The organism is Aeromonas mytilicola subsp. aquatica, assembly GCF_044336385.1.
GTDB lineage: Bacteria > Pseudomonadota > Gammaproteobacteria > Enterobacterales > Aeromonadaceae > Aeromonas > Aeromonas rivipollensis.
Genome location: NZ_CP172298.1, coordinates 2,107,918 through 2,165,588 on the forward strand (window position 1 = coordinate 2,107,918; position 57,671 = coordinate 2,165,588).

Sequence of the window (57,671 nt, forward strand, 5' to 3'; positions counted from 1 at the left end):
TCCCGCACCTTGCGGTTGTCCTGCTCCAGCAGGTGGGGGTATTCGTCCCTCAGGGTGAAGCCGCAGGTGGAGGAGGTGGCCAGGAGCGGCATCTCGTTGCCCAGCAGGCTGTTCTCCATCTGCTGGATGTTGAAGGCCGCCTGCTGCTTGGCCTTGTCCATGAAGCCGTTGGCGATGAGCGGCACGCCGCAGCACTTCTCCCGCTCCAGTAGCTGCACGCCTATGTTCATGGCGTTGAGCACCTGCACCAGCTCCTTGCCGAGCTGCGGGTGGTTGTAGTTGACGTAGCAGCCGTGGAAGTAGGCGATCTGGCGCTCGAAGCGGGCCTGAGATTCTTTTTGCTTCTTGTACCAGCCGCGGAAGGTGCCCTGGGAGTACTTGGGCAGGTCCCGGTGGGAGGAGACCCCCAGCGCCTTGTCCAGCACCAGCTTCATCGGCTTGAGGCTGGTGGTGAAGTTGACCACGGGTGCCATCAGGGTAGACATGCTGCCCATCAGATCGGTGTGGGAGAGCACGAACTCGCGGATCCCCGGTTTGAAGCCGCTGTACTGATGCTTGGCCTTGGCGATGATGTCGCCGATGCGCACCCCGCTTGGGCAGGCGACTTCACAGCGCTTGCAGTTGGTGCAGTGCTTGAGGGCGCTGTCAAAGAGTTCAGGGCTCTTGATGCGCAGCCGCTCCCCATCCGGGCCCGCCTGCTTGGGGCCTGGGTAGGCAGGGTTGGCCTTGGCCACCGGGCAGTAGGCGGTACAGACGGTGCATTTGATGCACTGATCGAAGGTTTGGTTGGCGTGATCCAGTAGCATGATTTACTCCTCCCGGGCCGGATTGAAAGCGCAAGGGACGCGGCAATGGGATTGTCGAGCGGGCAGCGCTCTGCCCGCAGTCAGGAAATGCAGGGTGGGCATCTCACACCCCTGCCAGAATATGGCCGGCAGCCTGCCAGCCGGTGGCGACCGCGACCCCGGAGCCCGAGCCTTCTCGCACGGGATCGTAGTGGGCCAGCACGCTGCCGGCGCCATAGAGGTTGGCAAGGGGCTTGCCGCCGCGCAGCACCCGCAGCTGGTCGTCCGTCTTGACCCCGAAGCCCATGAAGGGGTGGTGATCGAACAGGCGGCGACCGGCCCAGGCGTCGCGCTCGGGGAGGCTCAAGACGTCGGCATCGAAGATGGGCTCGCGAATGCCCCCAAGGCGGGACTCCAGCCCGCGGCTGAAGAAGCTGCCGGAGGCGAGCACGAAGTGGTCCGCTTCGAACAGCTGATCGTCGCCGTTCTGGCTGTGCACGCCTACCACCCGATCGCCGTCGTAGCGGGCGCCCAGCACCCGCTCGCTGGTGAGGAAGGTGCCGCCGAGGGCCAGGAAGCGGCGCTTGAGGGCCTCTTGCATCCGCATCCCGATGAGGGACGGCGGCATGGTGGCCACCTCCTTGATGGTGCAGCCGGTGCGCGCCTCCAGCTCAGCCAGGCGGGGACCGGCCAGCCCGAGCGACAGGCAGGCGGGCAGCACTATATGGCGGCAGCCAGGCTCGCCGCACTCCTGCACCATGCGGCCTATCTCGCGGGCCAGATCCGTCAGCAGGTCCTGCCTGTCGTGTTGCTGTTTGTCAAACAGGCGAGCGATGTCGGCGGAGCGAAACTCGTGGGGATTGCGGCTGAATGCGGCGAGCTGGGGCAGGCGAATTTCACCGGTCAGGATGCGGCAGTGGGCGAAGCGCGCGTGGGTCGCCAGATTGGCCGCCGCCAGCGCCGGGTGAAAGTCGCGAAAGCCCTCGATCGTCGCCAGAAGCAGCACGTCCGGGGCGGGGGCCTCCGTGACGCAGGCGCAGGTCTCGGGGGAGAGCCAGGTGGATTTCAGGGTGCCGATGGGGGTCAGCCGCTGATGGTTGCGCTCCTGGCGAAACAGGGGCAACCCCTGCTCGTGGCAGTGGCGCTGCAGATCCGCGAGGCTAGCCTCTATGTTGGTCAACCCCACCTTGCTGTAGGGGTGATCCGGATGGGCGGCCATAAAGGCGGGCAGGGCGGCGCGAGGGTCGCCTTCGCTCTCCAGCAGATCCACCGAGCCGGAGGAGAAGTGCAGGGCGCTCTGGCCCGAGGCCATCAGCAGGGTCTTCTGGCCCGCCTCGGCCAGACGCAGGGCCGCCGACAGGCCTGCCATGCCGCCGCCTATCACGATAGTGTCAAATTTCATGGCTGCACTCCTTGGCTGGATGGGCTGGACGAGGTCCGGGCGAGGGGAAAGGGGGGATCGCTCACCAGATGGGGCGCCGTCCATTCCCCCAGACCAAAGAGCCCTTCGTAGATCCAGTAGGTAAACTCGGCCTCCCGCAAGGCATCCCCCCAGAGCACGGGGCGGGTCCCCTTGTAACGCTCCTCGAGGAACTGGCGCAGCATGACGCAGGCCTCACGGCCATCGGCCTTGCCGTATTCCTGCATCAGACCGGCGGCGCGATAGGCGCACAGCTCCCCCTGACAGGGGCCCATGCCGAGGCGGGTGCGGCGGCGCAGATCCACCAGGTTGTCCACGTCGAGCTCGCGCAGGGCGTATTCGATTTCGCCTGCGGTCACCATCTCGCACTCGCAGATGAGGGCGTTGGCCTTGGGGTTGTCCCGGAAGAAGGCGATGACCCGCTCGCCGTGGCGGTATTGGGCGGAGCCTTCGACCGGCACCGAGAGACCGGGGGCCGAGACCTTCTCCGGATCCCGCGAGCCGGGCAGATTGAGTTCGGCGGTGCGGCAGGGCCGGGAGTTGCCGAGCTTGTTGGCGACGAGATCGGTGGCCCACTCCGCCATCAGGCGGTAGGTCATCAGCTTGCCGCCGGTGATGGTGTTGAAGCCCTTGAGGCCGTCGCGATCGCTGTGATCCAGCAGCACTATGCCGCGGCTGATGTTGCGGCCGCTCTCGTCGCCGTCCACCGCCACCAGGGGGCGTACCCCGGCGTAGGCGCGCAGCAAGCGGGTGCGCGCCATGATGGGGGCAAGCTTGATACCCTCGCGCAGCAGCACCTCAACCTCTTCGGGCTCGACGGTGAGCTGATCAATCTTGTTGTAATCGATGCGGCTGGACGTGGTGCCGATGAGGGAGATGGTATCGCCCGGCACCAGAATGTCCGCATCCGCCGGTTTGCGGGCGCGGTTGAGCACCAGCTGGTTGATGCGGTAATCCATGATGAGCAGGGAGCCCTTGGCCGGGAACATGCGGATGCCGAGATCGGCGTATTCGCAGATTTGCTGGCCCCAGATGCCGGCGGCGTTGATCACCTCCTGGCACTCCACCTCGAACGCTTCGCCGGTGCGGGTGTTGATGGCCTTGACCCCGTGCACCCGATCTTGCGTGCGCAGCAGCCCCAGCACCTTGCTGTGGGTGAAGATGCGGGCGCCATGTTCTTTTGCATCCAAGACGTTTGCGGCGGCCAGGCGGAAGGGATCGACGGTGCCATCCGGCACATGAATGGCGCCTATCATCGCCGGGTTGGCGTTGGGTTCGAGGCGCAGCGCCTCGCGGGGATCCAGCTGGCGGGTGTCGATACCGGCCAGGGCACAGGCATCCATAAAGGTACTTTGGAAATGGATGTCATCTTCCGGCAGGGTGAGGAAGAGGCCGCCGGTCGCCTCCACGCAGTGGCTGGCGATCCGCTTGAGGATGCGGTTCTCCTGAATGCACTCGCGGGCGGACTCCGGATCCGTCACCGCGTAGCGGGCGCCCGAATGGAGCAGGCCGTGGTTGCGCCCCGTGGTGCCTGCGGCTATGTCATCCCGCTCCAGCAGGATGCAGTCGATGCCGCGCAGCGCGCAATCGCGCATGATGCCGGCCCCGGTGGCACCGCCGCCTATGATGACGACTTCTGTGGATATTCTTTTCATTCTTGCCCGTCTCATCTCGTCCAGATGGGGCCAGTGTGGCGCCTGTCTGGCCGAAAATGTTTGATATGGGCCAAATTAATGTTCGCAAACGCTCACTAATGGTGAGGTTGATGAGCGAACTGTGACCATAGTCACATCCCGATCAGGGGGGGCCTGGGCCGGCACCTCAAAAAAGTGAAAAGCGGGAAGGGGAATACGGGATAGAGAAGAGAGCAGAGAGCAAAGAACCGAGAGCAAAGAACCGAGCAGAGAGAGGAAGGGGCAGATGGCGGCTCGCCCCAGATGGACGACGGGGAGGCGATGGCCGCCCCGCAGCCGCGCGGGCTAGCTCCTCAGCCGCAGCACTTCTTGAACTTCTTGCCGCTGCCACAGGGGCAGGGGTCGTTGCGACCGACCCGCAGGGGGACGGGATCCTGCTCGCCGTCGGTGTAGACCCAGCGCCCCTGGTAACGCACGAAGCGGGAGCGTTCATGCAGGCAATGGCGCAGGAAGGGGCGCTCATCCCCCTCCAAGAACCAGGCCTTGAACTCCACCATGCCGCTCTCATCGGCTGGGCCGCCCTGGGCGGCCAGGATCTCCAGCCCATCCCAACGGGTGTCGGTCTGGGAGAGCTCCTCCACTGTCAGAGGGCCCAGATAGTCCGGGTGCCAGCTGTGGACCAGGTAGTCGCCGAGCCCCAGCACGAAGGCGCTGTAGCGTGAGCGCATCAGCTGCTCGGTGGTGGCGGCGGCTTGGCCTTCGTGAAGCGCGCCGCAGCATTGGGGGAGAGAGAGAGAGGATCCGCAAGGACATTGGCTCATGGGTCGGTTCATCGGGTCGATATAGAAGATGGCGGGATTGTAGCGAAAGCGGCCCCCCCTCGGCCAGCATCCCATGCCGATACGGTAGGAACTGAACATCAAGAATAAACAGCAGAAAGGATTACACCATGACACTTAAGCAGAAGATCCTGTTACTGGGGGCCATCCCCGTGCTGCTGATGGCCCTGGTGGTCAACCTCAGCAACTACCTGGTGGCCAGGAGCGACCTGGAGTCCGAGCTGGTGGTGGCGAGGGACAAGGCGGTCAAGGAGCGCAAGGCCCTGCTCAGCAGCTACCTGATGCTTGCCAAGACGGCCATCGACAAGGTCTATGCCGAGCCGGACAGCCCAGAGGCCCGTGCCCGGGTGAAGGAGATCCTGCGCCCCTTGCGTTATGGCAGTGACGGTTACTTCTTCGTCTACGACTTCCAGGGCAATACTCTGCTGCTGCCCACCCGCCCCGAGGTGGAGGGCAAGAACCGCTGGCAGGACAAGGATACCAAGGGCACCTTCCTCATTCAGGAGATAGTCAAGGCGGCCCGTGAGGGGGATGGCTACTCGGAGTACTGGACCAACAAGCCTTCCATAGGGCGGGATGCGCCCAAGCTCTCCTTCAACCTGGTGCTCGACAAGTATCAGTGGGTGGTGGGCACCGGCTTCTACATAGATGACATCGACACCGAGCTGGCGGCCCTGCGCAGCGAGCGCGAGGAGAACATGCACGGCTCCCTGCAGAGCAGCGTGCTGCTCATTCTGGTGATCCTGGGGGTGACCCTGGCGGTGACTGTGGTGCTTGGCAACAGAGTCACCCGGCCGCTGGCGGATGCGGTGGCGGCCCTCAATGACATCGCCGACGGTGAGGGGGATCTGACCCGGCGCCTCAAGGTGCAGAGCGAGGACGAGGTGGGCCAGCTGGCCAGCGCCTTCAACCGCTTCGTGGAGCGGATCCAGTCGGTGGTGAGCCAGGTCGGGGAGACCAGCCATCAGCTGCTGGGGGCCGTGGACAGGCTGCACAGCTTGAGCGAGCACGCCGACCGGCAGATGCACGGCCATGGCCGGGAGACGGATCAGGTGGTCACCGCGGTGACCGAGATGAGCTCCACCGCCCAGGAAGTGGCGGCCAGCGCCTCCAACGCGGCCACGGCCACCAGCGACGCGGCGCGGGAATCCGATGCGGCCCGTGAGGTGGTGGGCAGCGCCATCGGCAGCATCAACCGCCTGGTGGAGGAGGTGCACACCGCCTCCGGCGTCATCGAGCAGCTGGCCCAGGAGACCGGCAAGATAGGATCCGTGGTGGAGGTGATACGCGGCATTGCCGACCAGACCAACCTGCTGGCCCTGAATGCGGCCATAGAGGCGGCCCGGGCCGGTGAGCAGGGGCGCGGTTTTGCGGTGGTGGCGGACGAGGTTCGTTCGCTTGCCGGTCGTACCCAGCAGAGCACCAAGGAGATCAACGAGATGCTGCAACGGCTGCAGGGGGGCGTGCGCCAGGCGGTGGAGGTAATGCAGGCGAGCGAGGCGCGCAGCCAGGAGACGGTGCAGGAGGCGAGCCACATTGCCAGCTCCCTCGACAGCATGGTGACGGCGGTCAGCACCATCAACGACATGAACATCCAGATAGCGACCGCCGCCGAGGAGCAGCATGCGGTCTCCGAGGAGATCAACAAGAACCTGGTGGCCATACAGCAGATTGTCAGCGAGCTGACCGAGGCCGCCGGGGAGTCCAACACCACCACCCGCGCCCTGGCCGGCACGGGTGACAAATTGCGTCAACTCGTCTCCCGCTTCCGTTACTAGTCACATTTTTGCCGTCTGGACGTCATTTCCAGACGGCAAATTTGGGGATCGGCGCAGAATGTGGGAAAATCGCGCCATTCGTTCCTTTCGTTAGCCCCTACCCTATGAATGAGATCGTGAAAGGCAGTATCGATTTGATCCGTCAGCTCAACTACGGCCTGGTCTACGCCAGCCTGGAAGAGCACAAGGAACTGTCCCGTACCGATCTGTCCCGTTTGACCGGCCTCTCACCGGCCAGCATCACCAAGATCACCCGCGAACTGCTCGATGGCGGTCTGGTGGTCACCTGTGGCGAGAGCTCGGTGGGCCGTGGCCGTCGTCAGACCCTGCTGCGCATCAACGAGCGCCGCTTCCAGTTTCTCTCCATGCGTCTTGGCCGCGGCTACGTGGACATGGCCCTGTTCGATCTCGCCGGTCACTCCCTGGCCCGCCATCGCCACCTGTTCAGCGAGTCGGAACGCGAAGACCTGCTGGCCAGCCTGGTGCGGGCCATCGAGGGCTTCTTGCCGAAGAAGGCCCTGCGGCTGGCCTGCATCGCCCTCTGCCTGCCCGGGCAGGTGGAGCGCCACTCCGGCATGGTGAAACACTTCCCCTTCTATGATCTGCGCAACTGGCCCCTTGGCCCGACCCTGCAAGAGGCCTTCGAGGTGCCGGTGCTGGTGAGCGGCGACGTGCGCACCTGGATCCAGGCCGAGCGGGAGTGGGGCGCCGCCAGGAACTGCGCCGATGCGGTGCTGGTGTTCGTCCACAACGATATAGGGGTGGGCATGGTGGTCAACGGCCAGCTCATCGAGAGCGAGTCGGCCCTGCTTGGGGATCTCAGCCACCTGCAGCTCGAACCCTATGGCCAGCGCTGCTACTGCGGCGGCTTCGGCTGCGCCTGCACCCTGGTCACCAACCAGGCCCTGGAGGCCCAGTACCGGGACCTGCGCGAACGGATGCAGGAGCACGATCTGCCAGCGAGCGTCAACATCCGCGAGCTGTGCGAGCTGGCGCTAGCGGGCAACAGCCTGTGCCAGGACATACTGCACCAGGCGGCGGGCCGGCTCTCCCGGGTGCTTGCCAACCTCATCTGCCTGCTCAACCCAGGCAAGCTGCTGCTGGGGGGGGAGATCACCCGGGCCGATCGGCTGCTGTTCCCCATGCTGCACCAGTCCCTGGCGAGCCAGCTGCCGGCGGAATACCTGGTGCGCCTGCAGATCGAGTCCACCCATTTTTACGAAGATCCCACCAAGCCCACCTCGGTGCAGGTGCACAAGGCCCTGCGGGACGGCAGCCTGCTGCTCGACCTGTTGCGAGGTGACAGGGAGGCATGAGGCTCGGGTTGCAAGGACGCATCCTGCTCATGCTCTGCCTGGTCAGCCTGCTGCAACTGGTGCTGCTGAGCGGGGCCAGCTACTACTATGTCGCCGAGCAGCGCTACCGGGAGGTGGGGGATCAGGCCCTGGACGTGGCGCGGCTGGTGGCCCGTGAGCCCGGCGTCATCGCCGGAGTGAAGCGGGCCGATAGCGCCCGGCTCAACGTGCTGGTGGAGCGGATGCGGGCCGAGGTCGGCGCCAGCTACATCGTCATCGGCGATGAGGAGGCGCGCCGCCTGGTGCACCCCAATGCGGACCGGATAGGCAAACCCATGATGGGGGACGATCCTGCCCGCGCCCTGCAGGGGGAGTTCTACATCTCCCGCGCGCAAGGCTCCCTCGGGGTCTCGGTGCGCGGCAAGGGGCCCATCCGGGATGAGATGGGCAGGGTCATAGGCGTGGTCTCGGTCGGTTATCTGGTGCGGGACATAGAGGCGGACTTGCAGGGCTTCCTGCGTTTCGGCCTCGCCATGACCCTGCTCATAGTGCTGCTCAACAGCGCCGCCGCAGCCTGGCTGGCCAAACGCTACAAGCGGGCCCTGCTGGGGTTTGAGCCCGAGCAGATAGGGCGCCTCTATGCGGAGCTCGACTGCACCCTGCGCACAGTGCGCGAGGGGATACTCACCATAGACGAGCAAGGCAGGCTCACCTCCCTCAACCCCAACGGCATCCGGCTGCTGCGCCTCGATGAGCGGGCCGCGCAGGCCGCCATCGGCCAGCCCGTCACCCGCTTGCTGCCCGGCAGCCGCATGCTCTCCCTCATTCAGGATCCCCGGCCCCAGTATGACGAGGAGATAGTGCTCAACGGTCAGTCCCTCATCGTCAACCGGCTGCCCCTGGTGCAGGAGGGCAGGTTGATCGGCGCCGTCTCGAGCTTTCGGCGCAAGGACGAGCTGGCCGAGCTCAGTGCCCAGCTCTCCCAGGTGCAGGCCTACAGCGATCTGCTGCGGGTGCAGACCCACGAACACAACAACCAGCTCGGCACCATAGCCGGCCTCATCGAGCTGGGGGCCACCCGGGAGGCGCTCGCCTTCATCGGCCGGGAGGCGGCTACCGAGCAGACCCTGCTGAGCTTTTTGATGGGGGCCATCGCCAAGCCCAAGGTGGCGGGCTTGCTGCTTGGCAAGTACCACAGGTCCCACGAGCTGGGACTGGTGCTGGAAGTGGACCCGGATTCCCGCCTGCACGACATCCCCGCCCGGGTTAGCGGCTCCCAGCTGGTGACCCTGCTTGGCAACCTCATCGACAACGCCTTCGAGGCGACCCGCCGCCACGGCGCCCCTTACCAGCCGATCCGGGTCTCATTGAGCGATCTCGGCCAGGATCTCATCCTGGAGGTGGAGGACGGGGCCGGCGGCGTCGATCCCAGGCTGGCGGACAGCCTGTTCGAGCGCGGGGTCAGCAGCAAGGCGGAGCCCGGCCACGGCATAGGGCTGGCCCTGGTGCGCAAGACCCTGGATGCCCTGCAGGGGATCATCACCATAGAAGCCACGGCGCAGGGAAGTTGCGTCGTCTGTTACATTCCCAAGGAGGTGTGAGTGATCAAGATCCTGATCGTCGAGGATGATCCGGCCATTGCCGAGATCCACCGTCGCTTCGTGCAGCGGCTGGCGGGGTTCGAGGTGCTGGGGGTGGCGCTCACCCTGTTCGATGCCAGAGAGCAGATAGCCATACTCAAGCCGGATCTGGTGCTGCTGGACGTCTGGCTGCCGGACGGGGAGGGCTTCTCCCTGTTGCGGGAGCTGCGCCAGAGCGGGGCCCACCTCGACGTCATCCTGCTCACCGCCGCCCGTGAGGCCGCGGCACTGCAGGAGGCGATGCGCCTCGGGGTGGTGGATTTCATCTTGAAACCCGTGGTGTTCGAGCGACTGCGCGATACCCTGGGCAACTATGCCGAGAGCCGCGCCGCGCTGGCGGCCCTGGCGGACATTGATCAGCAGGCGGTGGATGCGCTCTTTGGCACCCCGCTGCAACAGGTGGCGGCGAGCGGCCTGCCCAAGGGGATAGATGCCCTCACCCTGCAACGGGTACTGGCGGCCCTCAATCAACAGGGGGCCAGCGCCGAGGAGATAGGCAATAGGGTCGGGGTGAGCCGCACCACGGCGCGCCGCTACCTGGAGTTTCTGGTGGGTCAGCAGCTCGCGAGCCCCGAGCTCGAATACGGCACCGTCGGGCGACCGGAGCGGCGCTACCGCCAGCGTTGAGTGGCGGGTTCACATCCCAAAAAAAGAGCGCCTGTTGGCGCTCTTTTTGTGATGACTGGGATCAGGTCGGGTCGGATTGCAGGGTCGCTACCGGCGTGCGACGGGCCTGCCACCACTGCCAGAGCGGCAGCAACAACATCACCAGGGTGACCAGGGTGAAGCCCAGGGTGATGGGGCGCTCCCACAGGAAGCTCAGGGAGCCGTCGTTGATCACCAGGGCCCGGCGCAGGTTGTCCTCCAGCATGCCCCCCAGAATGAAGCCGAGCAGCATGGGGGCCATGGGGAAGTCCAGCAGGCGCAGCCCTATGGCCACCAGGGCCACCAGCACCATCACATAGATGTCCATGGTGTTGAAGGAGACCAGATAGACCCCGATCAGCGAGAACAGCAGCACCATGGGGATGAGCACGGGGCGCGGTACTTGCAGTATCTTGGCCAGATAGGGAATGAGCGGCAGGTTGAGGATCAGCAGCACCACGTTGCCCAGATACATGGAGATGATCACCGACCAGAAGACGTCCGGGTGCTCCATGAAGAGGCGCGGGCCAGGCTGAATGCCGTAGGCGATGAGGGCCCCCAGCATCAGGGCCGTGGTGCCGGAACCCGGGATCCCCAGGGTCAGCAGCGGCACGAAGGCCCCGCTGGAGGCGGCGTTGTTGGCCGCTTCCGGCGCGGCTATGCCGGTCAGGCTGCCCTTGCCAAACTCGTCCCGTTTGCCCTTGCGGGCGAAGTTGCGCTCGGCCCCATAGGCCATGAAGGAGGCGATGGTGGCACCGGCCCCCGGCAGCACGCCGATGAGGAACCCCAGCACAGAGGAGCGGGCTATGGGGGGCGCTATCTCCTTCACCTCGTCCCGGCTCAGCTTGAGGGAGCCGAGTTGCTGCATCTTGCTCGCCTCCTCCTGGCTGGTGTCCTTGCCCGGGCGCAGCACCGTCATCAGGATCTCCGCCAGGGCGAAGGTGGCCATGGCCAGCAGCAGGAAGGAGAAGCCATCGCGCAAGTCCGGCAGGCCGAAGGTGAATCTGTCCACCCCGACGCTGCGGTCGATGCCGACGGTGGAGATCATGATGCCAAACAGCGCCATGATCAGCGCCTTGAGCACCTGGCCCTTGCCGGCGAAGGCCGCCACTGCGGAGAGCCCGAGCACCATGAGGGCGAAGTAGTCCGCCGACTGGAAGGAGAGGGAGACCTTGGCGAGCAGAGGGGCCGCCACCATCAGGAAGATGGCCGACAGGGTGCCGCCGACGAAGGAGGCGTAGGCGGCGATGGCCAGCGCCTTGCCCGCCTGTCCCTTGCAGGCCAGCGGATAGCCGTCGATGGCGGTGATCATGCTGGCGGAGCAGCCCGGGGTGTTGATCAGGATGGAGGCGGTGGAGCCGCCGAACATGGAGCCGTAATAGACCCCGGCCATCAAGATGATGCCGGAGGCCGGATCCAGCCCGTAGGTGATGGGGATCATCAGGGCGATGGCGGTGACCGGTCCCAGCCCCGGCAGCATGCCGATGAAGGTGCCGACGAAGCAGCCGACCACCACCATGAAGAGGTTGATGGGCATCATGGCGGTGCCGAGCCCTTGCAGGATTCCGTCTAACATGGGTTCTCCTTATCCCAGCAGCTGGGTGAACAGCCGACCCGGCTCGAGATAGACATTGAGCCCCTTGGTCAGCAGGGCCCAGAAGATGAGGGTGAAAGGTATGCTCACCTTGCAGGCGAAGGCGAGGCTGCGCTCGCCCATCAGCAGTATGCCGCCGATGAGGAACAAGATGGTGGCGATAAGGAAGCCGAGCCAGCCGAGGGCCAGGCCATAGACCAGCATCAGCCCCAGCAGGGCGAACACCAGCCGCCAGTTGCCGGACTCCTTGCCCAGTCGCTCTCCTCCTGGCGAGCAGATCAGGATCAGGGAGAGCAGGACCCCGACACCCGCCAGGGCATAGGGCAGGGTGCTGGCGGTAAAGGGTTCATATTCGTCCCCCGGGTAACCGGGGATCTGGGTGGCGTGATAGCCGTAGGCGAGGGAGAGCAGCAAAAACAGCAGCCCCCCGAACCTTTCCTTGGTCAGTCGCATGATGACTCCGATGGGCGGGCCTGGCCCGCCACGGGCTAAGGGTTACTTGATGAAGCCGAGCTCGCGCATCAGGCCGCCAATTTGCTGCTCCTGACTGTTGAGGAAGGCAGTGAACTCGGGACCGGCCTGGTACTGGTTGATCCAGCTGTTGCGCGCACGCACCACTTCCCACTCCGGCTTGTCGTACATCTGCTTGAGCAGGGCGGCGAACTCGGCGGACTGCTCGGGGCTGACGTCGGGGGAGGCGAAGTAGCCGCGCCAGTTGGCAAAGACGGTGGGGTTGCCCTGCTCGGAGAAGGTGGGCACCTGGCTGGCGTCCGGCATCCGCTCCGGGGCGGTGACGCCGAGGATCCGCATCTGGCCGGACTTGACCGCCTCCATCGCCTCGCCAAAGCCGGTGGAGAGCACCTGGGTTTCCCCCGCCAGCACAGCCGCCATGGCGCTGCCACCGGCGTCATAGGCCACGTAGCGTAGCTTGCCGGCATCGGCTCCCGCATTCTTGAAGGTCATGGCCGCCACCAGGTGGTCCAGGCTGCCACGGGCGGAGCCGCCGGCAATCTTTACCTTGGCGGGATTGGCTTCATAGGCGGCCAGCAACTGGGCCCAGTTCTGATAGGGGGAGTCCATGGGCACCGCCAGCGCCTGATAGTCGGCGATGATGGCGGCGACCGGGGTGAGATCCCGGAAGGATTGCGGCAGCTCCTTGGAGAGGGACTTGACGATGATGGGGGTGGAGTTGACCAGCAGCGTCTTGTCGGACTGGGCCGAGGTCTCGATCAGGTGGGCGATCGCCTTGGCGCCGCCGCCGGCCGAGATGTTCTGGTAGGAGGCTGTGGTGATGAGGCCGGACTTGGTGAGGGCCTCGCCGGTGCCACGGGCCGTGTTGTCCCAGCCGCCGCCGGCGCCGCCCGGGATCAGGAAGTGGACTTCGTCTATCTTGGCCTGGACGCCGAGGCTGGCGCCCAGCAGGCAGCAGAGCAGGGTGCGCTTGAAGGTTCCTTGCAACATGGTGTTCTCCTTGTGATTGTTGCCTGGAGGTTAATTAATCGTGTCTGATTGGAAAACAATCTGGCCGTAATGGCTATTAAGGCTGTTGTGCCCATTCTGTTCATTCTGGTCATGGGGAGAAGGGGTCTTTTCGCCTAAAAAGAGGCGGGGCTCGCCTCTGGTGAAGAGGGAGCCCCGCCTGCAACTGGCCTTGGTTTGAGCTGCCTATGATTTCTCTGCCGCCGAGACTTTCTCGACCATCTTCTCCTGCTGCTTGAGAGTCTCTGTGGCCTGCTCCTTGAGCTGCAACTGCTCCATCACCAGCTTGTAGGCGATGTAGTACTTGTAGATGTTGCCCACATAGGTCACTGTCTCCGGGCCTATTTTCTCCGCCGCCACGTACTCGACGTTGTGGAACCACACATTGGGATCCAGCCCCCGCTTCTTGGCCTCGGCCCGCAGCCGCGCCACCCGGGCGGGACCGGCGTTGTAGGAGGCAAACGAGAACAGCGCCTTGTCGAGGGCCGTCATGGGCTCGTCGGCGTAGTAGTGATCTGTCATCCAGCGCATGTATTTGACGCCGCCGTGGATGTTGGGCTCGAGCTGGCGGATGTCCCCCACCTTGAGCCCTTTCCCGGTGGCGGGCATGATCTGCATGATGCCGATGGCGCCGACGTGGCTGCGCGCCTTCTGGTTGAGGGCCGACTCCTGATAGCCCTGGGCCGCGATCAACAGCCAGTCCACATCGTATTTGCCGCCGTATTCACGAAACAGCTCCACCACCTGCAGGAATTTCTTGCGCTCTGCCTCGGCGGCCGCGCTCTTGATGAATTTGTTCTGCTTGAGGTAGCGGGCCAGGATGGCCTCGCCGGTGGCCTTGCCCCGCAGCGCCTTGATCTGCTCGTTGAGCATGGTGAGCAGTTGGGGGCTCTCCTTGCGTACCGCCCAGGCGATGATGCCGCCGTCGCGGAACACCGGCTCTTCGTGGATCTGGATAGCCGGGAAGATCTTCTGCCAGAAGCGGGCCTTGTGCTCATCCATGACGATGAAGGGGAGCAGGCCCGCATTGACCATCTCCACCAGATCTTCATCCTCCAGCACCTCGGAGGCGGGCTGGATGTCGATGAGGGGCTCCCCCGCCTCCTTGCGCGCCTGGTTGTAGGCCATGAGGCTCTCGAAGTAGCTGGAGGAGGGCCTGACATAGATGCTCTTGCCCGCCAGATCCGCGGCGCTCTCCACCTTGGGGGAGTCCGGCCCCGAGATGAGCAACTCGCGCACGTTCTCGATGAGGGGGGCGCTGAACTCCACGCCCTGCTGCTTGCGCTTGTCCGTGATGGTGAGGTTGGCGGCGGCGATGTCCCCCTTGCCGTCGATGAGGGCCTTCAGCAGGTTTTCCCGGGCGACCGGGATGAAGACGAAGTTCAGCTTGAGGTGGCGCTTGATGGCCTTGTCCTTGCGCAGTTGCTCGTTGAGCCGTTTTTCAACCTGCATGAAGGCGTCGTAGGTGACCCCCCGTTGCACCCCCTTGTGGATGAAGTAGCCGGTCTTGTTGTAGGTGGTCAGCACCCTGATGGTGCGCTGCTCCATCATGGCGTCGAGATCCCCCAACATGGGCTTGGCGAGCTCCTCGCTGGCGAAGCTGAGGGCGCTGCGCTCCTCTGCTTCGGTTGCCGCCTTGTCCGCTTCGGCACTCCAGGCCAGTGGCAGGGAGCCCAGTACCCAAAAAAGGAAAATCCATAAGCGTTTCATAAAGATCACCTCACTCGTTTTACTGAGTGTAAGTGCCGCGCAGGGGGGGCTTTAGCTCTTTGAGTTTCATCGACGCCATCCGATAGCACGATTCTTGCTATCCAGCGCCGAGCCCCATTGGCCATTGAAAAGCCCTCAGCCCCGCCAACAAAAAAGGGAGCCTATGGGCTCCCTCTTCGCGCTTTACATCCTGTCAAGGCGACCCGGGCTAGAACCAGAAGCCGATGATGAAGGAGCCCGCCAGGGTCAGCATCACGTTGGCCACCGCATAGGTGCCGGCGTAGCCGAGCGCCGGAATCGAGCTGTTGGCGGCCTCGTTGACCACATCCATGGCCGGGGCGCAGGTACGGGCCCCGGTGATGGCCCCGAGCAGCAGGGCCGGGTTCATTTTCAGTACCCAGACCCCGAACAGGTAGCCCACCAGCACCGGCAAGGTGGTCACCAGCATGCCGGAGAAGAGCACCACCACCCCCACCTCGCTGAGGTGATCCAGGATGCCGCCACCGGCCTTCAGGCCAGTGCTCACCATAAAGACCGCGAGGCCGAGATCCTTGGCCAGGCGCAGCGCCCCCGGCGGCACATAGCCGACCGTCGGGTGGTTGGCCCTCAGGTAACCCATCAGGATGCCCGCGAGCAGCAGGCCGACGGCGTTGCCGAGGCCGAACTCTATCTGGCCGAACACCAGGGAGACGGAGCCGATGAGCAGACCCAGCACGAAGAAGGTGGTGAAGGCCACCAGATCCGTGGTCTGGCTGTGGATGCTGATGAAGCCTATCTTGTTGGCCAGCAGTTTTACCCGCTGCTTCTCGCCGCTGATCTGCAGCACGTCACCCTTTTGCAGCATGATGTTGCGATCGAACGGCATCTCGATCTGGGAGCGCACCACCCGGTTGAGGAAGCAGCCCTTCTCGGTGAGGTTGAGCTCCACCAGATGGCGGCCCACCACTGAATCGTTCTTCACCACTATCTCTTCGGTGACTATCTGCAGGTCAAGCAGGTTGCGATCAAACACCTCCTTGCCGTTGCGGTAGTTGACGTCGAGCTTCTCGTGGCTCTCGGGATAACCCACCAGGGCGATCTCGTCCCCTTCCTGAATGACGGCGTCGCCATCCGGGCTTGCCAGAATGCCGTTGCGGCGGATCCGCTCCACATAGCAGCCGGTGTGGGGGTAGATGCCGGTTTCGCGCAGGGTGCGGCCACCTATCCAGGCGGCGAGCTCGGGGCCGACCCTGTAGGCACGAATGATGGGCAGATAGGTCTTGCGGCTCTCGCTGTCGGAGAGTCCCCGCTCGCGGGCTATTTTTTGCGCCTCTGTATTGAGGTCGAGTCGTGCCAGGGAGGGGAGGTAGCGCACCACCAGCATCAGCCCCACCAGGCCCACCAGGTAGGTCAGGGCGTAGCCTATCCCCATGTTGTCGAGCACGGGTTGCATGTCGGTGCCGTGGGGCAGGTTGAGCAGGCCGCTGCGCAGGGCATCCTGGGCCCCCACCAGCGCCGGGGTCGAGGTGAGCGACCCCGCCAGTATCCCCGCCGCCATGCCGGGCCCCAGGTTGAAGAACTTGGCCAGCCCCACCGTCAGCAGCAAGGCGGTCAGCAGGATCACCAGGGTCAGGGTGATGTAGTGGATGCCGTCGCGCAGGAAGACGCTGAAGAAGTGAGGGCCAGCCTCGATCCCCACACAGAAAATGAACAGCATGAAGCCGACGTTCTCGGTCGAGGTGGAGAACTGGAACCCCATCTGGCCAAACAGCAGGGCGGTGAACAGCACCCCTATGGTGTTGCCAATCTGGAAGTTGCCGATGCGCACCTTGCCCAGCAGCAGGCCGAAGGCCAGCACCACGAACAGCAGCAGGGAGTCGCTTTGATGTAGCAGTGTCACGAAATCTATGGTCATGCCCGGAAAAACCGAGGAAAAAAGTGGGGCCGATATTGTGCCGGATCCCTCATCAAGAAAGAAGCGCGAAAGCGGATTAACAGCCAGTTAAGTGCTGGTCTCCCCGGGGAGGGGAGGGATGCGCGGGCGACTTGGGGAAAATACCTCTATTTTCCGCTGCCGTTCTCGCTGTCAATGAGTGATTTCTGCTGTCGGCGGGGGAAGGCGTGACAGCCCTGTGGACAATTTATTACCTGCTGCGCAGGGGGCGATTGAGCATGGTTTTCAGCATTTTTGACTGGTGGTGATAAAGGGATGCAAAGGAACCCTTTTTGCCGTCAGGGGGAGGCTGACCCATGGCACGGGGCATGGCGAAAAAAAAGCGGGAGAAAGAGGATGTCTCGCCCCCGTCCGACCCATTTAGGGGGGAGGGCAAAAACAGGAGAAAATGGGGGGCGAGGTGTGTCGCCTCGCCAAAGCGGAGACAATCGCTGCCAACCTAGGCCTGCATTGGGTTTGGCACACTTACCCACAGAAACTGTGGATAACCCTGTTCATGAAACTTGGTGATCAGCCTGCAAGCCGCGCCAATACTGGGGTGCAAGCGCTGTTCAAAAAATACCGGCAAAAAAATGTTTCTATAAAAATCAAATAGTTATACGCAGCAGAACAAAACGCTGCTGGCCAGGAACCGGGGATCAAATGGGGAGTGCGCCGCGAGGGACGGCTTGTGCATTAAAATTGGCAGAGGAAAGCACTAAAGTGGATAACTTGCACCGAGATGGTGAGGAATTGGCTCCCCCGACTGGACTTGAACCAGTGACATACGGATTAACAGTCCGCCGTTCTACCGACTGAACTACGGGGGAACATCAGGCAAGGAGGAGCATCATACAGAGGTCGCATTTCGGGGTCAATAGCCGTCAGGGGCCGAGAGCGGATACCCAGGCCCGTCAACTCGGGGTACACTGCTCTCTTGCCGTTTTTTGTCGGGAGTCGTCATGAATAAGCCTTTCAAGCTGGCCAGCCAGTTTCAACCCGCGGGGGATCAGCCCGCGGCCATCGCCCGCCTGCTCGATGGCATAGAGTCCGGCCTCGCTCATCAGACCCTGCTCGGGGTGACTGGGTCGGGCAAGACCTTCACCATGGCCAACGTCATCGCCACCCTGAACCGCCCGACCATGATACTGGCTCCCAACAAGACCCTGGCCGCCCAGCTCTATGGGGAGATGAAGGAGTTCTTCCCCGAGAACTCGGTGGAGTACTTCGTCTCTTATTACGACTATTACCAGCCGGAAGCCTATGTGCCGACCACGGACACCTTTATAGAGAAGGATGCCTCCATCAACGATCACATCGAGCAGATGCGATTGTCGGCCACCAAGGCGCTGCTGGAGCGGCGCGACGTGGTGATCGTTGCCTCGGTATCGGCCATCTATGGTCTGGGGGACCCCCAGGCCTACCTCAGCATGATGCTGCACCTGAAAGTGGGGGATGTGATCAACCAGCGGGACATATTGCGCCGCCTCGCCGAGCTGCAATACACCCGCAACGACGTGGCGTTTAGCCGCGGCACCTTCCGGGTGCGAGGGGAGGTGATCGACATCTACCCTGCCGAATCGGACAAGCTGGCCCTGCGGGTGGAGCTGTTTGATGAGGAGGTGGAGCGCCTCTCCCAGTTCGATCCCCTGACCGGTGCCATAGAGCAGACTGTGGTGCGCTACACCATCTACCCCAAGACCCACTACGCCACGCCGCGGGAGACAATCCTCGGGGCCATCGATCACATCAAGGAAGAGCTCAAGGGACGCCGCGAGCAGCTGTTGTCCCTGAACAAGCTGGTGGAAGAGCAGCGCATCAGCCAGCGTACCCAGTTCGACATCGAGATGATGCAGGAGCTGGGGTACTGCTCCGGCATCGAGAACTACAGCCGCTATCTGTCGGGGCGTGCCCCCGGCGAGCCGCCGCCCACCCTGTTCGACTACCTGCCGGGGGATGGTTTGCTCATCATCGACGAGTCCCACGTCACAGTGCCGCAGATAGGCGCCATGTTCAAAGGGGACAGATCCCGCAAGGAGACCCTGGTGGAGTACGGCTTCCGGCTCCCCTCGGCGCTCGACAACAGGCCGCTGAAGTTTGACGAGTTCGAGGCCCTGATGCCCCAGACGGTGTTCGTCTCGGCGACCCCTGGCCCCTACGAGCTGGAGAAGTCCGGCGGCGATGTTGTGCAGCAGGTGGTGCGTCCCACCGGCCTGCTCGATCCTGTCATCGAGGTGCGTCCCGTCACCACCCAGGTGGACGACTTGCTCTCCGAGATCCGGCTGCGGGTGGCGGTGGAGGAGCGGGTGCTGGTCACCACCCTGACCAAGCGGATGGCGGAGGATTTGACCGAATACCTGGCGGATCACGACGTGCGGGTGCGCTACCTGCACTCGGACATAGACACAGTGGAGCGGGTGGAGATCATCCGCGATCTGCGCCTCGGCAAGTTCGACGTGCTGGTGGGCATCAACCTGCTGCGGGAAGGGCTCGACATGCCGGAGGTGTCGCTGGTGGCCATCCTGGATGCGGACAAGGAGGGCTTCCTGCGCTCCACTCGCTCCCTCATCCAGACCATAGGCCGCGCCGCCCGCAACCTCAACGGCAAGGTCATTCTCTACGGCGACACCATCACCAACTCCATGAAAGTGGCCATAGAAGAGACCGAGCGGCGCCGTGCCCTGCAGCACGCCCACAACCTGGAGCACGGCATCACGCCAACAGGCCTCAACAAGTCGGTGGGGGATGTGATGGACATGGGGGGCAGCCGCACCGCCGGCAAACCGGGCAGAGGCAGTCGCAAGGCGGCCGAGCCGCAAGGGGAGTACCATGCCCGCTCCGCTAGCGAAATCGCCAAAGAGATCAAGCGGATGGAGGAGCAGATGTTCCAGCATGCCCGGGATCTGGAGTTCGAGCAGGCCGCCGCCATGCGGGATCAGATCCAGCGGCTGCGCGGCGAGTTGATCGAGTCATGAGCGGCAAGCGCTGGCTGATCTGGCGGCGCTTGCGCCGCCTCTATGCCGGTTTTCGCCACCCGGACACCCCCTGGTGGGCCAAGGGGCTGGTGATCCTCATCCTCGTCTATGGCATCAGTCCGGTGGATCTCATCCCGGATCTGGTGCCCTTCGTTGGCTGGCTCGACGACGTCAGCCTGCTGCTGTTGCTGCTCTGGGGGTGGGAGTCCTGCCTGCCCGCAACGGTCAGGAAGGGGCTGGATACCCTGGAATGAGGGGAGAGGCGATGCCGCAGATTGTCGGGCGCAAGGCATTGGCGTAGACTCCACGCCGTTCACTTCATGGGTATGAAAAAATGGATCTGATCCTGTTTGCAATCGACTTTATTCTGCACGTTGACGTGCACCTGAAAGAGCTGTTCGAGCACTATGGCATCTGGGTTTACGCCATCCTGTTCCTCATCATCTTTTGTGAGACCGGCCTGGTGGTGACCCCCTTCCTGCCCGGCGACTCCCTGCTGTTTGCCGCAGGCGCCCTCACAGTGGGCAGCGTGCTGGACGTGCACACCCTGGCGGGGGTGCTGATCATCGCCGCCGTGCTCGGCAACGTGGTGAACTACACCATAGGCCACTTCTTCGGGGATCAGCTGTTTCGCAATCCCGATTCGAAGATCTTCCGCCGCGACTATCTGGTCAAGACCCACGCCTTCTATGCCAAGCATGGGGGCAAGACCATCATCATCACCCGTTTCCTGCCCATAGTGCGCACCTTTGCCCCCTTCGTGGCCGGCATGGGAGCCATGACCTACCCGCGGTTCCTGGCGTTCAACCTGATTGGCGGCTTGCTGTGGGTGTTGTCGTTTGTCTATGCGGGCCACTTCTTCGGCAACCTGCCGGTGGTGCGTCACAACTTCACTCTGCTCATCTTCGGCATCATCGGCATCTCGCTGCTGCCCATGGTCGTCGGCATGGTGAGGGCCAGGATGAACACCGCCAAGGCGTAGAAAGGCCAGACAAAATGCGAAAGGGGGAACCATCATGGCTCCCCCTTGTTGTTTCCACGCGGGTGTGATGGCCAGTGGCTGCAGCGGCCCTTGACCAGGTTGCCGATGGCGACCACAGCAAACACCAGCAGGTAGGCGGCGAAGATGGCCACCAGCCAGATGACAGGGGCATGGAGAAACGGGATCGGCTTGGGTAACTGACACCGCTGATTGAAAAGGGAGCCAATGGCTCCCTTTTTGTATGCGTCATATATGGCGGCGTCAGCTTCAGTTGCAGCAGCGGCCCTTGACCAGGTTGCCGATGGCGACCACAGCAAATACCAGCAGGTAGGCGGCGAAGCTGGCCACCAGCCAGATGACAGGGGCATGGATAAACGGGATCGGCTTGGGTGGCTGACACCGCTGATTGAAAAGGGAGCCGATGGCTCCCTTTTTGTATGCGTCATATATGGCGGCGTCAGCTTCAGTTGCAGCAACGGCCCTTGACCAGGTTGCCGATGGCGACCACCGCAAATACCAGCAGGTAGGCGGCGAAGATGGCCACCAGCCAGATGACAGGGGCATGGAGAAACGGGATCGGCTTGGGTAACTGACACCGCTGATTGAAAAGGGAGCCAATAGCTCCCTTTTTATATGCGTCATATATGGCGGCGTCAGCTTCAGTTGCAGCAGCGACCCTTGACCAGGTTGCCGATGGCGACCACAGCAAACACCAGCAGGTAGGCGGCGAAGATGGCCACCAGCCACTGCGGCATGGAGAAACTCAGGAACTGCCAGCTGATCTCGCTGCAATCGCCGTCCGGGAAGAAGAGCCAGGGCACCCACTTGTCGAGGGGAGCCCAGCTTGGGAAATCGACGAAGCCTTCGCACACATTGAAGGGGGAGGGGTTCACCTGGTAATCCACATGCTTGAGTGCCAGTTTCAGGCCCCAGAAGGCGCTGTAGCCCCACAGCAGCATGGCGCTCCAGCGGAGATACCACTTCTCTGGCGCCACCATGCCGAGCAGGCCGGCAGCAAACACCCCCAGGATGGCGATCCGCTCATAGATGCACATCACGCAAGGGTGCAGACCCAGCACATGCTGGAAGAAGAGGGCGCACAGCTCGAAGCAGAGGGCGGACGCGGCCAGCAAGCCCCAGGCCAGACGGTGGCTGGCAATACGGCGAAGAAACTCGATCATCTGATTGATCTCACAGAGAAAAATAGTGGCTGAATTAGAGCAGAGCCCTACTTAAAAAGAAAGGGGCCTAATGGCCCCTAGCCTCATCAGTGTGCCGCCGGAGCCAGGGTCGGCACGGCGCCACCCTGCGTTAGCCAGCCAGCCTGGTAGAACCATTCGGTGGCAGGGGCGAGCAGTTGCTCCACCGCAAAGAAACCCACCAGCCCCAGCACCAGGGTGTAGGGCAGGGCCATCCACACCATGCGGCCATAGGAGAGGCGCAGCAGCGGCGCCAGCGCCGAGGTCAGCATGAACAGGAAGGCCGCCTGGCCATTGGGGGTGGCCACTGACGGCAGGTTGGTCCCGGTGTTGATGGCCACCGCCAGCAGATCGAAATGCTCGCGGCTGATGGCGCCATTGAGCAAGGCGGTCTTCACCTCGTTGATGTAGACGGTGCCGACGAAGACGTTGTCGCTCACCATGGAGAGCAAGCCGTTGGCCAGATAGAAGAGGGCGAGCTGATCCTCGGGTTTGGCGGCCAGCACCCACTGGATCACCGGCTTGAACAGCTGTTGATCGATGATCACCGCGACCACGCTGAAGAAGACGGTGAGCAGGGCGGTGAAGGGCAGCGCCTCATGGAAGGCCTTGCCGAGGGCATGCTCCTCGGTGACGCCGGTGAAGGACGTCGCGAGCACTATGACGGTCAGGCCGATCAGGCCCACCGCCGCCAGATGCAGTGCCAGACCTGTGATGAGCCAGATGGCGATGGCCGCCTGAACCAGCAGCTTGGCCTTCTCTTGCGGGCTGCGCTCGGCATCTTCGTCGCGCTCGTAGGCCTCCATGATGTGACGCACGGGCTCGGGCAACTTGGTGCCATATCCGAACCAGCGGCACTTCTCCACCAGGATGCAGGTGAGCAGACCGCAGAGGAAGACGGGGAGGGTGACCGGGGCCATGCGAATGGCAAATTCACCGAAATGCCAGCCCGCCTGCTCACCAATGATGAGGTTCTGGGGCTCGCCAACCAGGGTGCAAACACCCCCCAGGGCAGTGCCGATGGCGGCATGCATCATCAGGCTGCGCAAAAAGGCGCGGAACTCGTTCAGGTGCTGGCGAGACAGCTCGTCAATGTCCTCGTCATCCTGATGCTGACCCTCGAACTCGTCGCGGGAGGCCACCTTGTGATAGATGGCGTAGAAACCGGTGGCGACGCTGATGACCACGGCGATCACCGTCAGGGCGTCGAGGAAGGCGGACAAGAAGGCCGACACCAGGCAGAAGGCGAGGGAGAGCAGGGTCTTGGAATGGATGCGGACCAGCATCTTGGTGAAGACGTAGAGCAGCAGCTGTTTCATGAAATAGATGCCGGCCACCATGAAGACCAACAACAGCAACACTTCGATATTGGCCACCAGCTCATGCTTGATCTGGTTCGCCGAGGTCATGCCGATGAGCACGGCTTCGATGGCCAGCAGGCCGCCGGGTTGCAGCGGGTAGCACTTGAGCGCCATGGCCAGGGTGAAGATGAACTCGACCACCAGCAACCAGCCAGCCAGGAAGGGATCAATGTGGAAGACGATCGGATTGATCAGCAGGAATATGACGATGGCAATTTTGTACCACCGAGGGGCATTACCCAAAAAATTCTTTGCAAAAGCGCGCCCTAGGCTGATTGGCATAATGATGGTTCTCTGTTCTGTTGTTGGTATCTGCGTCTATGCAGTCGAGCCCGACTCGACCCGAACATCCGGATATTCACCTTTATCAAATTGATTGCACATGATTTTAATCAAGGGAGCGCTAACTATAAATAACGCCGCTGTGCTTGCCCAGCGGCGAGGCGTCGATATCACCATCATTTGGTGTTGCTTGGCTCCGGCTATGTCGTTGTATACATATTTTTAACAAAAAGTTCGGGTTAATGTGAGCAGAGGACTGACCTTCTGCTTGCCAGCATGACCGGCTTTGCTATTATTCGTGAGCCTTTTTACGCACTACAACAGAGTCACCACATGGTCATAAAAGCGCAAAGCCCTGCCGGGTTTGCCGAGGAATACATCATCGAGTCCATCTGGAACAATCGCTTTCCTCCAGGATCCATTCTGCCGGCGGAGCGCGAACTGTCCGAGCTGATTGGCGTGACTCGCACTACCTTGCGCGAAGTGCTGCAGCGCCTTGCCCGCGATGGCTGGCTCACCATCCAGCATGGCAAACCGACCAAGGTCAACAACTTCTGGGAGACCTCGGGTCTCAACATCCTGGAGACCCTGGCACGGCTCGATCAGGACAAGGTGCCGGATCTGGTGGCTCAGCTGCTGTCGGCGCGCACCAACATCTGCACCATCTTCATCCGTGGCGCCATTCGCAACAACCCGGAGCAAGCGGCCGAGATCTTGCGTGGTGCCGATGCGGTTGATAATTCCCCGGAGGCGTACGCCGAGTTCGACTATCGCCTGCACCATCAGCTTTCATTTGCTTCCGGCAACCCCATCTATGCCTTGATCCTCAATGGCTTCAAAGGGTTGTACAGCCGCGTCGGGCGTTATTACTTCTCCGACAAGCAGGCGCGCGAGACGGCGGATGCCTACTACAAGACGCTGCTGGGCTTGGCAGAGACCAAGAATCACGAGGCCGTGTTCATGACGGTGCGTCAGTACGGCATCGAGTCAGGCAAGCTGTGGACTCGTCTTCGCCAGGATATGCCGAGCAACCTGTGCGATAACTGATCCTTTGCTTCCAAGAAAAAACGCGCCAAATGGCGCGTTTTTTTATGCTCCTCGCCTGCCCATCAGGTCAGGCTCTTGCGATCCGGGCAACGCCCTATGATGTCCGCGGTTAGCTCGCCGTTATCCTGCTCCAGCACCACATCGAATCCCCACAGCTGGTGCAGATGCTTGAGCACCTCGTGGCGCGACTCGCCGAGGGGGATCCGGTTGTGGGGGACATAACGCAGGGTGAGGGAGCGATCCCCCTTCACCGCCACGTTGTAGACCTGAATGTTGGGCTCCAGATTGCTTAGGTTGTATTGGGCCGACAGGGTGTTGCGCACCAGCCGGTAACCCTCCTCGTTGTGGATGGCGGAGACCTTGAGGTAGTTCTTCAGATCGTCGTCATCGATGGCAAACAGCTTCATGTCGCGCATCACCTTGGGGCTGAGGAACTGGCTGATGAAGCTCTCGTCCTTGAAGTTCTGCATGGCGAAGTGCAGGGTGTCGACCCAGTTGGTGCCGGCGTAATCGGGGAACCAGTATCTGTCCTCCTCTGTGGGGTGCTCGCAGATGCGGCGCAGGTCGGTGAACATGGCAAAACCGAGGGCATAGGGGTTGATGCCCGAGTAGTAGCGGCTGTTGTAGGGGGGCTGGTACACCACGTTGGTGTGGCTGTGCAGCACCTCTATCATGAAGCGATCGCTGATCTTCCCCTCGTCATACAGGTGATTGAGGATGGTGTAGTGCCAGAAGGTGGCCCAGCCCTCGTTCATCACCTGGGTCTGTTTCTGCGGATAGAAGTACTGGCTGATCTTGCGCACTATGCGCACCACCTCCCGCTGCCAGGGCTCCAGCAATGGGGCGTTTTTCTCGATGAAGTAGAGGATGTTCTCCTGAGGCTCGGGCGGATAGCGTCTGTCCTCGATACCGGCTGCCTTATGCTGCTTGGGCAGGGTGCGCCACAGCTCGTTGACCTGGGTCTGCAGGTAATCTTCCCGCGCCTTCTGGCGCCGCTTCTCCTCTGCCAGGGAGATCTTCTGGGGCCGCTTGTAGCGATCCACCCCGTAGTTCATCAGGGCATGGCAGGAGTCGAGCAGCCGCTCCACGGCATCGATCCCGTGTTTCTCCTCGCATTCGGTGATGTAGTTCTTGGCAAACAGCAGGTAGTCGATGATGGAGGAGGCATCGGTCCAGGCCTTGAACAGGTAGTTATTCTTGAAAAAGGAGTTGTGACCATAGCAGGCGTGGGCCATCACCAGAGCCTGCATCGGCATGGTGTTCTCTTCCATCAGGTAGGCGATGCAGGGATCCGAGTTGATGACGATCTCATAGGCCAAGCCCATCTGGCCGCGCTTGTAGTTGCGTTCGGTGTGGATGAAACGCTTGCCGAATGACCAGTGCTGGTAGCCGATGGGCATGCCCACACTGGAGTAGGCATCCATCATCTGCTCGGCGGTGATCACCTCGATCTGGTTGGGATAGGTATCCAGCCGATAAAACTTGGCAACCCGGGCTATCTCCTGGTGATAGGTCTCCAGCAGATCGAAGTTCCAGTCAGGCCCATCGTCCAGCGGCGCTATTTTTCTCGCGGTTTCTACCATATGTGATCCCTCAAGCCGCTTGCTTCTTGAACAACTCCCGGAACACCGGATAGATGTCCTCTACCTTGCGAATGTGCTCCATCGCGAAGTGGGGGTAGTGGTCGGCCACCGACTCGTATTCGTGCCACAGGGTCTGGTGAGCGCGGGTGGTGATCTCTATGTAGGAGTAGTAGCGCACCCGCGGCATGATGTCGCGCATCAGTATCTCCCGGCACTGGGGCGAGTCATCCGCCCAGTTGTCCCCATCTGACGCCTGCGCCGCATAGATGTTCCACTGGTTGGCAGGGTAACGCTCGTTGATGATGTCGTTCATCATCTTGAGGGCGCTGGAGACTATGGTGCCGCCGGTCTCCTGGGAGTAGAAGAACTCGTGTTCGTCAACCTCCTTGGCCTGGGTGTGGTGGCGAATGTAGACCACCTCGACGTTTTTGTAGGTCCGGCTCAGGAACAGATAGAGCAGGATGTAGAAACGCTTGGCCATCTCCTTGGTGGCTTGATCCATGGAGCCGGAGACATCCATCAGGCAGAACATTACTGCCTGACTGGAGGGCACAGGCCGTTTGACGAAGTTATTGAACTTGAGATCGAAGGTGTCGATGAAGGGCACCGCCTCGATCCGTCGTTTCAGCTCCCTGATCTCTTTTTCGAGCTGTGCCATCTCGGCAAAATGTTCGTTGGGATCGAGAGCCAGCAGGGCCAGCCGCTCCTCCAGCTCACGCACCTGGCGCTTCTTGCCCGCCTGCAGCGCCATGCGACGCGCCAGCGAGTTTTGCAGCGAGCGCACCACGTTGATGTTGGCAGGCACTCCGTTGGAGGTGTAGCCCGCGCGGTAGGTTTTCATCTCCATCAGCTGGTTGAGCTGGGTCTTCTGCAGCCGTGGCAGCTCCAGATCCTCAAACAGCAGGTCCAGGTACTCGTCTTTCGAGATCTGGAACACGAAGTCGTCCGCGCCCTCTCCCTGATCAGAAGCCTGTCCCTCGCCCCCGCCCTGACCGCTGCCCCCTCCCTTGGGTCTGTCAATCTTGTCACCGGAGACGAACTGATCGTTGCCCGGGTGCACCATCTCCCGTTTGCCGCCTTGGCCTTGATGGAAATGGGGCTCACCGATGTCCTTGGTCGGGATGCTGATGCTCTCGCCCTTGTCTACGTCCTGAATGCTGCGCTTGGAGACAGCATCCGAGACCGCTTGTTTGATCTGCTTCTTGTAGCGGCGGATGAAGCGCTGCCGATTGACAGCGCTTTTGTTTTTGCCGTTGAGCCTGCGGTCGATAAAATGCGCCATAACTCCCCCTTGAACACGGCAGGGTCAGGATGACTTGCGTACCCTGAGATACCATTCGGAGAGCAGGCGTACCTGTTTGCGGGTGTAGCCCTTCTCCATCATCCGTTCGACAAAGTTATCGTGCTTCTTCTGCTCCTCGGCCGAGGTTTTGCTGTTGAAGGAGATAACCGGCAGCAGCTCTTCCGTGTTGGAGAACATCTTCTTCTCGATCACGGTGCGCAGCTTCTCGTAACTGGTCCAGTTGGGGTTACGGCCTGCATTGTTGGCCCGTGCACGGAGCACGAAGTTGACGATCTCGTTGCGAAAATCTTTCGGGTTGCTGATCCCGGCCGGTTTTTCAATCTTCTCCAGCTCGCTGTTGAGCGATGCCCGGTCAAACAGCTGGCCGGTCTCGGGGTCACGGTACTCCTGATCCTGGATCCAGAAGTCGGCGTAGGTGACGTAGCGATCGAAGATGTTCTGTCCGTACTCTGAATACGACTCGAGGTAGGCGGTCTGGATCTCCTTGCCGATAAATTCCACGTAGCGCGGAGTCAGATAGCCCTTGATGAACTCAAGGTAGCGATCGTGCAGCTCCTGCGGGAACTGCTCGCGCTCTATCTGCTGCTCCAGCACATAGAAGAGGTGCACCGGGTTGGCCGCCACTTCCGCATGGTCGAAGTTGAAGACGCGGGAGAGGATCTTGAACGCAAAGCGGGTGGAGAGGCCGTTCATGCCCTCGTCGACGCCAGCGTAGTCGCGATACTCCTGATAGCTCTTGGCCTTGGGATCCGTGTCCTTGAGGCTCTCGCCGTCATAGACTCGCATCTTGGAGTAGAGGCTGGAGTTTTCCGGCTCCTTGAGTCGTGACAATACGGAGAACTGGCCCAGCAACTCCAGGGTACCCGGGGCGCACTTGGCCTCGGTCAGCTCGCTGTTGAACAGCAGCTTCTCGTAGATCTTCACCTCTTCCGAGACACGCAGGCAGTAGGGCACCTTGACGATGTAAACCCGGTCGAGGAAGGCCTCGTTGTTCTTGTTGTTACGGAACTGCTGCCACTCGGATTCGTTGGAGTGGGCCAGCAGGATGCCGTCGAAGGGGAGGGCGGAGAGCCCCTCGGTGCCGTTGTAGTTTCCTTCCTGGGTCGCGGTCAGCAAGGGGTGCAACACCTTGATGGGCGCCTTGAACATCTCCACGAACTCCATCATCCCCTGGTTCGCCTTGCACAGCGCACCTGAATAGGAGTAGGCATCGGCATCATCTTGGGCATAGTGCTCCAGCATGCGGATGTCGACCTTGCCCACCAGGGAGGAGATGTCCTGGTTGTTGTCATCGCCGGGTTCTGTCTTGGCGATGGCGATCTGATCCAGGATGGAGGGGTTGACCTTCTCCACCTTGAACTTGGTGATGTCACCGCCAAACTCGTGCAGCCGCTTGGCCGCCCAGGGAGACATGATGGGCCTCAGGTAGCGGCGCGGTATGCCGTACTCTTTTTCCAGGATCTCGCCGTCCTCTTCGATGTCGAACAGGCAGAAGGGGTGGTCGTTGACCGGCGATCCCTTGATGCGATAGATGGGCACTTTTTGCATCAGGGACTTGAGTTTCTCGGCCAGCGAGGATTTGCCGCCGCCAACGGGACCCAGCAGGTAGAGGATCTGTTTCTTCTCTTCCAGTCCCTGGGCGGAGTGCTTGAGGTAGGAGACGATCTGCTCGATCGCCTCTTCCATGCCATAGAAGTCTTTGAAAGCGGGATAGCGTGCAACGACGCGGTTGGAAAAGAGGCGGCTGAGGCGCGGATTGACGGAGGTGTCGATCATTTCCGGTTCGCCGATGGCAACCAGCAGTCGTTCGGCGGCGGAGGCGTAGCAGGATTTGTCCTGTTTGCACATATCCAGAAACTCCTGGATGCTGTACTCCTCCTCTCTGGCCTTCTCATACCGCTGTTGATAGTGCTCGAAGATGCCCATAACTTAGCCCTCGTTATAGTCGCTTACCCTGAAAAAGAGTGGATCACTACTTTTGTTCTGTTTACCTCTTAAGCCTAGTCAACAGCCCCCAGTAATCCATCGCCATCATTGGTTTAAGTTTGTACGGGAGCTTCCCGATCCTCATGCGGGAAGAGGCAGCCAATGACATCTCTATGTTACTGACTGTTAAATTATTTTTGCCACGACAGTGATGCAAATGTCAAAGACATAAAAAATAAATGTTTGTGTGGCAGGGGCAGAAAATGATGGCTCCCCGGTTTGTGGAATTGAAGTGCAGGCGGGGCAAGGGCGGCAGGGGAGAAGAGGTGAAATATGGTGACTCTTACGTTAACGTAATGCCTGTTGTTTGGTGTCAAAGCTCTAATTTTTACATTGACGCTACATTCTGGCTGCTCTAGATTGGCCCTGTGTCGAGCAGTCATCGCTTTAGCAAGAGAGTGGGTGATTGTGCAGATACTAAGCTCTGTTTAAGCACGTTTCCGTTGGCTTGACCCTCGCATCCGCGAGGGTCTTATTTTTTCAGCGTCCGGCAAGCTGGTGATCAAGAGTCGGCAGGATAGATCGCCGACACCGCCGCCAGCACCTCGGCGAAGGGATGGGAGGCCAACTGGCCAAAACCGGCCAGGTTTCTCGCCTTGGTCCGGGTGGTCAGGGGGGTGGCGATACCACACAGGAAGCGGGTCAGGATCCGGGGATGGCGCTGGTGACACAGGGCAATCAGAGGATCGCACCAGGCGCGCAAGCCGTGCTCGTTGGGCAAGCCCTGAGGCGGCAACGGCGGCAGCACGGCTATCTCCCCCCGGCAGACGGAGCAGTGCCCGCACTGCTCGGGCGCCTCTTCATCGGCAAAATAGCGGGCCAGCTCATGGCTCAGGCAGCGGCTCGAAGTAAAGAACCCCAGCAGGGCCTGCAGGCGGGCCAGTTCGCTCTGCTCTTTCTTTTCAAACAGTCCATGCAGCTCTTCGGCCAGTGCCGTCGGGTCGATATGCTGGCGCACGACTCGATACACCTCCGTCATCTGTTTGCTCTCCAGCTCGATCCAGCCCTGCTGCTGCAGATAGTCCAGCGCCGCCGCGGCTCTTTGCCGTTCCCCCTGATAGCCCTGCCACAGCGCATCGAAGTCCATGGTGCACCAGCTGCGCGCCTGGGGCGCACAGGCAAACAGCTGCTCCAGGAACTGGCGACGATCGGGGTTGAAGCGGGCCAGGATCTCCCGCTTTTCCAGCACGAACTTGAAGCGGTACTCGGCAAAGTAGCTGTAGGCCGGGGCAATGATCCCCGCCATCTCCAGATAGACCAGCAGTGTCTTGAGGGGGAGCTGGCGAATGTTGGTCTCGTTGGAGAGGCGCAGCAGACCAAATTCCCACTCGGCCCCGCTCTGTTGCAGGATCTGGAGCAAGCTCAGGATGGCGTCCCTGTCCGGGGTATCCCCATAGACGAAGTTTTCCAGCACAGGCAACTGGGCGCGGCTCGCCAGCACCATGCAGCGGGAGGGGAGGCCATCACGTCCGGCGCGGCCTATCTCCTGGCTGTAGTTCTCGATGGATTTGGGCAGATCGTAGTGAATGACCCGGCGGATATCGGCCTTGTCGATGCCCATGCCAAAGGCGATGGTGGCGACGATGCAATCGAGCCGGCCGGCCATGAAGTCGTGCTGGATCTGGCTGCGCAGGGCGGGATCCAGCCCCGCATGATAGGCACAGGCGCGGATGCCGATGGCCTGCAGCTGATCGGCACACTGCTGCGCGCTGTGCTGCAGGGTGACGTAGACGATGGTGGGGGCCGCGGGATCGCGGCGCAACTCGTCACGCAGCCAGCCATCGCGGGCACTGCCAGCCAGCGGAATGACGGCGAGATCCAGATTGGGGCGATAGAAACCTGTCACCACCAGATCATCGGCCTCGATGGCAAACTTGGCCTGCATGTCTGCCATGACCGCCGGAGTGGCGGTGGCGGTGAGCAGCAGTACCTGGGGAATGGCCAGATCGCGGCGATGGTCCGGCAGCTTCAGATAGTCGGGCCGAAAGTTGTGGCCCCATTCAGAGATGCAGTGCGCCTCGTCCACCACCAGCAGGGAGAGCGGCACCTGGGCGATGAAGCGGCGAAAGCGCTCGTTCTTGAGGCGCTCCACCGAGATCATCAGGATCTTGAGCTGGCCGTCACTGGCTTGCTGCATCACCCGGCGGCTCTCCTCGGGGGTCTGGCTGGAGTCCAGAGTCGCGGCGGCAATCCCCTTGCTCTGCAAGAAGGCGAGCTGATCGTGCATCAGCGCCAGCAGGGGGGAGATGACCAGGGTCAGATGGGGCAGTGCCAGCGCGGGCAATTGATAGCAGAGGGACTTGCCTGCGCCGGTCGGGAAGATGGCCGCCGCACTCTTGCCGGCCAGCAGGCGGCTGATCACCGCTTCCTGGCCGGGTCGCAGCCGATCGAAGCCGAAGTGTCGGGTCAATAAAGAGGTGATCATGGCAACAGGCTCCAGTGCAAAGTGAGCGGCATGATACCACTGTCGCCCCCACATCGGCCGATGATCGGACTGGTTTGGTGACAATTCGACCGTGGTTGATATTGTGTTATCACATTGTTGTAGATTTTTTGTGAGGTAACCCTGATATTTTTCAGTGATTATGTGGAAAAAAACGGTGGCAGATGGGATATTCCTTGTCCGCAACACCACGCGTACTGGACAGATCCAGAAGAAGGTTTGCCAACGGCACCACCGTCCACAGGCCGGTGTCAATGCGCGCGGCAGGTTGCCAACAGGACTAATGATTCACGCACCATGAGTGCACAGGGACTATTTGATGACACAACAACACCCCCTCATAAAACTGGTCAACAGCACCAGTCTGGTTAGCCAGATCCTGGTCGGTCTGGTATTCGGTATCCTCCTTGCCATGTTCATGCCTGAATGGGCCAAGGCGGCGGGTCTGCTTGGCAGCCTGTTCGTCGGTGCCCTGAAGGCGGTCGCCCCGCTGCTGGTGTTCGTGCTGGTGATGTCGGCGATCATTGGTCACAAGCAGGGGCAGAAGACCAACATGAAGCCGATCTTGCTGCTCTATGTGCTGGGGACCTTCCTGGCCGCCGTGGTGGCCGTGATGGCGAGCTTCCTGTTCCCCTCCAACCTGCATCTGGTGGCCAGCAGCGCCGAGATCACCCCGCCGGGCGGCATCACCGAGGTACTGCAGACCCTGCTGTTCAACGTGGTGACCAACCCGGTGAAGGCGCTGCTGGATGCCAACTACATAGGTATCCTGGCCTGGGCCATTGGCCTTGGCATCGCCATGCGTCACGCGGGTGACAGCACCAAGGCGCTGATCACCGACCTGTCCCACGGGGTTTCCAGCATCGTCAGAGCGGTGATCCGCTGTGCGCCGCTCGGCATCCTGGGTCTGGTGGCATCCACTCTGGCCGAGACAGGTTTCGATGCCCTGTTTGGCTATGCCCAGCTGCTGGTGGTGCTGATCGGCTGCATGCTGTTCATCGCCTTCGTGGTCAACCCGCTCATCGTGTTCTGGAAGATCAAGCGCAACCCCTATCCGCTGGTGCTGACCTGCCTGAAAGAGAGTGGCGTGACCGCCTTCTTCACCCGCAGCTCCGCCGCCAACATTCCGGTCAACATGGCGCTGGCCGAGAAGCTGCGTCTGCCGGAAGACACCTACGCTGTCTCCATTCCGTTGGGTGCCACCATCAACATGGCAGGTGCCGCCATTACCATCACTGTGCTCTCCATGGCAGCGGTGCATACCCTGGGGATGGAAGTGGATCTGGCTACCGCCATTCTGCTCTCCGTGGTCGCCACCATCAGCGCCTGTGGCGCCTCCGGCGTGGCCGGCGGTTCCCTGCTGCTGATCCCGCTGGCGTGCAGCCTGTTTGGCATCAGCAACGACATCGCCATGCAGGTCGTCGCCGTGGGCTTCATCATAGGGGTGCTGCAGGATTCCGCCGAGACGGCCCTCAACAGCTCCACCGATGTACTGTTCACCGCGGCCGCTTGCATGGCCGAGGATGAGAGCCTGCTGGACGCCGCCCCGGTCCCCAGCCGCGAAGCCTGATCCCCTTAGCTTTTCCCTAAACGCTGGCGCCCTCTTCGGAGGGCGCTTTTTATTGCCTGCGATCTCATGTCAGCGACGCTTGCCCTTCCTTAATCCAATCTGCCTGTTGTCGCTGTTGGCCTCTTGTCCATGGGAGGACCCAGCGCCTGCTGGTGAGGGCGGTCGCGCTTATCCCCTCTGGCAAGAAGGGCCGGGAGTTATAGGCTCAGGCGCTGATGGGCAGTCAACCGCTGCGTCGTCATAGCGGCAAAGCACCAAGGCTCGTCAGTGCGCATGGGCGCAAGATTGGCGCATCAGGGCTCTCGTTCTGTGTCGCCGCATCGGATCGTGGGCGAGCGACGACATCCCGTGTTTCGGGTGCAAACCCAGGTCCCTGAGGGGTGGCCCTGGTGGCACCATGCTGGCGCGGCATCGCATCCATCTCCGTGCACTGGAACCCGGCAAAGGGCTGGCGAAGGTCAGAAGGGAAAGTGGGCGGGGATATGGGTCACTCGACAGCGAGGGGGGGCTGACGCTATCCCTGCTTTTCGCCCAAGGGTGGGGGGTGAGGAGAGGGGCAGATTGCACGGGCGGCAACGCAGCGGGGGAAACGATTGGGGTAGGGCGCTTGATATGGAAGATGGCCTTGATCCTGGCCTTTGCAGGGGCCCCGGGGCAGAGCAATGAAAACAGCCCGGCACGCTGAGCCTGCCGGGCTGTGGGTCTCTGGTCGGGTCAGCCGGCGATCCGGTTGACCCTGGCTATCGGGGACGGGGTTAGCCGACCAGCTGATAGAGGATGGCAGAGATGGCGATGAGGCCCATGGTTGCCACGAACACATTGCTGATCTGGCCCTGGTATTTCGCCATGGCCGGGACGCGCTTGATGGCGTACATCGGCATCAGGAACAGTATGGTGGCGATGATGGGGCCACCCAGGGATTCGATCATGCCGAGGATGGAGGGGTTGATCACGGCCACACTCCACAGGGTCAGAATGAAGAAGGCGATGATGAACAGCTCAATCTTCTTGTGGTTCGGCTCTTTGCCGGAGGAGCGCATCTGCTGCATCACCATGCCCTTCAGACCTTCACGGGCACCCAGGTAGTGACCGAAGAAGGAGGAGACGATGGCGACGAAGGCAACCAGCGGGCCGAAGTAGGAGATGAAGGGGCTCGCATGCTGGTTGGCCAGGTAGGAGAGCACTGCAATGTTCTGGGACTTGGCTTCTGCCAGCTGGGCCGGAGTCAGGCTCATCACGCAGGAGAAGACGAAGAACATCACGAAGCCCAGCAGTACGATGGCGGTGCGCTTCAAGATGGCGTCGGACTTGGCGACGGCGTTGTCACCGTGGTCACGGCGCTGGGCCAGGGCGAAGCTGGAGATGGCCGGGCTGTGGTTGAAGGAGAACACCAGCACAGGGATGGTCAGCCACAGGGTGGTGGCGAAATCCTTGGCGGAAGGCACCTGGGCAAGGGCGGCACCTGTCCAGTCCGGGATCAGGTAGAGGGAGATGCCCGCCAGGATGGCGATGAGCGGGTACACCAGGAACTCGGTGACCTTCAGCATCAGCTTCTCACCGGCCAGCATGACCGACATCATGGCCATGATCAGCACTATGGAGAGGATCCAGCGCGGTGGCGCCGTCATCTGCAGCTGGTTGACCAGGAAGCTCTCGACGGTATTGGTGATGCCCACGCCGTAGATCAGCACTATGGGGTAGATTGCGAAGAAGTAGAGCAGGGTGATTAATTTGCCGGCGCCCACGCCGAAATGCTCTTCCACCACTTCGGTGATATCTGCATTTGGCTTCTTGGAAGAGAGCACGAAGCGCGCCAGGCCACGGTGGGCCAGGTAAGTCATGGGGCCGACCAGCAGCGCCATCACCACCAGTGGCCAGAAGCCACCCATGCCGGCGTTGATGGGCAGGAACAGGATGCCGGCGCCGACGGCGGTGCCGAACAGGCTGATAACCCAGGTGGTGTCTTGTTTGCTCCAACCGCGTGATTGGACCGAGCGGATCCCTTGCTCCTGTGCGGCTGCAACGTCCTGTGCGCCAGTGACAGTATTGGACATGTGTCTCACCCCGAATGTGTGGTTTTAATTAGTCGGCGCAAGAATACTTTTTTTTTAATCAAAAATGTTGATCAGATTCACCTTTATGAGGCTGAAACCCGCACTTTCTTATAGAAATGTGATCAAAAGAATAAATAATCAAAATTTATTTATCATATGCGGTGTTAGTTGAATGTTAAATGGATAATCTTTCACCTCGCCAGGTTATCAATATGTTGTCCTGACAGGTGCTGGGCCAGCTGGCGGATCATGCTGGCGGTGGCCCCCCAGATGAAGGAGTGTTGCCAGGGGATCCAGTAGATGGTGTGGCGCTTGCCCGCCCTTGGGAGGGTCAGGGCTATGTGATGGGCCGGATCCAGCACATGGCTGAGGGGCACCTCGAAGGCCTGCTCCACCTCATCGGGGCTGAGGGCAAGCCGATAGTCGGGGTCTATCATGGCCAGCACCGGCAGGACGTCATACAGGGAGATGGTGTTGAGGGGGGTGAGGCTGCCGATGACCCGGATCTGGGCGGCGGGGATCCCCAACTCCTCGTGGGTCTCGCGCAGGGCCGTGTGGATCAGGCTCTCATCTTCCGGATCCTGGCGCCCGCCGGGGAAGCTTATCTGTCCCGGGTGATGGCGCAGGGTGGGGCTGCGGCGGGTCAGCAACAGGTGCAGCCCCCGGGGGCGCTCCACCAGGGGGATCAGCACAGCCGCCGGTTTGAGCCCCGCCAGCATCAGGCGATGGGCGGGGGCGGGGCGCTGCAACAGGAAGCGGGTCAGCAGCTCGGCGCGGTTCATCTCGATATCCATCTCGGTCCTGGTCTCCTTGGGGCGGGCGAGGGCAGTCACAGGCTCATTGGCGCAGGGCATCCAGCAGCGGCAGGATGCGGGCCACCTTGTCGTAGGTCTCCTGATATTCGGCGTCCGGGTCTGAGTCGGCGATGATGCCCCCTCCCGCCCAGCAATGGAGCCGGCCGGCCTCGGCTATCAGGGTGCGAATGCAGATGCTGGTGTCCATCCGGCCGTGCTGGCTCAGGTAGCCGATGCTGCCGCAATAGGCGTTGCGCCGCACCGGCTCCAGCTCCTCGATGATCTCCATCGCCCGGATCTTGGGGGCCCCCGTGATGGAGCCGCCAGGGAAACAGGCCCGCAGCAGATCCACCCCCTGCCAGCGCGCATCCAGCTCACCGTGAATGGTGGAGACAAGGTGATGCACGGCGGGGAAGGACTCCACCGCAAACAGGCTAGGCACGCTGACGGAGCCCGGGCGGCTGACCCGGCCTATGTCGTTGCGTAGCAGATCCACGATCATCAGGTTCTCCGATCTGTCCTTGTCGGCACTGGCGAGCGACTCGGCCACTTGTTTATCAATAGCGGGGTCCGGATGACGGGGCCGGGTGCCCTTGATGGGCTTGGTCTCGATGTGGCGGCCATCGAGCAGCAGGAAGCGCTCGGGGGAGAGGCTCAAAATGGCGCTCTGGGGCAGCCGGACAAAGGCCGAGAAGGGGGCCTTGTTGGCGGCACTGAGGGCGAGATAGGCGGACCACTCGTCCCCGCCATAGGGGGCGCTGAAGCGCTGGGTCAGGTTGATTTGATAGCAATCCCCCGCCGCCAGATAGGCCTGGATGCGGGAGAACTTCTCGCCGTACTCGGCCCGGCTCATGTTGCTCTGCCACTCTCCCTGCAAGGCGAAGGGGGCGCCGGCCTGCGGGATTTGCGCCGCCAGCCACTGCAGGCGTCTGGCGAGTCCGGCTTCATCTCCCCAGTGCACCAGCTGCCAGCGACCGGTTGCGACCTCCCGCAGCAGTGCCCAGTCGTAGATCCCCACCGCCATGTCGGGTACCTGGATGTCCGCCCTGGCCTGAGTGGGCAGACGCTCGAATCGCCGTCCCAGATCGTAGCCAAAGAGTCCCAGGGCGCCCCCGATGAAGGGCAGATCATGTTCATCCTGCACCAGCTCCCCCAGCAGGGCCTGCTGGGTGCGGGCGAGCAGGGTGAGGGGATCTTCTTCATGCAGGGTCTGGCTGCCTGCGTGGCGCAGACAGGTGCTGGCGCCCCGGGTCTCCAGGGTGGCGAGCGGATCGGCGCTGATGATGTCAAAGCGGTTGTCGGCGCCCGTTGGGCCTGCCGATTCCAGCAAGATGGCCCAGGCCTGGTGTTGCAAGCGGGCAAACAGGGCATGAAGCGATGCTTGCGGGTCGAAATGGTGGATATGCAGTCTTGGTTTCATTTTTTGTTACACAGGCAACAGTTTGCACCCAGCTCCCTAGCCGGTTCGGGTGCTCAAGCGTATCATGGCCGCCGGCATTTTTAAGAAAAACACCGTTATAAAAACACGCCGTAGTCGCCGGCTCTGTGCGCATTCGCCGCCTGCCGAAGGCCCGGCTCATATGGAAGCCCTTGCTCGCGCAAGCGACGACAAGGACCAGTGAGGATGATATGAGCATCATTAGAAAACAGGACTTTATCGATTCCATTGCTGACGCCCTGCAGTACATCTCTTTCTACCACCCCCTCGATTTTGTCCATGCCGCCAAGGCTGCCTATGACCGCGAGATCAACCCGGCCGCCAAGGATGCCCTGGCCCAGATCCTGATCAACTCCCGCATGTCTGCCGAAGGGCATCGCCCTCTGTGCCAGGACACCGGCATAGTCACCTGCTTCGTCAAGATCGGCATGCAGGTGCAGTGGGACAGCGACATGACGGTCCAGGAGATGGTGGATGAGGGCACCCGCCGTGCCTACACCAACCCGGACAACCCGCTGCGTGCCAGCGTGCTGGCGGATCCGGCCGGCAGTCGCAAGAACACCAAGGACAATGCCCCTGCCGTGGTGCACATCGACATGATCCCGGGGGACAAGGTGGAAGTGAGCATTGCGGCCAAAGGCGGCGGCTCCGAGAACAAGTCCAAAATGGTGATGCTCAACCCCTCCGACGACGTGGTCGAATGGGTGCTCAAAACCGTGCCGACCATGGGCGCCGGCTGGTGCCCGCCTGGCATGCTGGGGATCGGCATCGGCGGCACCGCCGAGAAGGCGGCCGTGCTCGCGAAGGAAGCCCTGATGGAGCACATCGACATTCAGGAGCTGATCGCCCGGGGTCCAGAGACCACAGAAGAGAAGCTGCGGGTCGAGCTCTATGACAAGGTCAACCGGCTGGGGATTGGTGCCCAGGGGCTGGGCGGCCTTACCACAGTGCTGGATGTGAAGGTCAAGTCCGCCCCGACCCATGCCGCCTCCAAGCCGGTGGTGATGATCCCCAACTGCGCCGCGACTCGCCACGTTCACTTCGAGCTCGATGGCTCTGGCCCCGCCGAATTGACCCCGCCGAAGCTGGAAGACTGGCCACAGATCACCCGTGAAGCGGGCGGCAACGTGCGCCGGGTCAACGTCGACGGCATCACCAAGGCCGAACTCGCCAGCTGGAAGAGCGGTGATACAGTGCTGCTGTCCGGCAAGATCCTCACCGGCCGTGACGCTGCCCACAAGCGCATTGCCGACATGCTGAAAAATGGCGAAGGCTTGCCGGAAGGGGTCGACTTCACCAACCGCTTCATCTACTACGTCGGCCCGGTCGATGCGGTGCGTGACGAAGTGGTCGGCCCGGCCGGCCCCACCACCTCCACCCGGATGGACAAGTTCACCGACATGATGCTGGGGGAAACCGGCCTCATCGGCATGATAGGCAAGTCCGAGCGGGGTCCGAAAACCGTCGAGAGCATCAAGCAGCACCAGGCCGTCTATCTGATGGCCGTGGGGGGCGCCGCCTACCTGGTGGCCAAGGCCATCAAGAAGGCCCGTGTGGTGGCCTTCGCCGATCTGGGGATGGAAGCCATCTATGAGTTCGAGGTGGAAGACATGCCGGTGACAGTGGCGGTGGACTCCCAGGGCAACAATATCCATGAAACCGGCCCGGCCTACTGGTCTGCCAAAATCGCCGAGCTGGATACCAGGCTCGCCTGATCCGGTGCAAGCCCCTGGCGGGGGCCGGGCAGATAGCAGCCCATCACACAGGCCATATGACAGAAGGCGACCCTAGGGTCGCCTTTCTCGTCTTGGTTACCGCCAGACTGACGCGCGGGGGCGGGGAGCCCTGCCAGCTGGCGCGGGTCGGCGTGTATTAATGGTTCAGGTAGACGTCCTGCCCACCGTAACAGAGGGGGCCACCTTGGGAGGGAGTGGGCTCGAAGAAGCGGGTCAGGACCCCGGCACGCTGTCCCAGGGTGCTGAGGCGGCTGCGATCCAGGGCAACCCGTTCCGGCAGCCAGGTCAAGACGGCGGCACAATGGCCGTTGGCCAGGCTCTGCTCCAGCAGACGTTGCCAGTTCTTGATCTTGGGGCCGTGGACCACCAGTACCCGGGCGGGGTTGATCCCCTGTGCCTGCAGTTGCTTGGCCACGGGCAGCCCTGGCGGGGCTATGAGCAAAATCCAGCCGCTGTCGCTTTGGCTCAATCTTCCCAGCGCATCCAGCAGCGGGGCTTCATGGAGATCCATGGCCAGTCGATGCTCATGCTCCGCCTTGCCCTGATGGCGGGTGGGCCAGGTGGTGATAACACCGGCAGAAGAGGAGAGTGGGCGATGACTCAGGGGCTGGCTCATATGTGTGTCCTGTATGAATAACCATGCTGTATGTGTATACAGTAGTTCTATCTCATGCCAGTGACAAGGCGTTTGTGATTAAAAATGTGAGCCGACTAACAGGTTTTTTTATTAACTATTTGAATTTAAATAATATTTATATTGATGGTGGGGCGGGTGTTTTTTAACCTGTAGACAAAGCGCGGGTCGGCGCTCATGGTTATACAGTATGTATGGCAAGAGGAGGGACCAAGATGGATGTGAGCACCTTGCAACGGCTGGACGCCAATATTCTGCTCGGGATCATCAACGAGAAGCTGCGGCTGGAGTGCGATGGTCTGGAAGAGTTGCTGGCTTACTACGACATGACGGAGGATCAGCTGGCCACCCGTCTGCAGCAGATTGGTTATCACTACGACCCCATGAGTAACCAGTTCAAGGCCCATGGTTAATTCAGCTCAGGAAGCTGCCCCAATTGGGGCAGCTTCCTTTTATTGCCGCGTTGATACACCAAGCATTGAAAGCGATTTCATCGCCGGCCGAGTTGACGCTTATTTTCACGTATTTTCAGCCGCTGGCAATCATTGAAAACCTATTCATGAATCCATCTTTTTTAATTTCATTCAATATTTTGATTTTTAAGGTTATTTTTATTTTTTTCAGGCGGGATATAGGAAAGGGTTTTCATGGTGAAACTGTCATTTTTATACGTTAAAGTGTGACTCACGTTAACTTTTAAACCCCCGGCTTTAGCTAGTATGCCCACGCCGGAACATATTCTGAGATAACAACAGCGCCGGTCCCTCAAGGGGATAACATTTTTTATTTGTAACGAAGGAAAATGGTTTATGGCTACCAAGAAGAAGACAGACCAGGATCTCCAACTGGATAAAGATCAGCTCAAGGCGAGTATCGTGCGTCACCTGCGTTCTACCTTGGGTACAAGCGAACAGAAAGCCTCTCCCGAAGCATGGTGGAAAGCGACCGCTGCCGCCGTCAACGAACAGGTGTACGAGCGCCTGACCCGTACTCAGCAGACTCACTTCAAGAAAGATACTCGTGCGATTCACTATCTCTCTGCTGAATTCCTGATGGGGCGTTTGACCTCCAACAACCTGCACAACCTCTCCCTGTACAAGATTTGCGAAGAGGCCCTGGGTGAACTCGGTCTGGAACTGACCGATCTGTGCGAACAAGAGCCGGACATGGCCCTTGGCAACGGCGGCCTGGGTCGTCTGGCCGCCTGCTTCATTGACTCCCTGGCCACCCTGAACTACCCGGCGGTGGGCTACGGCATCCATTACGAGCACGGTCTGTTCCGTCAGGAGATCCAGGATGGCCGCCAGATCGAGCGCCCGGACTCCTGGCGTGAATATGGCAACCCCTGGGAGATCTGCCGCCCCGAGTCGGTGCAGGAGATCCCGCTCTACGGTTATGTGGAGACAGTGTTTGGTGACAAGGGCGGCCTGAAGAAGGTGTGGCACGCCGGTCGCAAGATCAAAGGGGTGCCTTGGGACATCCCTGTGGTGGGCTTTGGCGGTCACACCGTCAACATACTGCGGCTGTGGGAATCCCGCGCCTCCGAGTTCTTTGACTGGGACGTGTTCAACGCCGGTGGTTACATCGACTCCCAGGCCGAGAAGGCCCAGGCCGAGACCATCTCCAAGGTGCTCTACCCGAACGACGAGACAGATGCAGGCAAAGAGCTGCGCCTGATCCAGCAGTACTTCTTCTGTGCCTGCTCCATCAAGGACATCATGCGCCGCTACAAGCGGGTGCATGGTGCGGACTTCCGCAACTTTGCCGCGCAAATTGCCATTCAGCTCAACGATACCCACCCGACAGTGGCCATCCCCGAGCTGATGCGAGTGCTGGTGGACGAGGAAGACCTGCACTGGGATGCGGCCTGGGCCATCTGCTACCAGGTCTTCTCCTACACCAACCACACCCTGCTGCCGGAAGCGCTGGAGAAGTGGTCCGTCAGCCTGTTCGAGAAGGTGCTGCCCCGTCATCTCGAGATCATCTACGAGATCAACGCCCGCTTCCTGAACGAGCTGGTGGAGCCCAAGTGGCCGGGCAACGATGCCATCAAGGCCAAGCTCTCCATCATCGAAGAAGGGGACGTGCGCAAGGTGCGCATGGGCAACCTGTGCGTCATCGGCTCCTCCAAGGTGAACGGCGTGGCCGAGATCCACTCCAAGCTGGTGAAAGAGGATCTCTTCCCCGAGTATGCCGAGCTGTGGCCAGAGAAGATGTGCAACGTCACCAACGGCGTGACCCCCCGTCGCTGGCTGCTGGCCTGCAACCCCGAGCTTGCCGCCCTCTACAACGAGGTGGTGGGCAAGGAGTGGCCGCTGCAGCTCGACAAGCTGCGCAGCGTGACCAAGTTTGCCGACGACAAGGCGTTCCAGCAGCAGTTCATGACCATCAAGCGTCACAACAAGGAGAAGCTGGTCAAGGTCATCAAGGCCGAAACCGGCATCGATGTCTCGGCCGAGGCGATCTTCGACGTCCAGATCAAGCGTCTGCACGAGTACAAGCGTCAGCAGTTGAACCTCATCCACATCATGGCGCTCTACCGTCGTCTGCTGGCGAACCCGGACTATGACATGCATCCGCGCGTGTTCATCTTCGGCTCCAAGGCGGCGCCCGGTTACAAGCTGGCCAAGGACATCATCTACGCCATCAACAAACTGGCGGAGCGGGTCAACAACGACGCCCGCATCCAGGGCAAGCTGAAAGTGGTGTTCATGCCGAACTACCGCGTGAGCCTGGCCGAGAAGCTGATCCCGGCGGCGGATGTCTCCGAGCAGATCTCCACCGCAGGCTACGAGGCCTCAGGGACAGGCAACATGAAGATGGCACTGAACGGCGCCATCACCATAGGTACCCTGGATGGTGCCAACATCGAGATCGCGGAAGAGGCAGGAGCCGAGAACTGCGCCATCTTCGGTCTGAACGTGGATGAGGTGAAGTCCCTGAAGGCGCGCGGTTACAACCCGTACGACTTCTACTATGCCAACTCCGAGCTCAAGGCGGTGCTGGACTGGTTCGACACCGACTACTTCACGCCGGGTCGCCCGGGAGAGCTCGCCTCCATCAAGCGCTCCTTGCTGGAAGGGGGGGACCCTTACCTGACCCTGGCCGATTTTGCCTCCTACTCCGAAGCGCACAAGCTGATCGATACTTGGTATCGGGATCCGGCGCTGTGGGCGAAGAAGGCCATCATCAACTCGGCCACCATGGGCAAGTTCAACTCCGACCGCTCCATCCAGGACTACGTGGATCGGATCTGGAAATTGAAGAGCTGCAACGTCGGCTGACCACACCCAGTATGAAAAAACCCCGCATCGCGGGGTTTTTTTATCTCCTCTGGTCGAGAAGGCCTCAGCGCTTGTCGACGATCTCGGTGCCGGCCGGCACGCGCTTCCTGCCGGTGATCATGGCCCTGATGAGATCGCCCCGGGTCAGGCGATCGAGGACGATGACCGCCAGCACATGGATCAAGATGGCGATCTGCAGCGCCTTGGCAAAGAACTCGTGCAGCTCCTCCATGAGATCCTCATTAAACAGCTGCTCGTACCCCGTCATGATCCCGGTGACGGCTGTCCCCACCAGACAGGTCAACAGCAGCAGTATCATCAAGGCACCCAGCGGATTGTGGCCGGCATGATAGGGGTGCTTGCCCTGCCAGCTGGCCTGCAGGTAGCGGCCCAGACGGGCCGGGGTCGGAAACCACTGGGCAAACCTGGCGTAGTCTGAGCCGGCAAATCCCCACAGGATGCGTAGCACCAGCAATCCGGCCAGGGCGTATCCGACATAGCGGTGATTGCGTCTGCCCTCATCCAGGATGAACAGGTTGAGCACGCACAGCAGGACGGTTGCCCAGTGAAACACCCTGATCAGGGGATCCCACACCCTGATGGCCTTGCCGCTTTCCATCGCTTTCTCCATGATTTTTTTCCTCTCGTTGTGATCCATACCGGCTTTCCATACGCCTGTTGCCGGAGCGCCGTTGCCCGCATCATGGAGGTACTTTCTTAAGGCCGTGTTAATGGCCCGGGGCGCGTCACAGGGCCAGGGCCAGTGGCAAGGAGAGGGGGAGAGGCAGGAGGGAAGAGCGAGAGGGGAAGAATAAACAGAGCCCCGAGGGTGCGGGGCTCTGGTGTGTCAACGGGCCTGGGGGGCGACGGCTCAGAGGCTGGCCCATCGGCCAGGCACCGGGATCAGTGCAGTATATCGCCGAAGAAATAGGCCAGCAGGGTCAGGATGACGGTGAACACCAGGTTCAGCACCAGACCGGCTCGCATCATCTCGCGCTGCTGGATGTGACCGCTGGCGAAGACGATGGCGTTCGGCGGGGTGGCCACCGGCAGCATGAAGGCGCAGGAGGCACCGACGGCGATAAGCACAGACACCACTATGGGGGAGACCCCCAGCGCCTCGGCCACACCGGCGAACAGCGGCACCAGCAGGGCGGCGGTGGCGGTGTTGGAGACCAGCTCGGTCAGGAACACCACGAAGGCGGCAAGGCAGAGCAATATGATGAAGATGGGCATGGTGGAGAGCGCACTGGAGAGGTGCTCCGCCAGGAAGGCGTTGGCACCGGTTTGCTTGAGGATGGCGCTCAAGGTCAGGCCACCCCCGAACAGCAGCAGCACGCCCCAGTCGGTGTTCTGGTTGATGTCATCCCAGCTGGCGACCCGGCTGACGGCGATGGCCAGGATGGCGCCCATGGCGATCAGGGTATCGAACTGGGGAATGCCGCCGAGGGCCGCGGCTAGGGGCTGGGAGCCAATCCACAGCAGCACTGTGGTCAGGAAGATGAGCAAGGTGGTCTTGCGCTGGCCGGTCCACTCTATGGTGACCCGCTCTGTGCTGACCTGGTGCGACAGGTTGGGGCGCGTCACCCAGTAAAGCAGGCCTATGCCCACCGGCATGAAGATGAGCACCACCGGGATGCCGAACTTCAGCCAGTCGGTGAAGCCCAGTCCCATCTGGGCGGCGGCGATGGCATTGGGGGGGCTGCCCACCAGGGTGCCGATCCCGCCGATGCTGGCGCTGTAGGCGACGCCAAGCAGGACGAAGACCAGGGTGCGACGCTCCTTGTGAATGTCGAGCCCCTTGAGCATGCCGAGGGCGAGCGGCATCATCATGGCGGCCGTGGCTGTGTTGCTGATCCACATGGAGAGCGCGGCCGTGATGGTGAACAGCACTATGGCCGCCCAGCCGAGGTGACCCTTGGCCAGCTGCATCACCTTGGCGGCGATCTGGGTATCCAGCCCCTGCTTGGAGAGGGCCGCCGCCAGGGCAAAGCCGCCGAAGAAGAGGAAGAGGACAGGGTTGGCGAAGTCGGTCAGCGACTTGCTCATGTCAAACACCCCGAGCAGGGTGGCGAGCACCGGGATGGACAAGGCCGTGATGGTGATGTTCACCGCCTCGGTCAGCCAGAGGATGGCGATGAAGATCAGGATGCCGAGGCCTTTGTTGATCATGGGATCAAACGGAAGCCAGGCGAGCATGGCACAGAGCAGCAGAACGTCCAGGATGACGATCCCGGCCTTGATGTCCAGCCAGCGTGTAGGGGCGGAAGGGACTGCAGAGGTATGCATGTTGTTCTCTCGGTTAATTTATGGTTGTTGTTGTGTTGCCGAGGTTACATTTATCCCCCTGTTTGAAACAGGGGGATGTGGTCAAATCATGTGGCGACTCACAGAGTCAAGTGAAAATGGATCTGCCATTAAACAGAAATTAAACATTCTGTTTTCATTTAGGCGCTGCCGTGACGGAAAGCAGCCACTCCTTGAACAGGCTCTTTGGCAGGGAGCCGCTGCGCTGAGCCAGGATCTCTCCCCCTTTGAAGATCATCAGGGTCGGGATGCTGCGAATGGCATAGCGGCTGGCGATGGCGGCCTCCTGTTCGGTGTCTAGCTTCACGAAGCGGATGCGGGGTTCGAGCTCCTGGGCTATCTCTTGAAAGACGGGGGCGAACTGCAGGCAGGGGCCGCACCAGCTGGCCCAGAAGTCGACCACCACCGGTATGTCGGACTGGATCAGGGCATCGAAGTGCGCCAGGCGACCCGACACCGGGGAGTGGGAAAACAGCGGTTGGTGGCAGCGACCACACTTTGCACTGGTATCCACCTTGTCGCCGGGCAGGCGATTGCGGGTAAAGCAGTGGCTACAATAGGTAGTGACAAGTGACATAATTGGCTCCTTTATTCATGGCCCGGCAACATCTTTATTGCATTCACAGAGCAGACTAACGGTAACATAGCGCTCAGTTGTTTTTCACACTCGGCTGTTCGGCCCTGATCCTGGGGCACCGGATGGCCGACCATGACATGAGAATCGAGACGGGATGAAGAGTGTTGCACGGGACCATCGTGTTGTCTTTGGCCTTATCATCGTATCGCTGCTGGCGTTCTCTGCCTATTGCTGGCAGTTGCTGAGCCAGCAACAACGCGCCTCCGATCTGAGCGTGGCCGCAGAGCTGGTGCTCAACCGGGTCAATACCGACACCGTCTATCTGCTGGGGCGCGAGAAGGCCAGCGATGGCAGCGTGCAGCAGCGCCTCAGCCTGCTGTCGAGCAGTCTGGATCGCTTCGTGAGCCAGGTGCGCGAAGACCCGGGGTCTGTGGATGATCCCAAGTCCCAGGCGCTGCAACGGGACATCGACGGTTATCTGCTGGATCTCGCCAAGCTCTACACCATGGAGATGACCATCGAATACCTGGCGCCCCGTTTCCAGAGCCAGCTCAAGGCGCTGCTGGCAACCCTGCCGGCCGGGGCCGAACAAGCCCGCGATCTCACCGAGCTCTCCCGGTTGAGCCACTACCTCAGGCGCAGCTGGGACACCAGCGAACAGCGTCAACTGCGGCAACTGCAACTGCACCTGATGGAGACCTACCCCGGGCAGCCCAAAGTCACGGCCCTGACCCAGCTCAGCCAGGAGCTCAATCAGCAGGTGATGGAATACCATCGCCTGCGCAACCAGATCGTCGAGATGAAGGGGCTGGCCTCGTTGCCGGCCTGGAAACAGAGCAAGCTGGATCTTGCCTCCTCCCTCAAGAGCCGCTTCTACCTGATGGTGCTGGGGGGCGCGCTGCTCTGCTTCTCGCTGGTGGCCGCGACCCTGTGGCGCCGCAACCAGAAGCTGAGCGAGCTGTCCCGCCACGCCGCCTTGCTGGCCCAGGCCAAGAGCGACTTCCTGGCCAACATGAGCCACGAGATCCGCACCCCCATGAATGCCATCATCGGCTTCAGCGCCCTGGCGCTGCAGACCAACCTCGATCAGCAGCAGCGGGACTATCTCAACAAGATAAAGTCCTCGTCTGATACTTTGCTGCTGCTCATCAACGACATCCTGGATCTCACCAAGGTGGAGTCCGGCAAGCTGACTCTGGAGGAGATCGACTTCGATCTCAGCGAGCAGCTCGACTCCCTGGCCGCCATGTTTGCGGATCTGGCGGAGCGCAAGCAGATCGAGGTCATCATCAACAAGTCGCCTGCGGTGCCCGATTTTCTGCGCGGCGATCCGCTGCGGCTCGGCCAGGTGCTGGTCAACCTGGTCAACAACGCCATCAAGTTCACCGAGCGGGGGGAGGTGGAGGTGGCCATCACCCTGACCAACCAGCATCCCATGCGGGTGTGCTTCAGCGTGCGGGACACCGGCATCGGCATAGCGCCGGAGAAGCAGGCACAGCTGTTCCAGCCCTTTACCCAGCTGGAGGCGGGTAACACCCGCAAATATGGCGGCTCGGGGCTCGGGCTCAACATCTCCCAGCGGCTGGTGGGGCTGATGGGGGGGGAGATCAGGGTGCAGAGCAAGCCCGGGGTGGGCTCCACCTTCCTCTTCGAGATCCCCCTGTCCCAGGCCGTCTATGGGGTCTCCGGGCGCCGGGTCTTCTTCGATCATCAGCCCCTCATCCTGATGATGGATGACAACGAACTGGTGCTGGAGCTCGCCAAGGACATACTGGGCCGGGCCGGTGCCTCCGTGATCGCGGTCAACAGCCTCTCCCGTGCCCGCCAGGTGTTGCGGGAGGAGGGCCACCACATCCGGCTCGCCATCCTCGACTGGCGGATGGGACAGGAGGACGGCCTGGATCTTGCCCTCGAGATGTATCAGCACAGCCAGTGGCGACGCCTGCCCATACTCATGACCAGCGCCTGGTCCAGGGAGGGGCTGCACGGGCGCATGGAGAGCATGGGGCTGACCCACTTCCTGGCCAAGCCCATGACAGAGAACGCCCTGCTGGCCAAGGTCGATGAGCTGCTCAACGGCAGCTCCCACGACAGCAAGGTCCGTCAGGCCGAGGCGCAGGGGGATCAGCAGCACTTCAGGGAGCTGCTGCACGGGACCCGGGTGCTGCTGGCCGAAGATAACCGCGTCAACCAGCAGCTCATCATGGAGTACCTGCGCCGGGTCGAGGCCGTGGTCACTGTGGTGGACAACGGGCGCGAGGCGGTGGAGCAGGTGGCTGAGCAGCCCTTTGACGTCATCCTGATGGACTTGCAGATGCCGGTGCTCGATGGCCTGGATGCGACCCGCCAGATCCGCAAGATGGTGGACAAGCACGACGTCCCCATCATAGCGCTTACCGCCAGCGCCATGCCGGGGGACAGGGAGCGCTGCCTTGGGGTCGGCATGAACGGTTATGTCACCAAGCCGGTCAGCAAGCTGGATCTCTACAACAACCTGCTGCAGTGGGTGAAGAACGCCAGTGGCGAGCGGCGGGCGCCGCTCGAGGTCAAGCCGCCGGATCTGATGGGGGTGCTGGATCTGGAGGATGCGCTGCGCCGGCTGGAGCAGGACAGGGAGGCGCTGCAGATCCTGTTCAAGCTGTTCCTCTCCGAGCACAAGGACGATCTGTGGGACATTCGCTCCGCCCTGCGCCGCCAGCAACCCGAGGTGGCCTGCCGCCTGCTGCACACCCTGAAGGGGGTGTCGGCCAACATCTCCGCCTCCCGCCTGCAACTGCTGGCCGGCGAGCTGGAGTGGCGGCTGCGGCTGCAAGAGGAGTTGAGCGAGGGGGAGCTGACCCAGTTGCAGCAAGTCTTCACCCAGACCCGGGAAGAGGTCTCCCATTTCCTGCTGACCGGCGAGCAGCAGGAGTCGGTCGCCTTCCCGTTCTCCTCCCCGGACAAGCGGCTGTGAACCGGTGAGATAGCAATCGTTCTCAAGTCGTCCGCTTCAGGCTATGATGACCCACTCCCATCGCCCCCACCTCGGGGGCGATTGTATTGAGCTTCTCTTATGACCACGCGGCCCCCGCTGTGCCGCGAGCAAGGACTTTACTGTGAGCGTATTTTTGCGGCTTGGCTGGTTTTTCAAGGATCAGTGGCGGCGTTATCTGATGGCCATCTCCCTGCTGATGATGGTGGCTCTGTTGACCGTGATCCCCCCCAAGGTGGTGGGCTGGGTGGTGGATGGCATCGCCAGGGGGGAGCTCGATGAGGGCACCCTGATGGGCTATCTGGCGGGGCTGCTGGGCCTCGGCTTGCTCATCTACCTGCTGCGCTACGTGTGGCGGGTCATGCTGTTTGGCGCCTCCTACCGGCTCGCCTATGTGCTGCGCAACCGGCTGTTCAGCCACTTCACCCGCATGAGCCCGGACTTTTACCAGCGCCACCGCACCGGTGATCTGATGGCCCACGCCACCAACGACATCCAGGCGGTGGAGATGACCGCAGGCGAAGGGGTGCTGACCCTGGTGGACTCCTTCATCGTCGGTATCCTGGTGCTCTCCATCATGTGCAGCCAGTACTCCTGGCAGCTGACCCTGCTCTCCTTGCTGCCGCTGCCGGTGATGGCCTTCTTCATGAACCGCTTCGGCACCCAGATCTACAAGGAGTTCAAGGCGGCGCAGGGGGCCTTCTCCCGCCTCAACAACAAGACCCAGGAGGCCCTCTCCGGGGTGCGGGTGCTCAAGTCCTATGCGGTGGAATCCCTGGAAGACAAGGGCTTCGCCGAGCTGACCCGTCAGGCGGGGGAGTGCAACATGGCGGTGGCCCGCATCGATGCCAAGTTCGATCCCGTGATTTACCTCTGCATCGGCTGCTCCTACTTCCTGGCGGTGGCCGGCGGCAGTGCCCTGGTGCTGCAAGACAAGCTGACCCTGGGGGAGCTCACCAGCTTCACCATGTACCTGGGGCAGCTCATCTGGCCCATGTTCGCCATCGCCTGGCTGTTCAACATCATAGAGCGGGGCAGCGCCGCCTATTCGCGCATCGAGAGCATGCTGGGGGAGCGCAGCGACATCGAGGAGCCGGCCCGGCCCGCGGCCTTTGTCTCGGCTCTGCCCCTTGAGGCCAGGGGCCTGGGCTATCGGCTGGAGCAGCGCAGCCTGCTGCATGGCGTGGATTTCACCCTGCAACACGGCGCCATGCTGGGGATAGTGGGGCGCACCGGGGCGGGCAAGAGCTCGCTGCTCAAGCTGTTGATGCGCCTTGCCAATCCCACGGCAGGTGCCATTGCCATGGGGGGCGTGCCCATCGACCAGCTGCCCCTGGGCACCCTGCGCAGCCAGTTTGCCTATGTGCCCCAGGAGCCTTTCCTGTTTTCCACCACCATCGCCGCCAACATCGCCCTCGGCAAGCCGGAGGCGAGCCGGGAGGAGATAGAGCGGGTGGCCCGCATCGCCTGCGTCCACGACGACATAGTGCGTTTCCCCAGGGGGTATGAGACCGAGGTGGGGGAGAAGGGGGTGACCCTCTCTGGGGGCCAGAAGCAGCGCCTCGCCATCGCCCGCGCCCTGTTGCTGGCGGCGCCTATCCTGGTGCTGGATGACGCCCTGTCGGCGGTGGATGCCCACACCGAGCAGCAGATACTGCTGGCGCTCAAGGCCCACAGACGGACCCTCATTCTGGTCAGCCACCGCATGACGGCGGTGGAGCAGGCCGACGAGATCCTGGTGCTGGATCAGGGAGCCATCAGCGAGCGCGGTGCTCACGGCGCCCTGATGGCCCACAACGGCTGGTATGCGGACATGGTGCGCTATCAGCGCCTGGAACAAGATGTGGAGGAGAGCCTGTGAGTTTGATGATGAGACGAATGGTTCCCCCCACCCCTTCTCCCGCGAGGGGAGAAGGGGGCAAAGAGAGTCAATTCCTTGGGAACGCTGTGCTGGAGGCAAGTCTGTGAATCCAACCATCAAACGCCTGCTCGCCTACTGCGCCCGCTATCCTCGCTGGCTGGTGCAGGCGGGCATCTGCCTGCTGTTGGCCACCGGCGCCGAAGTGGCCGGGCCCCTGCTTATCAAGCTGTTCATCGATGACTACCTGGCGCCGCGCCAGCTGGTGTGGCCCCACATCGCCGCCCTGGCCGCCGGTTATCTGGGGTTGCAGGTGCTCTCTGCCGCGGGCTTCTACCTGCAATCCCTGCGCTTCAACCGCATCGCCCAGGCAGTGGTGCAGACCCTGCGCGAGCAGGTGTTTGCCACCGCCATCCGGCTGCCTGCCCGCTATTTCGACAAGCACCGCTCGGGTTCCCTCATCTCCCGCATCACCAACGACACAGAGGCGATCATGAACCTCTATGTGCAGGTGATAGGGCTGCTGGTGCAAAAAGTGGTGCTGCTGTGCGGCATCCTCATCTCCATGGCGCTGCTGGATCTGCGCCTGATGCTGGTGTGCGCCACCTTGCTGCCGGCGGTGGGGGCCGTGATGTGGCTCTACCAGCGCCTGAGCGTGCCCGTGGTGCGGGCGACCCGCAGCCTGCTCTCCGACATCAACAGCCGGCTCAACGAGTCCCTGCAGGGGATGCCGGTCATTCAGGCCATGGTGCAGGAGCGCCACTTCGCCAATGCCTTTGCCGAGGTGAACCAGCAGCACTGGCAGGCCAGGATCAAGAGCCTCAAGATCAACGGCATACTGCTGCGCCCCCTCATCGATCTCTTCTACATGATGGTGCTCATCGGCCTGCTGGCCCTGTTTGCCAAGGAGGGGTTGAGCGCGGGTGGCGCCATCCAGGTGGGGGTGCTCTACGCCTTCATCAGCTATCTGGGGCGCATGATCGAGCCCCTCATCGAGATGACCAACCAGCTCAACCAGCTGCAGCAGGCCATGGTGGCGGGGGAGCGGGTGTTCGCCCTGCTGGACGAACCCCGGGAGAGCACGCAAGGCGAGACGCTGCCCCTGGCGGGACGGGTGCGTTTCGAGCGGGTGAGCTTTTCCTACGATGGCCAGCAGCCGGTGCTGCAGGAGGTGAGCTTTGCCACCCGTCCCGGCCAGATGCTGGCGCTGGTGGGCCACACCGGCAGCGGCAAGTCCACCATCATCAGCCTGCTGATGGGCTTCTATCCGCTGGATCAGGGCTGCATCCGTTTCGATGATCACCCCATGAGCGCGCTGTCGCTCTCGGCGGTGCGCCGCAGCATAGGCCTGGTGCAGCAGGATCCCTTCATCTTCGTCGGGACCTTGGCAGAAAACCTGCGCCTTGGTCGTGACGGCATCGATGAGGCGCGGCTCTGGCAGGCCCTGGAGGAGGTGCAGCTGGCCGCGTTCGTGCGCCATCTGCCCAAGGGGCTGGAGACCCTGATGGAGGAGGGGGGCAAGAACCTCTCCGCCGGCCAGCGCCAGCTGCTCTCCTTTGCCCGCGCCCTGGTGGGGGATCCGCGCATCCTCATCCTGGACGAGGCGACCGCGAGCGTGGACTCCCAGACCGAGCTGGCGCTCTCCCAGGCGCTCTCGGCGGCGCGCCGTGGCCGTACCACCATCGCCATCGCCCACCGGCTCTCCACCATAGTGGATGCGGACGAGATACTGCTGCTCTCCCGCGGCCAGGTGAGCGAGCGCGGCACCCATGGGGAGCTGATGGCGCTGGGGGGTCACTACGCCCAGCTGTTCGAGATGCAGAGCCAGGGCGCCTGGCTCGAAGAGAAACGGGCCTGAAGCCCTGGATATAAAACAGCCGGCAGATGCCGGCTGTGTTGTTTCCAAGATGGGGAAGATCAGACCGTCGCCTTGCTCCGTGCGATCTGCTTGGGTTGCAGAGGCGGGAAGTCGTCGTTGAAGAAGGTATCGGCTTCCTCGATCTGGGCCTTGCGCTGCTTCTGGATGAAGCTGTCGAAGTCGCGCTTGATCTCCGGATCCTTGAGCGCCTCGTAGTCGAACACATTGGCGGCATAGAGGTAGTTGAAGTGGATGTCGACGAATTCGGCGCTGGCACAGGCGGAGGTGAACTTGCTGTTCTGGCGGTCGAAGTTGACGCGGTACTGCTTGATCTTGGGCACATAGACCAGCTCGCTGCCCACCTTGAACACCTCGACCGTGATGCCGACCGTGATGGTCTTGTAGAAGTCCTTGTTGTTCTCCACCCCGAAGCGGATGGCATCCCCCTGCTTTTGCAGGAACTTGTTGAAGCTGGCCAGCGCCGTGGTGCCCTGGCTTACCACCACGTCCATGATGAAGTTGATGAAGTCGGTGGCGATGCTGAGCCCCTTGATGTGGCGGCTGTAGCTCTGCTGATCGATCTTGCTCGGCCCCATCAGGGGGATCTTGGAGAGGGCCCGGGCCCAGAGATCCGCGTCCGTCTTGTACTGCTCGCCATAGGCCTCGGCGTAGCGGTTGATGTAGGCGGTGACCACTGAGGTGATGGCGATGAGGTAGGCCTTCTGCTCCGCCAGTTTGGCCATGACGGCGGGGTCGTCCAGCAGCTCGTTGGCCACGATGAACTCCACCAGACCATCCTTGTCGGCATAGGGGTCGCTGCCCAGGTTCCTGGCGGTGGTGGGCAGGTTGACGTCGTTGAAGAAGGCCTCGGCCTCGGCGAACTGATCCCGGTTGTTCAGGCGGCTGGCGGGGGCCTCACGCACCAGCTGGCAGAGCACTATCTCGGCCTCGTAGTCCGACTCGCGCCACAGGGGCGCCTGGGCCTGATTGCCAAAGGTCTTCTTGTAGGCGAGGTTGAAGTCGAACAGCACAGAGCTGCAGCCGCAATCCATGGCGAAGTCGACGGCGTAGCTGAGCGGCCCTGTGGGCAGGGGCTTGCTCATCTTGCCCTTGACCGCCAGGTTGGCGTAGCACTTGAGGTACTCCCGGCCAAACAGCTCAAAGGCACGGTTGTTGTTGAAGTTGAGCAGGAAGGTACCGGCGCTCTCGCCCCCGTTGAACAGCTGTTGAACGTTACTCATCTCTCTATCCTTATGCTGAGATTGGTGTCACAGGATGACTCGGTGCCAGCTGGCCATGCACGAGCCAGCAGAGCCTAGCGAGGGGGGAGGCATTTCGTTACTGTGACTAATCCCAGTGGCGCTGGCGGATGAGTGGACTAGCGCCGGGGCAACTCCGTTTATCGTTAGCTTTCAGCCGGCTAGGGTCGTCATGAAAGTGCCATATGAGTTCTTTCTTGAAAAAAACTCCGCCATCAGGGGGAAATGGCGTCGCAGTGGCGGCGAATGCCCGGGGTTATCATTTATCTATCGAATGCAGCGGCGCCCATCATTTGATTTTCAAATGCACTCGGGAGTCGATCGTCCTCACAACGACGGCAATGGAGGCTTGTCTATTGGGGTGGGGGCTGGCAACATTTCGGTCACAATCACTCATCGGATCAGTTTGCAATGGACCTGCAACGCTTCAAAGCCAATCTGGCACTGCGCCTGTTCGCCTGGCGCTATATTCCCGTCATCGGATTCTGTGCCCCCGTCATCGAAGAGATGAATGCCAAGGCGCTGCGCATCCGCATTCCCCTCGGCTGGCGTACCCGCAACCACCTGGGCAGCATGTACTTCGGGGCGCTGGCCACCGGCGCCGATCTGGTGGGGGGCTTGCTGGTGATGGAGAAGGGGCGGGCGCGGCGCAAGAAGGTGCACTTCGCCTTCAAGGATGTGCAGGGGGAGTTTCTGAAGCGCCCCGAGGGGGACGTGCAGTTTGACTGCGCGGCCGGGGAGGCCATAGACGCCATGATAGACGAGTCACTGGCGACCGGGCAGCGCATCAACCGCCCCATCCAGGTGGTGGCCACCTGCCCGTCGCTCAACGGAGATGAGGCGATGGCGCGTTTCGTGCTGACCCTGTCGATCAAGGCCAGCTGAATGCTGACGGGCGCGTTGGCGCCCTTATTCAAGCAGGGATCAGAGGATCTCGGGGCTGACGCCTTCCTTCACCACCACCTTCATGCCGTTGAAGTTGACCACCTGCTCGGCGACTGTGCTGGGTAGCGCTTGCGGGGGCAGACCTAGGGCTTAGAGGATCTCGGGGCTGACGCCTTCTTTCACCACTACCTTACATGCCGTTGAAGTTGACCACCTGCTCGGCGACTGTGCTGGGTAGCGCTTGCGGGGGCAGACCTCGGGCTTAGAGGATCTCGGGGCTGACGCCTTCCTTCACCACCACCTTCATGCCGTTGAAGTTGACCACTTGCTCGGCGACTATCTTGCAGCGTTTGCGGGTCTCGACCTGACCGTCCACTTCCACCAGGCCCTCGGCGACCAGCGCCTTGGCGGCACCGCCACAATCGGCCCAACCCTGATGCTTGATCAGGTCACACAAGGCAACGAAGGGGTGACCTTCGAGCAGAAACGTCTCCATGGGAATTCCTCTAGCTGGATGAATGCCTACACGGCAGGGCGGCCATTTTAGGCAGTTAGGCGGGGCAGGGAAAGGGCCTGGGCCAAATTGCCCCGAAAAAGGGGGCGAGGGGAGCGGGGGAGAACAATCAGCCCGGCAGGGGCCGGGCTGATTGTGCCTGCGTGCCGCCGGTGCTTAAGGCAGCTTGACCACGGCTTCCCCCGTCACGGCGAGGGCGCCATCCTGGGTGAAGATGCGGGTGGTCAGGGTGGCGATGGGCTTGTCGCTACGAAGGGCGGTCACCTCCACTTCGGCCGTCACCTCGTCCCCGACAAAGACCGGCAGCTTGAAGCTGAGGCTCTGACCCAGATAGATGCTCCCCTTGCCCGGCAACTGCTGGCCCAGCAGCCCGGAGAAGAGGCCGGCGAGCAGCATGCCGTGGACTATGGGCCGCTCAAACGCCGTGGTGGCGGCGAAGGCCGGGTCCAGGTGCAGGGGGTTGAAGTCCTCCGAGAGCGCTGCGAAGGCGGTCACCTCCGCCGCCCCGAACCGCTTGCTGAGACGGGCCTTCTGGCCCACTTCAAGAGGCAGTGCACTCATGCGGCGTCCTCCTCTGTGGCGCTGGCAAACACGGGGTTGAGCCGCACCTTGACATAGTGGCCGGGGGCGGGGGCCAGCCCCTCCTCGGGCACCCGCGCGGGGACGGGCTCTGACCCTTCGTCACGGCTCTGGATAAAGCCCATCATCTCGGGCCACCAGGAGCCGCCCTGGTGCGTCGCCCCTGCCAGCCAGCTCTCCGGGCTCTCGGCCTCGGCTCCGTTGTGCCAGAAGCCGTACTTGTTGGCGGCCGGCGGGTTGATGATGCCGGCGATGTGGCCGGACTCCGCCAGGAGGAAGCGCTGCTCCCCGCCAAACAGCTTCATGCCCTGCCAGGTGCCCTGCCAGAGGGCGATGTGATCGTCCACCGCCGACACCAGCAGCACCGGGGTCTTCACCTTGCCGAGATCGATGCGGGTGTTGCGGATCTTGAGCTCCCCCTTCACCAACTGGTTCTCCAGGTAGAGACGACGCAGCAGGCTGTTGTGGGTCTTGCCCGCCACATTGGTGCTGTCGCTGTTCCAGTGCAGCAGATCGAAGGCCACCGGGCTCTGGCCCTTGAGGTAGCTGTCGATGTAGTAGTTCCAGTAGAGGCTGTTCTCCCGCAGCAGGCTGAAGGAGACAGCCAGCTGGCGCCCGTCCATGATGCCCTTGGCCTCATTTTGCGACTCGAGCGCCGCTATGATGGGCTCGTGGATGAAGATGCCAAGCTCCCCTGGCTGGGAGAAGTCCAGCAGGGTAGTGAACAGGGTGGCGGTGCGCACCCGCTGCTTCTGGCGCCGCGCCGCCAGCCAGCCCATGGCGAGCGACAGGGCGGTGCCGCCGATGCAGTAGCCGATGCCGTGCACCTCCCGCTCGCCGGTGGCCGCCTCCACGCCGTCCAGGGCGGCGATGACGCCATCCACCACGTAGTCGTCGAGATCGATTTGGGCCTGGGCCACGCCCGGGTTGCGCCAGGAGATCATGAACACCGTCTGGCCCTGGGCGACCAGCCAGGCGACCAGGGAGTTCTGGGGCCGCATGTCCATGATGTAGTACTTGTTGATGAAGGGGGGCACTATCAGCACAGGCGTCTTGCCCACCGTCTCGGTAGTCGGGCTGTACTGGATCAGCTCATAGAGCTCGGTGCGCTGTACCACCCGGCCCGGGGTCAGGGCCAGATCTCGCCCGAGCTCGAAGGCGGATTCGTCGGTCAGGCGGATGTTGAGCTGATCGGCGCTGCGCTCCAGATCCTCGGCCAAGAGGGCCAGTCCGCGCACCAGGTTCTGGCCGTCGGACTCCAGGGTCAGCTTGAGCAGCTCGGGGTTGGTCGCCAGGAAGTTGCTGGGGGCCATGGCGTTGACGTACTGGCGGGTGAAGAAACGCAGCCGCTCCCGGCTCTTCTGGGGGACGCCCTCCAGGGCATCCACCGAGGCCAGCAGGTGCCTGGCGGTGAGCAGGTAGGACTGCTTGAGGTAGTCATAGATGGGTTGTTCGCTCCAG

The 57,671-nt window shown here is 61.9% G+C and carries 42 protein-coding genes, 1 tRNA gene and 2 pseudogenes (2 of these 45 only partly in view); 16 read left to right on the forward strand and 29 right to left on the reverse strand.

Annotation, left to right across the window (positions count from 1 at the left end):
* From glpC to ACFWHB_RS09735, 4 genes are all read right to left on the reverse strand, one after another.
* Nucleotides 1-806: the 5' portion of an anaerobic glycerol-3-phosphate dehydrogenase subunit GlpC gene (glpC, locus tag ACFWHB_RS09720; RefSeq protein ID WP_395950064.1), read on the reverse strand. 397 nt of this gene lie to the left of the window's left edge; the window shows 806 of its 1,203 coding nt (coding positions 1-806); the start codon lies at nucleotides 804-806; the stop codon falls past the left edge of the window.
* Between the two features lie 103 nt (nucleotides 807-909).
* On the reverse strand, nucleotides 910-2,187 hold the full coding sequence (glpB, locus tag ACFWHB_RS09725; protein WP_395950065.1) for a glycerol-3-phosphate dehydrogenase subunit GlpB: 1,278 nt from the start codon (nucleotides 2,185-2,187) through the stop codon (nucleotides 910-912).
* Nucleotides 2,184-3,860 (reverse strand): anaerobic glycerol-3-phosphate dehydrogenase subunit A, encoded by a 1,677-nt coding sequence (glpA, locus tag ACFWHB_RS09730; protein WP_395950066.1) that lies wholly within the window; start codon nucleotides 3,858-3,860, stop codon nucleotides 2,184-2,186. The genes glpB and glpA overlap by 4 nt, the downstream gene beginning before the upstream one ends.
* 332 nt (nucleotides 3,861-4,192) lie before the next feature.
* Nucleotides 4,193-4,660, reverse strand: coding sequence for a YchJ family protein (locus ACFWHB_RS09735; RefSeq protein WP_395950067.1), 468 nt, complete (start codon nucleotides 4,658-4,660; stop codon nucleotides 4,193-4,195).
* Nucleotides 4,661-4,788: 128 nt separating this feature from the next.
* Here ACFWHB_RS09735 and ACFWHB_RS09740 point away from each other — a divergent pair, with 128 nt between their 5' ends.
* The 4 genes from ACFWHB_RS09740 (at nucleotide 4,789) to ACFWHB_RS09755 (ending at nucleotide 10,018) form a co-directional block, all read left to right on the forward strand.
* Nucleotides 4,789-6,456, forward strand: a complete 1,668-nt coding sequence (locus ACFWHB_RS09740) for a methyl-accepting chemotaxis protein (RefSeq protein WP_041205651.1) — start codon at nucleotides 4,789-4,791, stop codon at nucleotides 6,454-6,456.
* A gap of 104 nt (nucleotides 6,457-6,560) precedes the next feature.
* Complete coding sequence (locus ACFWHB_RS09745) at nucleotides 6,561-7,772, forward strand: ROK family protein (protein WP_106886644.1); 1,212 nt, start codon at nucleotides 6,561-6,563, stop codon at nucleotides 7,770-7,772.
* Complete coding sequence (locus ACFWHB_RS09750) at nucleotides 7,769-9,352, forward strand: ATP-binding protein (RefSeq protein ID WP_395950068.1); 1,584 nt, start codon at nucleotides 7,769-7,771, stop codon at nucleotides 9,350-9,352. The genes ACFWHB_RS09745 and ACFWHB_RS09750 overlap by 4 nt, the downstream gene beginning before the upstream one ends.
* On the forward strand, nucleotides 9,353-10,018 hold the full coding sequence (locus tag ACFWHB_RS09755) for a response regulator (RefSeq protein WP_395950069.1): 666 nt from the start codon (nucleotides 9,353-9,355) through the stop codon (nucleotides 10,016-10,018).
* Nucleotides 10,019-10,079: 61 nt separating this feature from the next.
* Here the strand turns inward: ACFWHB_RS09755 and ACFWHB_RS09760 are convergent, their stop codons facing one another.
* The 6 genes from ACFWHB_RS09760 to ACFWHB_RS09785 all read right to left on the reverse strand — a co-directional run bounded on the left by ACFWHB_RS09760 (nucleotide 10,080) and on the right by ACFWHB_RS09785 (nucleotide 17,561).
* Nucleotides 10,080-11,612, reverse strand: a complete 1,533-nt coding sequence (locus ACFWHB_RS09760) for a tripartite tricarboxylate transporter permease (protein WP_005327883.1) — start codon at nucleotides 11,610-11,612, stop codon at nucleotides 10,080-10,082.
* 9 nt (nucleotides 11,613-11,621) lie between these two features.
* Nucleotides 11,622-12,083 carry a tripartite tricarboxylate transporter TctB family protein gene (locus tag ACFWHB_RS09765; RefSeq protein ID WP_025327141.1) on the reverse strand — a complete coding sequence of 154 codons (462 nt, stop codon included), beginning with the start codon at nucleotides 12,081-12,083 and terminating at the stop codon, nucleotides 11,622-11,624.
* A 42-nt stretch (nucleotides 12,084-12,125) separates the two neighbouring features.
* Entirely contained in the window at nucleotides 12,126-13,091 is a 966-nt protein-coding gene (locus ACFWHB_RS09770; protein ID WP_392414810.1) for a tripartite tricarboxylate transporter substrate binding protein, read from the reverse strand.
* A gap of 204 nt (nucleotides 13,092-13,295) precedes the next feature.
* Nucleotides 13,296-14,819, reverse strand: coding sequence for a transglycosylase SLT domain-containing protein (locus tag ACFWHB_RS09775; RefSeq protein ID WP_395950070.1), 1,524 nt, complete (start codon nucleotides 14,817-14,819; stop codon nucleotides 13,296-13,298).
* A gap of 208 nt (nucleotides 14,820-15,027) precedes the next feature.
* Nucleotides 15,028-16,713 carry an aspartate:alanine antiporter gene (locus tag ACFWHB_RS09780; protein ID WP_025327138.1) on the reverse strand — a complete coding sequence of 562 codons (1,686 nt, stop codon included), beginning with the start codon at nucleotides 16,711-16,713 and terminating at the stop codon, nucleotides 15,028-15,030.
* Between the two features lie 772 nt (nucleotides 16,714-17,485).
* Nucleotides 17,486-17,561 (reverse strand) — tRNA-Asn (locus ACFWHB_RS09785).
* A 132-nt stretch (nucleotides 17,562-17,693) separates the two neighbouring features.
* Here ACFWHB_RS09785 and uvrB point away from each other — a divergent pair.
* The 3 genes from uvrB (at nucleotide 17,694) to ACFWHB_RS09800 (ending at nucleotide 20,688) form a co-directional block, all read left to right on the forward strand.
* The gene (gene uvrB / locus ACFWHB_RS09790; RefSeq protein ID WP_139744300.1) at nucleotides 17,694-19,706 is read left to right on the forward strand and encodes an excinuclease ABC subunit UvrB; all 2,013 of its coding nucleotides are present in this window, start codon (nucleotides 17,694-17,696) and stop codon (nucleotides 19,704-19,706) included.
* Nucleotides 19,703-19,960 carry a YkvA family protein gene (locus tag ACFWHB_RS09795; protein WP_025327135.1) on the forward strand — a complete coding sequence of 86 codons (258 nt, stop codon included), beginning with the start codon at nucleotides 19,703-19,705 and terminating at the stop codon, nucleotides 19,958-19,960. The genes uvrB and ACFWHB_RS09795 overlap by 4 nt, the downstream gene beginning before the upstream one ends.
* An 80-nt stretch (nucleotides 19,961-20,040) precedes the next feature.
* Entirely contained in the window at nucleotides 20,041-20,688 is a 648-nt protein-coding gene (locus ACFWHB_RS09800; protein ID WP_394293665.1) for a DedA family protein, read from the forward strand.
* A gap of 267 nt (nucleotides 20,689-20,955) precedes the next feature.
* On the opposite strand, the pseudogene ACFWHB_RS09805 reads toward ACFWHB_RS09800, so the two are convergent.
* The 3 genes and pseudogenes from ACFWHB_RS09805 to nhaB form a co-directional block, all read right to left on the reverse strand.
* Nucleotides 20,956-21,027 (reverse strand): annotated as a pseudogene (locus tag ACFWHB_RS09805) (disulfide bond formation protein B); the annotation flags it as partial.
* Nucleotides 21,028-21,347: 320 nt separating this feature from the next.
* Nucleotides 21,348-21,869: a disulfide bond formation protein DsbB gene (gene dsbB, locus ACFWHB_RS09810; RefSeq protein ID WP_111911820.1), complete on the reverse strand. Its 522-nt coding sequence runs from the start codon at nucleotides 21,867-21,869 to the stop codon at nucleotides 21,348-21,350.
* Nucleotides 21,870-21,955: 86 nt separating this feature from the next.
* Entirely contained in the window at nucleotides 21,956-23,530 is a 1,575-nt protein-coding gene (gene nhaB / locus ACFWHB_RS09815; protein WP_395950071.1) for a sodium/proton antiporter NhaB, read from the reverse strand.
* Between the two features lie 333 nt (nucleotides 23,531-23,863).
* Between nhaB and fadR the strand changes: the two genes are divergently transcribed.
* The gene (gene fadR / locus ACFWHB_RS09820; protein ID WP_163137880.1) at nucleotides 23,864-24,577 is read left to right on the forward strand and encodes a fatty acid metabolism transcriptional regulator FadR; all 714 of its coding nucleotides are present in this window, start codon (nucleotides 23,864-23,866) and stop codon (nucleotides 24,575-24,577) included.
* Between the two features lie 62 nt (nucleotides 24,578-24,639).
* On the opposite strand, the gene ACFWHB_RS09825 is transcribed toward fadR, so the two are convergent.
* From ACFWHB_RS09825 to ACFWHB_RS09840, 4 genes are all read right to left on the reverse strand, one after another.
* Nucleotides 24,640-26,160 carry a SpoVR family protein gene (locus ACFWHB_RS09825; RefSeq protein WP_106886657.1) on the reverse strand — a complete coding sequence of 507 codons (1,521 nt, stop codon included), beginning with the start codon at nucleotides 26,158-26,160 and terminating at the stop codon, nucleotides 24,640-24,642.
* Between the two features lie 10 nt (nucleotides 26,161-26,170).
* Entirely contained in the window at nucleotides 26,171-27,442 is a 1,272-nt protein-coding gene (locus ACFWHB_RS09830; RefSeq protein WP_106886658.1) for a YeaH/YhbH family protein, read from the reverse strand.
* A gap of 24 nt (nucleotides 27,443-27,466) precedes the next feature.
* Complete coding sequence (locus ACFWHB_RS09835) at nucleotides 27,467-29,389, reverse strand: PrkA family serine protein kinase (protein ID WP_005327853.1); 1,923 nt, start codon at nucleotides 29,387-29,389, stop codon at nucleotides 27,467-27,469.
* Between the two features lie 562 nt (nucleotides 29,390-29,951).
* Complete coding sequence (locus ACFWHB_RS09840) at nucleotides 29,952-31,874, reverse strand: RecQ family ATP-dependent DNA helicase (protein ID WP_234676735.1); 1,923 nt, start codon at nucleotides 31,872-31,874, stop codon at nucleotides 29,952-29,954.
* 337 nt (nucleotides 31,875-32,211) lie between these two features.
* Between ACFWHB_RS09840 and sstT the strand changes: the two genes are divergently transcribed.
* On the forward strand, nucleotides 32,212-33,462 hold the full coding sequence (gene sstT, locus ACFWHB_RS09845) for a serine/threonine transporter SstT (RefSeq protein ID WP_106886660.1): 1,251 nt from the start codon (nucleotides 32,212-32,214) through the stop codon (nucleotides 33,460-33,462).
* Nucleotides 33,463-34,217: 755 nt separating this feature from the next.
* Here sstT and ACFWHB_RS09850 read toward each other — a convergent pair.
* The 3 genes from ACFWHB_RS09850 to pabB form a co-directional block, all read right to left on the reverse strand.
* Entirely contained in the window at nucleotides 34,218-35,516 is a 1,299-nt protein-coding gene (locus ACFWHB_RS09850; RefSeq protein ID WP_106886661.1) for an HAAAP family serine/threonine permease, read from the reverse strand.
* Nucleotides 35,517-35,707: 191 nt separating this feature from the next.
* Complete coding sequence (locus ACFWHB_RS09855; RefSeq protein ID WP_290071137.1) at nucleotides 35,708-36,298, reverse strand: CoA pyrophosphatase; 591 nt, start codon at nucleotides 36,296-36,298, stop codon at nucleotides 35,708-35,710.
* Nucleotides 36,299-36,353: 55 nt separating this feature from the next.
* Nucleotides 36,354-37,730: an aminodeoxychorismate synthase component I gene (gene pabB / locus ACFWHB_RS09860; protein ID WP_290071102.1), complete on the reverse strand. Its 1,377-nt coding sequence runs from the start codon at nucleotides 37,728-37,730 to the stop codon at nucleotides 36,354-36,356.
* A gap of 209 nt (nucleotides 37,731-37,939) precedes the next feature.
* On the opposite strand from pabB, the gene ACFWHB_RS09865 reads away from it, so the two are divergent.
* Complete coding sequence (locus ACFWHB_RS09865) at nucleotides 37,940-39,463, forward strand: fumarate hydratase (RefSeq protein WP_163147601.1); 1,524 nt, start codon at nucleotides 37,940-37,942, stop codon at nucleotides 39,461-39,463.
* A 157-nt stretch (nucleotides 39,464-39,620) separates the two neighbouring features.
* Here ACFWHB_RS09865 and ACFWHB_RS09870 read toward each other — a convergent pair whose 3' ends face one another.
* Nucleotides 39,621-40,100 carry a cell division inhibitor gene (locus tag ACFWHB_RS09870; RefSeq protein WP_205641849.1) on the reverse strand — a complete coding sequence of 160 codons (480 nt, stop codon included), beginning with the start codon at nucleotides 40,098-40,100 and terminating at the stop codon, nucleotides 39,621-39,623.
* 233 nt (nucleotides 40,101-40,333) lie between these two features.
* Between ACFWHB_RS09870 and ACFWHB_RS09875 the strand changes: the two genes are divergently transcribed.
* Nucleotides 40,334-40,531: a DUF4250 domain-containing protein gene (locus ACFWHB_RS09875; protein WP_005323525.1), complete on the forward strand. Its 198-nt coding sequence runs from the start codon at nucleotides 40,334-40,336 to the stop codon at nucleotides 40,529-40,531.
* Nucleotides 40,532-40,927: 396 nt separating this feature from the next.
* Complete coding sequence (locus ACFWHB_RS09880; protein ID WP_111911836.1) at nucleotides 40,928-43,402, forward strand: glycogen/starch/alpha-glucan phosphorylase; 2,475 nt, start codon at nucleotides 40,928-40,930, stop codon at nucleotides 43,400-43,402.
* Between the two features lie 64 nt (nucleotides 43,403-43,466).
* Here ACFWHB_RS09880 and ACFWHB_RS09885 read toward each other — a convergent pair whose 3' ends face one another.
* The 3 genes from ACFWHB_RS09885 to trxC all read right to left on the reverse strand — a co-directional run bounded on the left by ACFWHB_RS09885 (nucleotide 43,467) and on the right by trxC (nucleotide 46,286).
* On the reverse strand, nucleotides 43,467-44,021 hold the full coding sequence (locus ACFWHB_RS09885) for a cytochrome b/b6 domain-containing protein (RefSeq protein WP_395950192.1): 555 nt from the start codon (nucleotides 44,019-44,021) through the stop codon (nucleotides 43,467-43,469).
* 284 nt (nucleotides 44,022-44,305) lie between these two features.
* Complete coding sequence (locus ACFWHB_RS09890) at nucleotides 44,306-45,691, reverse strand: SLC13 family permease (RefSeq protein WP_395950073.1); 1,386 nt, start codon at nucleotides 45,689-45,691, stop codon at nucleotides 44,306-44,308.
* Nucleotides 45,692-45,845: 154 nt separating this feature from the next.
* Complete coding sequence (gene trxC, locus ACFWHB_RS09895) at nucleotides 45,846-46,286, reverse strand: thioredoxin TrxC (protein WP_290029846.1); 441 nt, start codon at nucleotides 46,284-46,286, stop codon at nucleotides 45,846-45,848.
* Nucleotides 46,287-46,440: 154 nt separating this feature from the next.
* Here trxC and ACFWHB_RS09900 point away from each other — a divergent pair, with 154 nt between their 5' ends.
* The 3 genes from ACFWHB_RS09900 to ACFWHB_RS09910 all read left to right on the forward strand — a co-directional run bounded on the left by ACFWHB_RS09900 (nucleotide 46,441) and on the right by ACFWHB_RS09910 (nucleotide 52,973).
* Nucleotides 46,441-49,239 carry a hybrid sensor histidine kinase/response regulator gene (locus ACFWHB_RS09900; RefSeq protein WP_395950075.1) on the forward strand — a complete coding sequence of 933 codons (2,799 nt, stop codon included), beginning with the start codon at nucleotides 46,441-46,443 and terminating at the stop codon, nucleotides 49,237-49,239.
* Nucleotides 49,240-49,381: 142 nt separating this feature from the next.
* Nucleotides 49,382-51,118 carry an ABC transporter transmembrane domain-containing protein gene (locus ACFWHB_RS09905; protein ID WP_289983301.1) on the forward strand — a complete coding sequence of 579 codons (1,737 nt, stop codon included), beginning with the start codon at nucleotides 49,382-49,384 and terminating at the stop codon, nucleotides 51,116-51,118.
* 103 nt (nucleotides 51,119-51,221) lie between these two features.
* Complete coding sequence (locus ACFWHB_RS09910) at nucleotides 51,222-52,973, forward strand: ABC transporter transmembrane domain-containing protein (RefSeq protein ID WP_395950076.1); 1,752 nt, start codon at nucleotides 51,222-51,224, stop codon at nucleotides 52,971-52,973.
* A gap of 59 nt (nucleotides 52,974-53,032) precedes the next feature.
* Here the strand turns inward: ACFWHB_RS09910 and ACFWHB_RS09915 are convergent, their stop codons facing one another.
* Nucleotides 53,033-54,214, reverse strand: coding sequence for a hypothetical protein (locus ACFWHB_RS09915; RefSeq protein ID WP_393935834.1), 1,182 nt, complete (start codon nucleotides 54,212-54,214; stop codon nucleotides 53,033-53,035).
* Between the two features lie 429 nt (nucleotides 54,215-54,643).
* On the opposite strand from ACFWHB_RS09915, the gene ACFWHB_RS09920 reads away from it, so the two are divergent.
* The gene (locus ACFWHB_RS09920; protein WP_025327111.1) at nucleotides 54,644-55,117 is read left to right on the forward strand and encodes a DUF4442 domain-containing protein; all 474 of its coding nucleotides are present in this window, start codon (nucleotides 54,644-54,646) and stop codon (nucleotides 55,115-55,117) included.
* Between the two features lie 39 nt (nucleotides 55,118-55,156).
* Here the strand turns inward: ACFWHB_RS09920 and ACFWHB_RS09925 are convergent.
* The 4 genes and pseudogenes from ACFWHB_RS09925 to ACFWHB_RS09940 form a co-directional block, all read right to left on the reverse strand.
* Nucleotides 55,157-55,231, reverse strand: a pseudogene (locus tag ACFWHB_RS09925) (ribosome-associated protein); the annotation flags it as partial.
* Nucleotides 55,232-55,379: 148 nt separating this feature from the next.
* On the reverse strand, nucleotides 55,380-55,613 hold the full coding sequence (gene ybcJ / locus ACFWHB_RS09930; protein ID WP_010674882.1) for a ribosome-associated protein YbcJ: 234 nt from the start codon (nucleotides 55,611-55,613) through the stop codon (nucleotides 55,380-55,382).
* A gap of 174 nt (nucleotides 55,614-55,787) precedes the next feature.
* Nucleotides 55,788-56,192, reverse strand: a complete 405-nt coding sequence (locus ACFWHB_RS09935) for a MaoC family dehydratase (protein ID WP_395950077.1) — start codon at nucleotides 56,190-56,192, stop codon at nucleotides 55,788-55,790.
* Nucleotides 56,189-57,671: the 3' portion of a class I poly(R)-hydroxyalkanoic acid synthase gene (locus ACFWHB_RS09940; RefSeq protein WP_395950078.1), read on the reverse strand. Its footprint extends 302 nt past the window's final position; the window shows 1,483 of its 1,785 coding nt (coding positions 303-1,785); its start codon lies off the right edge, out of view; the stop codon is at nucleotides 56,189-56,191. The genes ACFWHB_RS09935 and ACFWHB_RS09940 overlap by 4 nt, the downstream gene beginning before the upstream one ends.

Coding starts and splice junctions, on each gene's coding strand:
- glpB (WP_395950065.1), bottom strand. CDS start 2,187: ATGAAATTTGACACTATCGTGATAGGCGGCGGCATGGCAGGCCTGTCG.
- glpA (WP_395950066.1), bottom strand. CDS start 3,860: ATGAAAAGAATATCCACAGAAGTCGTCATCATAGGCGGCGGTGCCACC.
- ACFWHB_RS09735 (WP_395950067.1), bottom strand. CDS start 4,660: ATGAGCCAATGTCCTTGCGGATCCTCTCTCTCTCTCCCCCAATGCTGC.
- ACFWHB_RS09740 (WP_041205651.1), top strand. CDS start 4,789: ATGACACTTAAGCAGAAGATCCTGTTACTGGGGGCCATCCCCGTGCTG.
- ACFWHB_RS09745 (WP_106886644.1), top strand. CDS start 6,561: ATGAATGAGATCGTGAAAGGCAGTATCGATTTGATCCGTCAGCTCAAC.
- ACFWHB_RS09750 (WP_395950068.1), top strand. CDS start 7,769: ATGAGGCTCGGGTTGCAAGGACGCATCCTGCTCATGCTCTGCCTGGTC.
- ACFWHB_RS09760 (WP_005327883.1), bottom strand. CDS start 11,612: ATGTTAGACGGAATCCTGCAAGGGCTCGGCACCGCCATGATGCCCATC.
- ACFWHB_RS09765 (WP_025327141.1), bottom strand. CDS start 12,083: ATGCGACTGACCAAGGAAAGGTTCGGGGGGCTGCTGTTTTTGCTGCTC.
- ACFWHB_RS09770 (WP_392414810.1), bottom strand. CDS start 13,091: ATGTTGCAAGGAACCTTCAAGCGCACCCTGCTCTGCTGCCTGCTGGGC.
- ACFWHB_RS09775 (WP_395950070.1), bottom strand. CDS start 14,819: ATGAAACGCTTATGGATTTTCCTTTTTTGGGTACTGGGCTCCCTGCCA.
- ACFWHB_RS09780 (WP_025327138.1), bottom strand. CDS start 16,713: ATGACCATAGATTTCGTGACACTGCTACATCAAAGCGACTCCCTGCTG.
- uvrB (WP_139744300.1), top strand. CDS start 17,694: ATGAATAAGCCTTTCAAGCTGGCCAGCCAGTTTCAACCCGCGGGGGAT.
- ACFWHB_RS09795 (WP_025327135.1), top strand. CDS start 19,703: ATGAGCGGCAAGCGCTGGCTGATCTGGCGGCGCTTGCGCCGCCTCTAT.
- ACFWHB_RS09800 (WP_394293665.1), top strand. CDS start 20,041: ATGGATCTGATCCTGTTTGCAATCGACTTTATTCTGCACGTTGACGTG.
- dsbB (WP_111911820.1), bottom strand. CDS start 21,869: ATGATCGAGTTTCTTCGCCGTATTGCCAGCCACCGTCTGGCCTGGGGC.
- nhaB (WP_395950071.1), bottom strand. CDS start 23,530: ATGCCAATCAGCCTAGGGCGCGCTTTTGCAAAGAATTTTTTGGGTAAT.
- fadR (WP_163137880.1), top strand. CDS start 23,864: ATGGTCATAAAAGCGCAAAGCCCTGCCGGGTTTGCCGAGGAATACATC.
- ACFWHB_RS09825 (WP_106886657.1), bottom strand. CDS start 26,160: ATGGTAGAAACCGCGAGAAAAATAGCGCCGCTGGACGATGGGCCTGAC.
- ACFWHB_RS09830 (WP_106886658.1), bottom strand. CDS start 27,442: ATGGCGCATTTTATCGACCGCAGGCTCAACGGCAAAAACAAAAGCGCT.
- ACFWHB_RS09835 (WP_005327853.1), bottom strand. CDS start 29,389: ATGGGCATCTTCGAGCACTATCAACAGCGGTATGAGAAGGCCAGAGAG.
- ACFWHB_RS09840 (WP_234676735.1), bottom strand. CDS start 31,874: ATGATCACCTCTTTATTGACCCGACACTTCGGCTTCGATCGGCTGCGA.
- sstT (WP_106886660.1), top strand. CDS start 32,212: ATGACACAACAACACCCCCTCATAAAACTGGTCAACAGCACCAGTCTG.
- ACFWHB_RS09850 (WP_106886661.1), bottom strand. CDS start 35,516: ATGTCCAATACTGTCACTGGCGCACAGGACGTTGCAGCCGCACAGGAG.
- ACFWHB_RS09855 (WP_290071137.1), bottom strand. CDS start 36,298: ATGAACCGCGCCGAGCTGCTGACCCGCTTCCTGTTGCAGCGCCCCGCC.
- pabB (WP_290071102.1), bottom strand. CDS start 37,730: ATGAAACCAAGACTGCATATCCACCATTTCGACCCGCAAGCATCGCTT.
- ACFWHB_RS09865 (WP_163147601.1), top strand. CDS start 37,940: ATGAGCATCATTAGAAAACAGGACTTTATCGATTCCATTGCTGACGCC.
- ACFWHB_RS09870 (WP_205641849.1), bottom strand. CDS start 40,100: ATGAGCCAGCCCCTGAGTCATCGCCCACTCTCCTCTTCTGCCGGTGTT.
- ACFWHB_RS09875 (WP_005323525.1), top strand. CDS start 40,334: ATGGATGTGAGCACCTTGCAACGGCTGGACGCCAATATTCTGCTCGGG.
- ACFWHB_RS09880 (WP_111911836.1), top strand. CDS start 40,928: ATGGCTACCAAGAAGAAGACAGACCAGGATCTCCAACTGGATAAAGAT.
- ACFWHB_RS09885 (WP_395950192.1), bottom strand. CDS start 44,021: ATGGAAAGCGGCAAGGCCATCAGGGTGTGGGATCCCCTGATCAGGGTG.
- ACFWHB_RS09890 (WP_395950073.1), bottom strand. CDS start 45,691: ATGCATACCTCTGCAGTCCCTTCCGCCCCTACACGCTGGCTGGACATC.
- trxC (WP_290029846.1), bottom strand. CDS start 46,286: ATGTCACTTGTCACTACCTATTGTAGCCACTGCTTTACCCGCAATCGC.
- ACFWHB_RS09900 (WP_395950075.1), top strand. CDS start 46,441: ATGAAGAGTGTTGCACGGGACCATCGTGTTGTCTTTGGCCTTATCATC.
- ACFWHB_RS09915 (WP_393935834.1), bottom strand. CDS start 54,214: ATGAGTAACGTTCAACAGCTGTTCAACGGGGGCGAGAGCGCCGGTACC.
- ACFWHB_RS09920 (WP_025327111.1), top strand. CDS start 54,644: ATGGACCTGCAACGCTTCAAAGCCAATCTGGCACTGCGCCTGTTCGCC.
- ybcJ (WP_010674882.1), bottom strand. CDS start 55,613: ATGGAGACGTTTCTGCTCGAAGGTCACCCCTTCGTTGCCTTGTGTGAC.
- ACFWHB_RS09935 (WP_395950077.1), bottom strand. CDS start 56,192: ATGAGTGCACTGCCTCTTGAAGTGGGCCAGAAGGCCCGTCTCAGCAAG.